This window comes from Rhodococcus sp. 06-1460-1B, from assembly GCF_002258475.1.
In the GTDB taxonomy this organism is placed as follows: Bacteria; Actinomycetota; Actinomycetes; order Mycobacteriales; family Mycobacteriaceae; genus Rhodococcoides; species Rhodococcoides fascians.
Window position 1 is genome coordinate 115,344 of record NZ_NOYS01000020.1, and the last position, 41,527, is coordinate 156,870.

Annotated in this window: 41 protein-coding genes and 1 pseudogene (1 of these 42 running past the window's edge); 18 read left to right on the forward strand and 24 right to left on the reverse strand. The window is 63.4% G+C overall.

Features of this window, described 5'->3' with window-relative positions:
- Nucleotides 1-1,451, forward strand: partial view of a tripartite tricarboxylate transporter permease gene (locus tag CH268_RS11130; RefSeq protein WP_094664009.1) — the 3' portion only. 55 nt of this gene lie to the left of the window's left edge; the window shows 1,451 of its 1,506 coding nt (coding positions 56-1,506); its start codon lies beyond the left edge, outside the window; the stop codon is at nucleotides 1,449-1,451.
- A gap of 111 nt (nucleotides 1,452-1,562) precedes the next feature.
- Nucleotides 1,563-2,789: an NADP-dependent isocitrate dehydrogenase gene (locus CH268_RS11135; protein ID WP_094664011.1), complete on the forward strand. Its 1,227-nt coding sequence runs from the start codon at nucleotides 1,563-1,565 to the stop codon at nucleotides 2,787-2,789.
- A gap of 24 nt (nucleotides 2,790-2,813) precedes the next feature.
- Here CH268_RS11135 and CH268_RS11140 read toward each other — a convergent pair whose 3' ends face one another.
- The 4 genes from CH268_RS11140 to CH268_RS11155 all read right to left on the reverse strand — a co-directional run bounded on the left by CH268_RS11140 (nucleotide 2,814) and on the right by CH268_RS11155 (nucleotide 6,605).
- A complete protein-coding gene (locus CH268_RS11140; protein ID WP_094664013.1) occupies nucleotides 2,814-3,659 on the reverse strand; it encodes an acyl-ACP thioesterase domain-containing protein in 846 nt (281 codons plus the stop codon).
- A 763-nt stretch (nucleotides 3,660-4,422) separates the two neighbouring features.
- Nucleotides 4,423-4,941, reverse strand: coding sequence for an acyl-CoA thioesterase (locus CH268_RS11145; RefSeq protein ID WP_094664015.1), 519 nt, complete (start codon nucleotides 4,939-4,941; stop codon nucleotides 4,423-4,425).
- Between the two features lie 108 nt (nucleotides 4,942-5,049).
- Complete coding sequence (locus tag CH268_RS11150) at nucleotides 5,050-6,180, reverse strand: zinc-dependent alcohol dehydrogenase (protein WP_094664017.1); 1,131 nt, start codon at nucleotides 6,178-6,180, stop codon at nucleotides 5,050-5,052.
- Nucleotides 6,180-6,605, reverse strand: coding sequence for a tautomerase family protein (locus CH268_RS11155; protein ID WP_094664019.1), 426 nt, complete (start codon nucleotides 6,603-6,605; stop codon nucleotides 6,180-6,182). The genes CH268_RS11150 and CH268_RS11155 overlap by 1 nt, the downstream gene beginning before the upstream one ends.
- Nucleotides 6,606-6,719: 114 nt before the next feature.
- Between CH268_RS11155 and CH268_RS11160 the strand changes: the two genes are divergently transcribed.
- Complete coding sequence (locus CH268_RS11160) at nucleotides 6,720-7,271, forward strand: TetR/AcrR family transcriptional regulator (RefSeq protein WP_094664021.1); 552 nt, start codon at nucleotides 6,720-6,722, stop codon at nucleotides 7,269-7,271.
- 518 nt (nucleotides 7,272-7,789) lie between these two features.
- On the opposite strand, the gene CH268_RS11165 is transcribed toward CH268_RS11160, so the two are convergent.
- Nucleotides 7,790-8,152: a winged helix-turn-helix transcriptional regulator gene (locus CH268_RS11165; protein WP_094664023.1), complete on the reverse strand. Its 363-nt coding sequence runs from the start codon at nucleotides 8,150-8,152 to the stop codon at nucleotides 7,790-7,792.
- Nucleotides 8,153-8,194: 42 nt separating this feature from the next.
- Nucleotides 8,195-9,295: a saccharopine dehydrogenase family protein gene (locus CH268_RS11170; RefSeq protein ID WP_094664025.1), complete on the reverse strand. Its 1,101-nt coding sequence runs from the start codon at nucleotides 9,293-9,295 to the stop codon at nucleotides 8,195-8,197.
- Nucleotides 9,296-9,403: 108 nt separating this feature from the next.
- On the opposite strand from CH268_RS11170, the gene CH268_RS11175 reads away from it, so the two are divergent.
- Genes CH268_RS11175 through CH268_RS11185 form a run of 3 tightly spaced genes read left to right on the forward strand, consistent with a single transcriptional unit; the run spans nucleotide 9,404 to nucleotide 11,738 of the window.
- Nucleotides 9,404-10,345, forward strand: coding sequence for a CopD family protein (locus CH268_RS11175; protein ID WP_141215129.1), 942 nt, complete (start codon nucleotides 9,404-9,406; stop codon nucleotides 10,343-10,345).
- 50 nt (nucleotides 10,346-10,395) lie between these two features.
- Entirely contained in the window at nucleotides 10,396-10,869 is a 474-nt protein-coding gene (locus tag CH268_RS11180) for a hypothetical protein (protein WP_141215130.1), read from the forward strand.
- Complete coding sequence (locus CH268_RS11185) at nucleotides 10,866-11,738, forward strand: phytanoyl-CoA dioxygenase family protein (RefSeq protein WP_255182356.1); 873 nt, start codon at nucleotides 10,866-10,868, stop codon at nucleotides 11,736-11,738. The genes CH268_RS11180 and CH268_RS11185 overlap by 4 nt, the downstream gene beginning before the upstream one ends.
- Nucleotides 11,739-11,750: 12 nt before the next feature.
- Here the strand turns inward: CH268_RS11185 and CH268_RS11190 are convergent, their stop codons facing one another.
- The gene (locus CH268_RS11190; protein WP_094664031.1) at nucleotides 11,751-12,605 is read right to left on the reverse strand and encodes an aldo/keto reductase; all 855 of its coding nucleotides are present in this window, start codon (nucleotides 12,603-12,605) and stop codon (nucleotides 11,751-11,753) included.
- Nucleotides 12,602-13,306, reverse strand: a complete 705-nt coding sequence (locus CH268_RS11195; protein WP_094664087.1) for an NAD(P)-dependent oxidoreductase — start codon at nucleotides 13,304-13,306, stop codon at nucleotides 12,602-12,604. The genes CH268_RS11190 and CH268_RS11195 overlap by 4 nt, the downstream gene beginning before the upstream one ends.
- Before the next feature lie 101 nt (nucleotides 13,307-13,407).
- Here CH268_RS11195 and CH268_RS11200 point away from each other — a divergent pair, with 101 nt between their 5' ends.
- Nucleotides 13,408-14,307, forward strand: a complete 900-nt coding sequence (locus CH268_RS11200) for a helix-turn-helix domain-containing protein (protein WP_217900908.1) — start codon at nucleotides 13,408-13,410, stop codon at nucleotides 14,305-14,307.
- Nucleotides 14,308-14,749: 442 nt separating this feature from the next.
- Nucleotides 14,750-14,854: pseudogene (locus CH268_RS28545) on the forward strand (helix-turn-helix domain-containing protein); the annotation flags it as partial.
- A gap of 108 nt (nucleotides 14,855-14,962) precedes the next feature.
- Here CH268_RS28545 and CH268_RS11205 read toward each other — a convergent pair.
- Nucleotides 14,963-15,934: a 5'-nucleotidase gene (locus CH268_RS11205; protein ID WP_094664091.1), complete on the reverse strand. Its 972-nt coding sequence runs from the start codon at nucleotides 15,932-15,934 to the stop codon at nucleotides 14,963-14,965.
- Between CH268_RS11205 and CH268_RS28200 the strand changes: the two genes are divergently transcribed.
- The 4 genes from CH268_RS28200 (at nucleotide 15,933) to CH268_RS11220 (ending at nucleotide 19,043) form a co-directional block, all read left to right on the forward strand.
- Nucleotides 15,933-16,067, forward strand: coding sequence for a hypothetical protein (locus CH268_RS28200; RefSeq protein WP_255182357.1), 135 nt, complete (start codon nucleotides 15,933-15,935; stop codon nucleotides 16,065-16,067). The genes CH268_RS11205 and CH268_RS28200 overlap by 2 nt on opposite strands.
- A gap of 326 nt (nucleotides 16,068-16,393) precedes the next feature.
- Nucleotides 16,394-17,254, forward strand: coding sequence for a tRNA glutamyl-Q(34) synthetase GluQRS (gene gluQRS / locus CH268_RS11210; protein WP_094664033.1), 861 nt, complete (start codon nucleotides 16,394-16,396; stop codon nucleotides 17,252-17,254).
- Between the two features lie 105 nt (nucleotides 17,255-17,359).
- The gene (locus CH268_RS11215) at nucleotides 17,360-18,220 is read left to right on the forward strand and encodes a hypothetical protein (protein ID WP_094664035.1); all 861 of its coding nucleotides are present in this window, start codon (nucleotides 17,360-17,362) and stop codon (nucleotides 18,218-18,220) included.
- 79 nt (nucleotides 18,221-18,299) lie between these two features.
- Nucleotides 18,300-19,043, forward strand: a complete 744-nt coding sequence (locus CH268_RS11220) for a queuosine precursor transporter (protein WP_094664037.1) — start codon at nucleotides 18,300-18,302, stop codon at nucleotides 19,041-19,043.
- Here CH268_RS11220 and CH268_RS11225 read toward each other — a convergent pair.
- The 5 genes from CH268_RS11225 to CH268_RS11245 all read right to left on the reverse strand — a co-directional run bounded on the left by CH268_RS11225 (nucleotide 19,040) and on the right by CH268_RS11245 (nucleotide 24,740).
- Nucleotides 19,040-19,876 carry a PaaX family transcriptional regulator gene (locus CH268_RS11225; protein ID WP_094664039.1) on the reverse strand — a complete coding sequence of 279 codons (837 nt, stop codon included), beginning with the start codon at nucleotides 19,874-19,876 and terminating at the stop codon, nucleotides 19,040-19,042. The two genes, CH268_RS11220 and CH268_RS11225, sit on opposite strands and share 4 nt — an antisense overlap.
- Nucleotides 19,857-21,065 (reverse strand): kynureninase, encoded by a 1,209-nt coding sequence (locus tag CH268_RS11230; protein WP_094664041.1) that lies wholly within the window; start codon nucleotides 21,063-21,065, stop codon nucleotides 19,857-19,859. Before CH268_RS11230 ends, CH268_RS11225 begins: the two co-directional genes overlap by 20 nt.
- Nucleotides 21,065-21,919 (reverse strand): tryptophan 2,3-dioxygenase, encoded by an 855-nt coding sequence (locus tag CH268_RS11235; RefSeq protein ID WP_094664043.1) that lies wholly within the window; start codon nucleotides 21,917-21,919, stop codon nucleotides 21,065-21,067. Before CH268_RS11235 ends, CH268_RS11230 begins: the two co-directional genes overlap by 1 nt.
- Nucleotides 21,920-21,993: 74 nt before the next feature.
- The gene (locus tag CH268_RS11240; RefSeq protein WP_094664045.1) at nucleotides 21,994-23,301 is read right to left on the reverse strand and encodes an MFS transporter; all 1,308 of its coding nucleotides are present in this window, start codon (nucleotides 23,299-23,301) and stop codon (nucleotides 21,994-21,996) included.
- A gap of 20 nt (nucleotides 23,302-23,321) precedes the next feature.
- Complete coding sequence (locus CH268_RS11245; protein ID WP_094664047.1) at nucleotides 23,322-24,740, reverse strand: M20 family metallopeptidase; 1,419 nt, start codon at nucleotides 24,738-24,740, stop codon at nucleotides 23,322-23,324.
- A 172-nt stretch (nucleotides 24,741-24,912) separates the two neighbouring features.
- Between CH268_RS11245 and CH268_RS11250 the strand changes: the two genes are divergently transcribed.
- Nucleotides 24,913-25,812: a LysR family transcriptional regulator gene (locus CH268_RS11250; protein WP_217900909.1), complete on the forward strand. Its 900-nt coding sequence runs from the start codon at nucleotides 24,913-24,915 to the stop codon at nucleotides 25,810-25,812.
- A 63-nt stretch (nucleotides 25,813-25,875) separates the two neighbouring features.
- Here the strand turns inward: CH268_RS11250 and CH268_RS11255 are convergent, their stop codons facing one another.
- Nucleotides 25,876-26,319, reverse strand: a complete 444-nt coding sequence (locus CH268_RS11255) for a PIN domain-containing protein (protein ID WP_094664049.1) — start codon at nucleotides 26,317-26,319, stop codon at nucleotides 25,876-25,878.
- Complete coding sequence (locus CH268_RS11260) at nucleotides 26,316-27,179, reverse strand: hypothetical protein (RefSeq protein WP_094664053.1); 864 nt, start codon at nucleotides 27,177-27,179, stop codon at nucleotides 26,316-26,318. Before CH268_RS11260 ends, CH268_RS11255 begins: the two co-directional genes overlap by 4 nt.
- Nucleotides 27,180-27,353: 174 nt before the next feature.
- On the opposite strand from CH268_RS11260, the gene CH268_RS11265 reads away from it, so the two are divergent.
- Nucleotides 27,354-28,010, forward strand: coding sequence for a pyridoxamine 5'-phosphate oxidase family protein (locus tag CH268_RS11265; RefSeq protein ID WP_094664095.1), 657 nt, complete (start codon nucleotides 27,354-27,356; stop codon nucleotides 28,008-28,010).
- Here CH268_RS11265 and tgt read toward each other — a convergent pair.
- From tgt to CH268_RS11300, 7 genes are all read right to left on the reverse strand, one after another.
- The gene (gene tgt / locus CH268_RS11270; protein WP_048316904.1) at nucleotides 27,964-29,202 is read right to left on the reverse strand and encodes a tRNA guanosine(34) transglycosylase Tgt; all 1,239 of its coding nucleotides are present in this window, start codon (nucleotides 29,200-29,202) and stop codon (nucleotides 27,964-27,966) included. The genes CH268_RS11265 and tgt overlap by 47 nt on opposite strands.
- A gap of 83 nt (nucleotides 29,203-29,285) precedes the next feature.
- Entirely contained in the window at nucleotides 29,286-31,181 is a 1,896-nt protein-coding gene (locus tag CH268_RS11275; protein ID WP_032368744.1) for an ABC transporter ATP-binding protein, read from the reverse strand.
- A gap of 41 nt (nucleotides 31,182-31,222) precedes the next feature.
- On the reverse strand, nucleotides 31,223-32,956 hold the full coding sequence (locus CH268_RS11280; RefSeq protein WP_027494600.1) for an ABC transporter ATP-binding protein: 1,734 nt from the start codon (nucleotides 32,954-32,956) through the stop codon (nucleotides 31,223-31,225).
- A gap of 91 nt (nucleotides 32,957-33,047) precedes the next feature.
- Complete coding sequence (locus CH268_RS11285) at nucleotides 33,048-35,336, reverse strand: MMPL family transporter (RefSeq protein ID WP_032385945.1); 2,289 nt, start codon at nucleotides 35,334-35,336, stop codon at nucleotides 33,048-33,050.
- Between the two features lie 2 nt (nucleotides 35,337-35,338).
- Nucleotides 35,339-35,992 (reverse strand): TetR/AcrR family transcriptional regulator, encoded by a 654-nt coding sequence (locus CH268_RS11290; protein WP_176457919.1) that lies wholly within the window; start codon nucleotides 35,990-35,992, stop codon nucleotides 35,339-35,341.
- Between the two features lie 83 nt (nucleotides 35,993-36,075).
- On the reverse strand, nucleotides 36,076-36,534 hold the full coding sequence (locus CH268_RS11295) for an RrF2 family transcriptional regulator (protein ID WP_027494603.1): 459 nt from the start codon (nucleotides 36,532-36,534) through the stop codon (nucleotides 36,076-36,078).
- Nucleotides 36,535-36,563: 29 nt separating this feature from the next.
- Nucleotides 36,564-37,019 (reverse strand): GNAT family N-acetyltransferase, encoded by a 456-nt coding sequence (locus tag CH268_RS11300; RefSeq protein WP_201247423.1) that lies wholly within the window; start codon nucleotides 37,017-37,019, stop codon nucleotides 36,564-36,566.
- 71 nt (nucleotides 37,020-37,090) lie between these two features.
- Here CH268_RS11300 and CH268_RS11305 point away from each other — a divergent pair, with 71 nt between their 5' ends.
- Nucleotides 37,091-37,996 (forward strand): sterol desaturase family protein, encoded by a 906-nt coding sequence (locus CH268_RS11305; protein ID WP_032367804.1) that lies wholly within the window; start codon nucleotides 37,091-37,093, stop codon nucleotides 37,994-37,996.
- On the opposite strand, the gene CH268_RS11310 is transcribed toward CH268_RS11305, so the two are convergent.
- The gene (locus tag CH268_RS11310) at nucleotides 37,977-38,666 is read right to left on the reverse strand and encodes a YceI family protein (protein WP_032368648.1); all 690 of its coding nucleotides are present in this window, start codon (nucleotides 38,664-38,666) and stop codon (nucleotides 37,977-37,979) included. The two genes, CH268_RS11305 and CH268_RS11310, sit on opposite strands and share 20 nt — an antisense overlap.
- A gap of 120 nt (nucleotides 38,667-38,786) precedes the next feature.
- Between CH268_RS11310 and CH268_RS11315 the strand changes: the two genes are divergently transcribed.
- From CH268_RS11315 to CH268_RS11325, 3 genes are read left to right on the forward strand one after another with little or no spacing between them, the layout of a single operon-like run.
- Nucleotides 38,787-39,797, forward strand: coding sequence for a PHP domain-containing protein (locus tag CH268_RS11315; protein WP_063216188.1), 1,011 nt, complete (start codon nucleotides 38,787-38,789; stop codon nucleotides 39,795-39,797).
- Nucleotides 39,794-40,708 (forward strand): alpha/beta hydrolase family protein, encoded by a 915-nt coding sequence (locus CH268_RS11320; protein WP_027494607.1) that lies wholly within the window; start codon nucleotides 39,794-39,796, stop codon nucleotides 40,706-40,708. Before CH268_RS11315 ends, CH268_RS11320 begins: the two co-directional genes overlap by 4 nt.
- 23 nt (nucleotides 40,709-40,731) lie before the next feature.
- Nucleotides 40,732-41,187 carry a hypothetical protein gene (locus tag CH268_RS11325; RefSeq protein WP_094664059.1) on the forward strand — a complete coding sequence of 152 codons (456 nt, stop codon included), beginning with the start codon at nucleotides 40,732-40,734 and terminating at the stop codon, nucleotides 41,185-41,187.
- Nucleotides 41,188-41,527 lie beyond the last annotated feature (340 nt).

Sequence of the window (41,527 nt, forward strand, 5' to 3'; positions counted from 1 at the left end):
ACCTGCTATGGGTGTTCGTCGGAGCCTTTCTCGGCACCGCCGTCGGCGTGCTGCCCGGCCTCGGCTCGGCAATGGCGGTGGCACTGCTGCTGCCTGTGACCTTCTCCCTCGACCCGACCGGCGCGTTCATCATGTTCGCCGGCGTCTACTTCGGCGGTCTCTTCGGAGACTCGACCATGGGCATCTTGATGAACACACCCGGTGGCTCCACCGCTATCGCGACAACGTTCGAGGGACACCGGATGGCCAAGCGAGGCCGCGCACCCCAGGCGTTGGCAACCTCGGCCATCGGCGCTTTCATCGGCGGTCTCATCGCGGTGACGGTCGTGGTGTTCTTCGCCCCCAAACTCGCGGACCTAGCTATCAACTTCGGACCCGCCGAGTACTTCGCGCTGGCGATTTTCGCCTTCATGGCCGTCTCGTCCGTGGTGTCGGAATCGGTACTCAAAGGTCTCGCCGCGCTACTGTTGGGCCTGGCCTTCGCTGTGGTCGGCATCGACGGAATCTCGGGCACACAGCGATTCACCTCCGGTGTTCCCGAGCTGTTCGACGGCATCTCGATCATCGTCATCACCGTCGGCATGCTCGCCCTCGGCGAGGTGTTCTATGTCGCCTCGCGCATTCACCGCACCGTTGCCCCGAATGCCGAAATGATGACCGGGCGCCCGTTCCTGTCCCGCAGCGAGGTCAGGGAAGCGATTCCGGCATGGTTGCGCGGCACCGGTTTCGGTGTCCCGTTCGGCGTCATCCCCGTCGGCGGTGCCGAAGTGCCGACCTTCATGGCCTACAGCGCCGAACGTCGGCTGGACCGTCGCCGCGCAGATCCGCAATTCGGCAAGGGTGCCATTCGTGGTGTCGCCGCACCCGAGGCCGCCGGCAATGCGACATCCGGCACCGCCATGGGCGCGCTTCTGGCCATGGGCCTGCCGACATCGGCCACCGCCGCCATCATGCTCGCCGCCTTCCAGCAGTACGGATTGCAGCCGGGACCGTTGCTGTTCAGTCGCAATGCCGATTTGGTCTGGGCATTGCTGGCAAGTTTGTTCGTCGGACTGGTGATGCTGCTCATCCTCAACCTGCCGTTCGCACCGATCTGGGCGAAGCTCCTGCTGATCCCCAGGCCGTACCTGTACGGCGGCATCACCGTCTTCTGCGCGTTGGGTGTGTACGCCACCTCCGCCGCAGTGACAGACCTGCTATTGGTCTTCGGGATCGGCTTCGTCGGCTTTCTGATGCGCCGCTACGGTTTCCCGCTCGCACCGGTCATGATCGGCGTGGTCCTCGGACCTCTTGCCGAGACCAGCCTGCGCAACGCCATGATGTCGAGCGGCGGCGACGCATCAGTCCTCGTGGGCAGCCCCATCACCTGGACGCTCTACGGCGTTCTCGTCGTGGTACTCGTGTTCACCGCAGTGAACAAGGTGCGCAACCGCACGCGCGTCGACACCTGACACAGCGCGAGGCTCAGCTCAGTGGAGGCGGGTGGCGGGCAACAACAGCAAACGTCGTCCGGCTTCACCGCGTGCTGAAGTCGACTTCACTTCGGAGGAGGAATTGGCAACATGCCCAAGATCAAGGTCGACGGCACGGTCGTCGAACTCGATGGCGACGAGATGGCGCGCATCATCTGGAAGCAAGTCAGAGAAAAGTTGATCCTGCCCCACCTCGACGTCGATATCGACTATCACGACCTCGGAATGCGGAACCGCGACAGAACACAGGACCAGGTCACGGTCACCGCAGCCCATGCGATCCTCGAACACGGCGTCGGGGTCAAATGCGCGACGATCACCCCCGATGCAGGCCGTGTAGAAGAGTTCGGGCTGCAGAGGATGTGGCGGTCGCCGAACGGCACCATCCGTAACATCGTCGGTGGCACGATCTTTCGTGCGCCGATCATCATCTCCAACGTTCCGCGTCTCGTACCGGGGTGGACGAAGCCGATCGTCATCGGTCGCCATGCGTTCGGTGATCAGTACCGCGCGACCGACTTCACGGTCCCCGGGCCGGGCACTGTGACGATCACCTACACCCCCGACGACGGCGGGGAGCCCATTCAGCACGAGATGGTCAGGTTTCCCGAGGAAAGCCTCGGCGGAGTAGTGCAGGGACAGTACAACTTCAATCAATCGATCATCGACTTTGCTCGGGCCTCGCTCAATTATGGCTTGCAGCAGAACTATCCGGTCTATCTGTCGACGAAGAACACGATTCTCAAGGCCTACGACGGGCAATTCAAGGACACCTTCGAGCACATCTTCGAGACCGAGTTCAAAGCCGCATTCGACGCTGCCGGTTTGACCTACGAGCACCGGCTCATCGACGACATGGTGATGTCATCGCTCAAATGGGAAGGCGGATACGTCTGGGCGTGCAAGAACTACGACGGAGACGTCCAGTCGGACATGGTTGCGCAGGGCTTCGGATCGCCGGGACTGATGACATCGATTCTGCTCAGTCCCGATGGACGGATTTGCGTGACCGAAGCCGCACACGGGACGGTTCGTCGTCACTTCCGGCGTCGGCAACAAGGTGAGTCGACGTCCACCAATCCCATCGCATCGATCTACGCGTGGACTCGCGGGCTCGCGCATCGCGGAACAGTGGACAACACCCCCGAGCTCGTCCAATTCGCGCACGGCGTGGAAAAGATCGTTGTCGAGACCGTTGAGGACGGGCAGATGACCGAAGATCTGGCAGCGCTCGTCAGCAGCGACCACCGCTACCTGACGACGGAAGAATTCATCGACATCATCGGACTACGCTTACACGAGCAACGACGGGACTGAGTCGGTAGGAGCATTGCCACCGACTCAGTAATCTCGCAGGTCGTCAACGGCAGTGACTACCGCAGTGGCTGCAACGGTGTCGTCGGGGAGGAGCATCCATATCGAGAGTCGGTCGGCAATTGTCTGAGTTCTGATCACCACTGCATCGACGTCAGCCGGAACAGGTCGAACGAACTCGACCACTATTCGGTGCGGTACAGAGGTCAGATCGCTACGTGATCGAAGGACGTTCTCGATAGCCTGCCAGTACACGGTGTTGTTCATGTGGGCGAAGGGATCGATGTCGCTCGCGCGCAGAGTGAATGTGCCGTCATCGATCGATGCAGGCGGGACTGGATCGGTATTCATTGCGCGCCAACGCAGACGGTTATTGGATACCGATTCGCTCATCTGCGCCAGCGCCTCTTCGCTGATCCGCGACAACCGGCCGGACCCGTCGATCTTGATGCAGAACGACTCGGTTTCGATCAAACCTGGAGTTCTCGTCTGCGTATTGAACGGTGCTACTTCTGGAACTCCGACAAGTCGTTGGCGCATATTTACCCAGCGGCTCGAGGTCGCCGAACACCATCTCTGCACCTCGACGTCGCCCGGCCATGTCGCCGGCTCTACAACATCGATGATAGTGCGCCGTAGAATCCAGAAGGGATCCGATTCGCAGAAAGCGGATGCTTCGATCATGTCGGCCGATATGTCTTGAACGAAACGAGCGACACCGTCGAGCCGCAACCGCATGGCCGGATCGACGTCCGAGGTGCGAATGCGATAATTGGCCGCGAACACCTCGGCACCGTGGGGAATGTCGGGCAGTACGTACTCAACGGAGGGGGGATGCACGCCCGTCGGCTTCACAGCCTCGACATCGGTCATTTGTTTGGGGTCCTCTCGTTTTGGGGCTCAATTTTGACCGCAACGTTCGCGCAGTAATTCTCGAGTCGGTCGTCGAGTGCGGTACAGAGAATCGATTGGTCATGCCCGACTCGGAGATGATCGGTGAGCCATCGCATCGAATCCACGTCAGAAACAACGACCGGCGTGCGCTCCGACTAGTACCGGCGACGGCCGGCGCGAAAAGGGGCGGGTTCGAACTCAATTCGTTAGAGGGCGGCGGATGTCAGAGCCCCGCATCGACAATCGCTCTGCGCTGTCGGCTTCCCGTGCCTTCATTCAGTATAGCAGTCGTCATAACGCAACAATCACCGTCAGCGGAGATGTCGGTCTTGTGGGAGGAGGGACGCCGGCAAATGTTGCGCACTGCGTCGAGGTTTTCGCGCCAACTACACAGCTGATTGTCGACGTGCGTCGGCGCACGGGCACTGGCCACCTCGGCCTGGCCGACGGCGCAATCAGGTTTCGAGGCCAGACGCCAGCGAGACGACGAGGTTCGGCGTCGGGCGTAGCGCCGATTCCCGGCGTGGGGTCCGGCGTCGTCCCCACCTCGACCCTTCTTGCCGCTGTCGTGAAAGAGTCCGCCCATCTCACCACAGTGTGCTCTGAAAGTGCGAGCGCCTTGGGGCTCGGGCACGGGGAGCGCTGATGGATGGCCGGAGGCCGCCGCCGACTCGAGTCGGCGACCATGGCTGAGCACCCCGGACCGGTGCCTAACTGTTGGAGTTCCCGGTCGTACTTCCGACTATCCAGGTGTGGGTAAGGCGGCTGTACCTGACAAGACGGATTCGGGGACTCGTAGCTGGTCGGGAATTTCTCCGACAAGAGTCTCGAGTTCGTGACGCTGTACGGATCCGCCGGACTTCTTGAGGAAGGTGCTGCGGATCGCCGCGGTGGCGTGCACGGTGGAGCCGACGCGGAAGGTCTGCTCGAGATACACCCACCGATCGTCGAAGCCGGCGATGCGGGTGTAGACGTCGAACTTCTGTCCGAGCTTGAGGGACTTGCGGTACGTGATCGTCTGACCGGCGACAACCGGATACCACTTCTGTGCGGCAATTTTTGCCCACAGTCCGGACCGGAGCAGCAGATCCACGCGCCCGAGGTCCAGGATCGACAAGTATTTTCCGTTGTTGACGTGACCCAGTAGATCGAGGTCGGTCAGCGTGACTCGAAACGGTGTTCTCGCGGTTTCCCACACGCTCAGTTTCTGTCGCCGGTAAGCCCGCAGGCGAACGAGAAACAAACGGATGTAGAGGTTCATCGTTCACCGCCGAAAGTGTTGTAGTCCATTGGAATTGGTCGACCTTTCGTTATCCCCTGGCGTGAGCGTTCGATGGTTGCGCTGTTCGGCAGCCGTGCAGCGCCCGGGTCATCGAGCGCCGATCGGTGCTCGATGCAGGACAAGTTTGGTGGTGCGTTCGCGGTACGCCGCCGGAGCGTCGTCCCAGTCCGCAAGCATCGTGGTGACAAGCTCGGCGGGAAAGCCGGTGCGATGCACGAAGTCCAGGACGTCCGGCAGTACTGGACGCGTATGCGAGACACCGATTTTCAACGTCGCGTCGTTGGCGTACATGTGCATCAGCGGCACCTTTGTCCCCGGTTTGAGGTAGTAACCGACCGGGGTGCAGATGCCGCCCGGTTTCAGAGCGCGCATCGAGGCGTCTATACCGGCACTACTCGAGGTGCCTTCCACTGCGACATCGTACGAGCGCGGCGGAAGATCTTTGTTTCGGATCGCACCCTTCTTGATCTGATGTACCTGAGCCCCGAGTTTCTCGGCAATTTCGAGTCGCTCCTCGCGGTGGTCGACGTAGTCGACGGCCGCCGCTCCGTGGGCCACGGCCAGGCCCGCTGCGTAGAGTCCGATGCTCTGGGCGGCGCCTCCGAGAATCAGGACGGAGCCACCGGGCCGCTCCGCCAAGGACGGAACAATGCACCGCCAGGCGTCGGAGAGATTGTCGCTCGCCGATGCTACGCGCAGGGGGTCGAGCCCGTTCGGAAGTCGTACCAGCATATGGTCGGCGAACGGAATCCGGAGAAGGTCGGACACCATACCTCCCCAGTCGCCGCTTGCGGGGCCGAACCCGAAGGCGGACAACGCCCCTGCTCGAGTCGTGCTGCACTTCGCTGTGAGTCCGCGTGTGCATTCGGGGCACGATCCGCACGAGACCGCCCACGGTACGACGACGATGTCGCCCACCGACAGGCCTGTGATCCTCGAGCCGACTTCGATGACCTCGGCAATGGCCTCGTGTCCGATTGCAACAGGGCCTCGAAAAGGGACCGCCCCGCAGATGCTGGCTACCACGGGGTCGATCATGCCGGTGCGGATGCCGATCTGCATTCCGCGTGAGACGTGGCGGTGGATCGGGAGGGTATCGCCATCGCAGCGGGCGGCTACGAACGGGCGCACGAGCGCATCGTGTGCGTCGCGCAGAACCGGGTCGGCGCGTTCTCTCCACTCGAGGTGGTTTGCGCCGATGAGATTCAATTCACGCATCAGGTGCTCGCTTGCGCTGCAAGCGCTTTGAGTTCGGCGAATTGGATCACAGTACCGCCTGCACCCCACGTTCCCTCTGGTTGTTCGTGGATCAGGACCCAGACTCGCAATGAATCTGCTTCGGTCAGATCTGCGGCCGCGAGGACGTCGGCCGTGACGTTCTCGACCAACCCCTGTTTGCGACGGCTCGACAGGGCTCCCTCGGGGACGGTGACGTCGACGCGAAAACGCGGCAGATCATCTCCCAGGCTTCCGAAATCGGTGGCTGCTACTTCGTTGATGCGGCACCATGCTTGCGCTCGGAAGAAATCGGTGTCAGGGGCACCCTCCCAGCGGAGCAAGGTCGCCGGAAGTGTTTTCCGCAACTGAATCCTTGCGTTGTCGGGCAGAACTGCGGTCTGCACGGTCAACTCGATCATTGGCATGGGCGGATTCCTTCGTCGACGCGTGAGTTATAACGACTGATATAACTCACGCACTGTAAACTATGACAGGCGTTATGAACAAGAAGGAGGCGTGCGGTGACTCCCCGCGAACGAATGGTTGTCGGTGCGGCCGACATGCTGCGTCGTAGAGGGCTCAACGGAACCAGCGTTCGCGAATTGGCGAAGCACACGGGCGCACCACTGGGCTCGACGTACCACTACTTTCCGGGTGGCAAAGCGCAACTTGCAGCTGAGGCCGTCCAGTTTTCCGACGACTTGGTTACCCGTGTGCTCAACGACAAACTGCACGCCGGCCCCGTGAACGGTTTACGTGCCTTCGTCGACATGTGGCGCGAGGTGGTAGTCGACAGCAAGTTCGAGGCGGGATGCCCCGTGCTCGCGGTGGCAGTGGACGGAACGGGCGACGACGCGCCTCGACGTGCTGCGGCGGACGCCTTCGTGCATTGGACCACTTTGCTGGCCACATCGTTGCGCGATCATGGAGCTACCGACGCAGCGGCCCACCGTACCGCTATCTTGATCGTTGCTTCGGTCGAGGGAACGGTGGCGATGTGCCGCGCCCTGCGCAGCACAGCTCCTCTCGACCTCACCGCCGATGCTCTCGAACTTGCTATCCGCGCGGTAACCGCAGAGGACCCAGCGTAGCGCCGATGTGAGCCACGCAAGTAGCGAGGTGGGGGCACGTGCGACCAGAGCCGATATGCATCTCTGGCGGCTCGAACCGGTACGTGGTGCGAAGCTCAGGTTCGGGTTTGTTTGTCGGGCCAGGTCGCAGTCGGTAGCGGTGAGGGTTGTGCGGTAGTTCTGTGTCTCCGAGTACAACAGGACGCCCCCCGGAACTGTGGGGCACTCCGGGGTCGGCGTTGTATCCGGCGATCATCAGCTCGACGGGATCATTTGTCTCATAACCGGGTTGGAGTTTCGTTCGCCGGGTGCAGCGATCGCGCAGCCGCACCCATATTGCGCCTAAGGGCGTCCATTCGGCCGTAGCCGAAACTCCGATTCCCGAGACGGACTCGAAGTTCGTGAAGCCTCCCAGACAAAATCGAACCGTTGACCGCTGCTCATGAACTTCGACGACCGGAACAGGAGAATCCATGCGGCGGCCCCACGCTTGGCAGGCGCGCCATGACCGGCACAGGGGTTCGGGTCGAAGTACTTCGTCAGGTGTCCTGGCTTTGGGTGTCGAGTGTCTCGGGCAACTGGCGTGCCCACCGCTCTGCCCATGACAGCAGCGGTTGTCCCGCGTCGATGAGGGCGGCCCCGTCGACGCTCAGTTCGTATCCGTCGGATCCCCGGTCGACGAGTCCGACAGCACGTAATTCTCGTAGACGTGTGTTCAGTGTACTGGCGGACAGCTCGCCGGCTGTCGTTTGTAACGCTCGGAAGGTCGACGGCCCCGGCTGAAGGGCGACGAGGACGGACAATGCTCCGCGGCGGCCGAGCAGGTCGAGCGCAGCCATGATCGGCCGACCTGACGTCGAGCCGCGGACCGGCCTACCAGGCCTCGGGACGTCCTTCGTCATAGCACTCGACTCTAGAGCAGTCGCCACACGGCGAATCACCGGTCAAGGCACCTCGACGACGTCTCCCCGCAGCAGGAGGATGCCGGGGACGGTGTCGATGAAGTTCACCCCGAAAGCACCGGACGGCGTCAGAGCCCCGACGACCGGCGCTTCCGTCAGCGCGACCATGGCCTGCACCATCGATTTCGCGGTGAAGACGTACGTGTTGTCCACCTCGATCGACCGCTCCACACTCCTGCCGGCGGCATCGGTCAGCCGTACCCACCCGGCGCTGCGTGAACGTACCCGAGCGGATTCGGACGGCCCCGGAACTCGGGAGAGGAGTTTCTCCATGACAGCAGCGACTCCCCGGGTAGTGAGCAGTCGTCGCAGCGGGCGGTCAAAGCGGCGCAACATGGTTGCGCCGGGCAGGGCGGTGAAGGTGGTGACGTTCGGCAGGTCGGCTGTACGTGCGGCCGACGCAAGATCACCGAGTGGCGTGGTACCAACCGTGGCTCGCTTCGCTCGCGGAAGGTCGACGGTCAGCACCCGGTGGCTGTGTGCAGTGGGCACGAACCGCCCGGATTCGCGAATCTTGTTGCCGGACGCCATTCCCAGAAGCGCAGTGGTCAGAGTTCCTCGGCTGAATCCACCACGGCTGATCACGGCGATATCTGCGGAGATCGCGTCGGGGAGCGCCGCTTTCGCCACGGCGACCAGGTGATCGGTCGGAACGACGTCGAACCCCACGCCGGGAACGAGGGCGACGCCGGCCGCACGTGCGTCGGCATCGCGAGCATAGACGGCCTCGAACACGTCGGCCTCGCCCGTCAGGTCGAGGTAGTGCGTTCTGGTGCGCAGGCAGGCGTCGACCATCGGTGCCGACGTTCGCTCGTACGGGCCGGCGCAGTGCGCCACGATGTCGACATCTGCCAGCGCACTGTCGAGTGCGGCCGAATCCTCGAGCGACACGACGCGAGACGGTACTCCGAGGGCGTGCGCCGCGGCATCGGTCCGCTCCTGATCGCGGCCGGCCACGACTATCTTCAGGCCCCGCGACACCGCTTCCCGACCCACGAGAGTTCCTGTGTAACCGTAAATTCCGTAGATGAGTACCCGTGCGCGGGTGTCGCCGCGCCCGGAGAGGTTCGTGGTCTCGTTCATGGGACGCAGTCAACCCCACCGACGCTTCGAAAACAAGAGCGCGGTCCTGTTCTCGATCAGAAGGCAGCCGCTCTTGAAACAAGAGCGTTGCTGTTCTACGATCCGGCCGTGCAGCACCCTCGGGCCACGGCAGGCGATCCGCCACCCATCACAGCACGCCGCGTCGCCCTCCCGGCCGCGGCGTCCACTGCTGCGAGCGCGGCCCTGATCGCAGGCGCGCTGACCGCCCAGTCGGCGAATGTTGCCCTCCGGACGGCCGACGCGGTGGCCGTCGTAGCGGGCTCCCTCTGCATCGGTGTGGCCATACTGATCCCCTGGCTGAGCGAACGTGACCGAGCGCGTGCATGGACGGCAACGGTCACCTGGGCGATGCTGTGGGTAGTGAGCGCAATGATCGGATTCGTCGCCACCGCAGGCGAATTGGTCGGTAAGTCTCCGGCACGAGTGAGCGCCGCCGACTACGGCGCACTGCTGCACGGCACGTTCCTCGGTCAGTGGGGCGTCGTGGGCGTCGTCTGCCCAATCGTGTTGTCCGTCATTGCCGTCGACAGTGCGCGCGGCGGCGCAGGGTGGCATGGGAGCGTTGTCGGGGCCATCGCAGCCCTCGGGCTGGTCTCTGGCCCCGTCACGGGCCACCTGTCCCTGACCGGCGCCGGGTGGGTCGTCATCTCGGTGCACGTGATCGCCGCCGCCCTGTGGTTCGGGCCATTGCTCGCGGCCGCCGTACTCGTCCGCGACTCGGACACCTGGACGCGGATACTCCCGCGATACTCGCGACTGGCGTTCTGGTGCCTCGTTGCAGTGGCCATGAGCGGTCTCGGAGCGACCATCGTGCGCTGGGCCACTTCCGACGCGTCGACGTCGTACTACGCCCTGGTCGTGGTCAAGATGGCGCTGCTGGTGACGCTGGGATTGGGAGGCCGACGATTGCGGCGAGTGTGGGTGCGACGCGATTGCCCGGCCGCGGTCTCCACGAGACGTGCTGTCACCGAAACACTGGGGATGGCCGCGGCCGTGGGCGTGGCCGCCGCACTGGCCATCACACCGTGACACACCACAGCGCTCTTGTTTGCAGAGCAATTCGTGCTTAGAGTCGCGTCATGACTCGACGACCGCCTCCACAGAGCGTGACCGTGCTTGCCGCCCTGATCGCCTTCAACGTCGTCTCCACGACGATCCACTACACCCACAATTTCGTGATGGCAGACGACTACCCGCCGGTCATCTTCTTCCCGAACTCGCTCGCGTACCAGATCGGCATCGTCATCTTCTACCCGCTGCTCACCGGACTCGGAATCTGGGGCTTCACGCGTTATCGGGCCGGCCGGATGCGCCACGTGGCAACAGCATTGATCGCCTACGCGATGCTGGGTTTCACCAGCCCCGGGCATTTCTTCGGGGGAATCCCCGACGTGCCGGCGTTCTTCATGGCCACCATCGCCACCGATTTCGGCGGTGGACTCGCTCTCCTGGTGTTCGCGGCCCTCGTCGCGACTCGGTCCCTCACGCTCACCGATGCGGCCGTTGACGCCGGACAGCGATCTGCCGATCACGCAGCGGGAGAACGAGCGTGACGGCACGCGACGACGACGCCGCGAACTCCCAGCGGATCGTCGACGTGGACGACCTCGCCACCGATCTGGCGAGGCGGCATCGAGCAACGTCCAGTACTGGTGCCTTCATCGATCCCGATGTCGTCGACGCGGATCTGGCATCCCTCGAACGTGACGGTTTTGTCGTTCTGGAGGGCCTTCTGTCCGAGGACGAGTGCGCGGAGGTCCGCAGAGCGGTACAGCCTCTGTTGGGCGCGACCGGCCGTAACAACTTCGAAGGCGAGCGCACACGCCGCATCTACAGTGTGCTCGGTAAGACCAGGGCGTGCGACCACATCGTCGACCATCCACGCGTGTTGGCGCTGCTCGATCGTCTGCTGATGCCCAACTACTTGCTGTCCCAGCTACAGGTCATCGACATCGGCCCCGGCGAAAGTGCACAGCTGCTGCACCATGACGACGGCATGTATCCACTCCCGCGGCCGCGCCCTCCGCTCGGCGCGGCCACCGTCTGGGCTATCGATGCGTTCACCGAGAACAACGGAGCGACGGTGGTCCTGCCGGGAAGCCACCAGTGGGGGGCGGATCGTCGCCCCACCGAGAACGATGCCCGTCTCCCCGCCGTGATGTCGGCCGGGTCGTGCGTCTTCTTTCTCGGCACGCTCTGGCACGGCGGCGGGCCCAACACCTCGCCTCGGTCACGGCTCGCCGTGACGGCGCAGTACTGCGAGCCGTGGCTGAGGCCACAGGAGGCGTTCACACTGTCGACCGATTCGGCGACCGCCCGGACGGTCTCGGAGGACATCAGACGCATGCTGGGCTACAGCATCCACCCTCCCTTCCTCGGGATGGTGAACGGCATGCACCCGGCCCGGTTGCTTTCCGAGTGACTCGGCCTCTGCTCACCGCAGTTCGGCGACCTCCCGATCGGTGAGCTCGATCGAACTCGCTGCCATGTTCTCGGCAAGGTGATCGAGTGAGCCGGTGCCCGGAATCGCCAATGTCACCGGCGATGACGCCAGAAGTGCCGCGAGAGAGACCTGCGCGGCGGTCGCGCCGTGTCGTCGGGCGACCTCGGCGATGTGTTCACCGAGCGCGCTGCTCGAACCCCCGCCGAGTGGGAAGAACGGAACGAAGGCGATGTCGTGCGTCTCGCACAGCTGGAGTATCTCCGCTGCGCCCTCCGCATGGTTGTTCTGCACGGCTGCGATCGGCGAGATCTCACGCGCTTCCGACAGCTGAGCGGCGGTGACATTGCTGAGCCCGAGATGCGTGATGAGACCCTCGTCTCGCATTGCAGCGAGCGCCTCCACTCGTGCACTCACCGACTCCGCGGCGTCGGATCCCATCGGACCGCCGGCTCGCAGGTACACGAGATCGAGATGATCGAGTTGCAGCTCCTCGAGGTTTGCCTCGACCATCCTGCGCAGATCGCCCGGATCGGTCGCCATTCGGACACCGCCGCCCGGGATCCGCTCCGGCCCCACCTTCGTGGCCAGAACAAGACGCTCGGGGTAGGGATGCAGCGCCTGGCGGATCAATGTGTTCGCGCTGACCGAGCCGTCGTCGCTGACGTAGAAGGCGGCCGTGTCGATGTGATCGACCCCGAGCTCGACGGCCCGGCGCAGCACCTCTCGGCTGTTCTCCGGATCGCGCGGAGGCCCGGTGAACCCGTTGGCGGCCAGTCGCATCGCGCCGAAGCCCAACCGATGCACGAGGCGAGTACCGCCCAGAAGGAACGTGGTCGGGTCGCTCATGCTCGTGCTCCGTTCGCACTGTCGGAGGTGATACCCGCGAAGCGGCGACCGGATCGCGCGCTGATCACCGGACTACGGCCGATCCACTCGGTCGTGTGTGCCGTCTCGACCAAGAAGGCTCCGACGTCCGCGCGGGACACCTCGGGATTTCCTTTCATCGGCAACATATCGGCGGAGTCCACGGCACCCGTCGATGGTCCGTCCGTCAGGCGAGTCGGCAACACGATCGTCCAGTCCGACCCGCTCGCGCGGATCGTCTCGTCAGCTATCGCTTTGTCGCGGTAAATGTCTCGGAGAAGGGTGCGATAGATTGCTTTCTGAACGGCGCTGGCGGAGCTGTAGCTGTCCCCCACTCCGAACGACGAGAGCCATACGATGCGCCGAACTTCCGCGTCGTGAGCTGCCTGCACCAGCGCGGCGGACGCCCGGCTGAACAGCTGATGTGAACGCACCGCCGTGATCGAATTGCCTGCGCCGAGCGCGGAGACGACCACGTCATGGCCCGGAAGTGCAGCCGTCAGATCGGCCGACGAGGTCGCGTTGCCGATGTGCAGCGCAACGCCCCGCTCGAAATGGGGGACGGTCGAGGCGTTTCGGACGAATGCGGTCACGGACGCACCGGATCGCAGAGCGGCGTCGACCACCTGTCGGCCGGTCAGACCTGCGGCACCGAGTACGAGGATGTTTTTCGTTGTGGACATGTCTCCACTGTGAAGCGCGCCGCACAACCGCACCAGGGACCGCTCGACGGTAGGACCAGCAGTACCAGCCACGACGGTCCCGTTACGCGCACAATGACGAGATGACCGAAGGCAACGAAACGCTGGGGACGATGATCAAGCTCTGGCGTGACCGACTCACACCTGCGGCCGTCGGCTTGCCAAGCGGTCGGAGTCGACGCACGACGGGGTTGCGACGAGAAGAATTGGCAGACCTCACGGGTATTTCGATGGACTACGTGGTGCGTCTCGAACAGGGCCGAGCCGTCGCACCGTCACTGCAGGTGCTCGCCGCGCTCGCTCGCGCGCTGCATCTCACGGCCACCGAACGCGACCATCTCTATCGTCTCGCCGGTCAGATCGCGCCGACTGACACGGCCGTGTCCGACCACATTCCCCCAGGAGTGCAACGGGTGATCACACGCCTCGGAGACACGCCCGCCGCCGTCTTCGCCGCCGATTGGCGCATGATCCAGTGGAACCGTGCGTGGGCAGCGCTGTTCGGCGATCCGTCCGTCGTCGACCGAGTGGAAAGAAACTTCGCCCTCGAAACGTTTGCGTCGACATCCTCGGGGCGACGCCATCTCACTCAGTGGCCGGTCACCTCCCCCGAGGGCGCACCGACCATCGATGCCGCCGTGGTGTCCGATCTCCGCCGCGCCACCGGTATGTTCCCGCACGACCCGCGTCTGATCGAACTGGTGCGTCGACTACGAGCCGGGAGCTCCGAATTCGACGCGCTATGGGCCCGCGGCACGGTCGGTTCTCACCGCGAGGCACGCAAGATCGTGCACCATCCCGCGGTCGGACCGGTGGAAGTGGACTGCGACATTCTGTCGGACGGAGACGGGGAGCTCAAGATTGTCATCATGACCGCCGTACCGGACAGCGTGGCAGAACTCTCGCTGCGCCTCGCGCTGGTATCCGGGACCGGGCATTCGGCCGAGCATCTCATGGACGATGCGCATTCCCGCAACCGCTGAGACGTCCGCCTCGAACTCGTCCCAGCACGTGCGCTCGGCTTCAGAATCGACAAGATCACTGTGCTGCAAGGACCGGCTGAACTCGCGCAATGAGCTTCCTGCGCGATCTCCACCGCAATCGGAACTCGGCCCGAGAGGGTGAATTCGTCACGTCGACGCAGCGTCGCGGCCGCGGTCCGAACGCGGTAGATGTCTGCGGTGACCTCGATGTTGACATAGTCACAGGCAGCACACCCGTGAAGTCCGTTCGCAAAGTCTTCGGAAAGGACAAGGGGCAGCACGCCGACGCCGATCAGGTTGGTCTGATGGATGCGCTAACAGTTACCGCACCGTCAAGATAGCTTGACGAGTTGCTGAAATGAACGTGGATACCGACCTTGCGCGAAGATTGGGTGTGTCGTGTGAGGATAGGAGCCGATTCCCTGCGGTTCGATTGCCAGACATTGGGCCGACGGTGCGCCAGGTTCCCTGGGCCCGCCACAATGCCGGACACACTCGCTCATTCAATCAGCAGGTCGCTTGGCTGGCCACACCCTCATCGACGTCAGTCCGAGCCGCCACCGTCTGTCACCCAATCCAACTCGCATCTGTGACACCAACAGCTTCGATAAGGCCGGAGTTCACATTCGTCGCTGTCGACGCTATGAACCCTGACTCATGTCGGATTTGCCTGATCCCCGGCGGCTTCAACCGTTGACGACATCCGGTTGAGTTCGCCAAACGGGATGTGCACCGAAGGCGCATATTTCGACGTCCGATCCAGGTGGATTTTCTGATCGTCGAAGAAGATGTGTGGTTTGAGGACCTCCATGATGAGACCCTTCTCGATTCCGCCCAAGAAAAATGCGTCGTCGACAGTGACTTCCCATTTTTTTAAACTTCGTATGACGCGCTCGTGGGCGGGCGCGTTCCTGGCAGTCACGAGTGAGACAAAGAGCCGCTTTCCGTAGCTAGTGTCTTCGGCCGACCTCGCTTGTTCAGCACGCTGAATCCGAGACAGCGCACGCAAGAACGGCAGAAGGAGACCCTCGGGCAGTACCTCATCGACGTGATCGGACTCGTTTGCGTGAAATGCGGCCAGATCCTGCGTCTGGAACACCTGCTCGGCACTGTCATCGGTGAGCACTCCGTCGAAGTCGAACGCGATTCGCAGGTCGTCGTCGTCCTCATCCTCGGCTATGGAGTCGAGCACGAGGCCCGCAGGGAATGCCGCGTCGACCGCCGCCCTCACCGCGACTTCATCCGCAGACAAATAGAGTGAGATGTTTAGTGCGGGTATGAATTCGTACGGTGAGCGTCCGGCTCTAAATATCGCTCGTGTGATGCCGAGTTTGTGGTGCGCCACCGACTTCATGACCCGGAGACCAGTGTCCGGGTCATTACGCGACATGATCACCACTTCGACCAGCGGGTCAGTCGCGCTCGGCGACAGGTTGTTTAAGCCCAATAGACGTCGCACAAACGGGAAAGCCACTCCAGGGGTTAATGGCTCGTTCAGGTGGTCTTCCTGGTACTGGCGGTACTCACTCTCTCCTTGTTCCTTGAACACGGCGTCCTTGGAAGCCAAGTCGAAGAGCGCACTAGACGCGACCCCTATCACCAGACGGTTCGAGAGGTCATATGCCATGGAAGCAAGCATGGCACTGTTCGTCGTACTTTCGACGACCCACGCCGAGGAGAAGCTGTCGGCTCAGTTTTTGGGGCGGATCAAGGTAATTCTCGGCGGACTACGTCGCCGGCGAGGTGATCAGGAACGCTAAGCGACCTGCGGGTCGGTTCACGTAACGCTGACGTGCGGTTACAGAGGCGTATTTGTCATGCGGGTACCTGTACGGAGCGAAATGAGGAAATCAGGCGGCCATAGGTCGCACCCATAGCTGGTGTAGCTTCCCCGATGTGACGGAGGGAGCCGAAAGTATCGACGCACGCAGGTCACCGACACGTCTGCAGAGTAAAACTGTGCTGAGCTGGCTTTTCTCCTAAAACGGCGCGGAAAATGCAATTTACAACGCCTACATCTGTTCGGTCGTGGGCGAGCTAAGATCACAGCTTCTGTGTCCGACAACCAGAAAACTAGGATCTCCCCATGCCCGCCGGCCGCTTCGCTCCCAGTCCTTCGGGCGACTTGCATCTCGGGAATCTAAGAACCGCACTACTAGCCTGGCTCTTCGCCCGCTCCACTGAACGGCGCTTCGTGATGCGCGTGGAAGACCTCGATCGCGTCAAGGTCGGCTCGGAACAACGCCAACTCGACGACCTCGCCGCCATCGGCATCGACTGGGACGGGCCCATCATGCGGCAATCCGAGCGTCGGGAAATTTACGACGCCACGATTCGCACGCTCACCGCCGCCGGGCTGACGTACGAATGCTTCTGCACGCGTCGGGAAATCCTGCAAGCCGCGTCGGCTCCGCACGCACCAGACGGCGCATACCCGGGGACCTGCAGAAATCTGACCGCTGACGAGAAAGCAGCCAGAGACCGACCACCTGCCATCCGATTACGTTCGCAGGTAACCGAATTCACCGTCGTCGATCAGCTGCACGGGCTCTTCCGAGGCCAGGTGGACGACTTCGTCCTGCGTCGATCCGACGGCGTCCCCGCCTATAACCTGGCGGTCGTCGTCGACGATGGCGCGCAAGGCGTCGACCAGATCGTGCGCGGCGACGACCTCCTCACCTCCGCGCCGCGGCAGGGCTACCTGGCTCAGCTCCTGGGAATGACCCCCGCGACGTACGTCCACGTGCCCCTCGCTCTGAACGTCGAGGGCAAGCGCCTTGCCAAGCGCGACGGTGCCGTCACGTTGCGCGAACGGCCCGATGCGTGGGCGCTCATCACCGGCTCCCTCGGCATGCCGGACGTGAAGAACGCCGAGGAACTGCTCGAGCGGTGGAAGCCGAGGCTGGTGCCGCGCGAACCGTGGGTGTTCGACCCCGCGAATCTCTGATCTACGAACCGATCGAGATCACGTTGCAATGCGACAGAACCCGACTCGAGGACGAATCGGACGTACAGTGACCGCGACAAACTTATCCCGAGGGAGAAGGACACCATGACCTCAGGCGGCTACGACCCCGACAAGGATCCACAGAACCCCGGTGGTTATCCCCCGCCGCAGGGCGGCGGCTACCCACCACCCGGCAACTACCCACCACCCGCGCAGGGCAACTACCCGCCGCCCGGGAACTACCCGCCTCCTCCCGGCGACTATCCCCAGCAAGGTGGCTACCCGCCACCAGGTGGCTACCCACCTCCCCCGCAGGGCAACTACCCGCCTCCTCCGCCGTTCGGTAACTCGCCGATGGCGACGCAGCTGTCCGTGGGAACGGCCATCGGCTACGGCTTCGAGAAGTTCAAGCAGAACGCACTCGTCTGGGTCGGCATCGTCCTGATCGCCGCGGTCATCCAGGTCGTACTGAACTACGTGTTGAGCTCCAACAACATCGTCTTCAGCTTGATCTTCAGCGTCATCATCGGTGTCGTCTCACTCCTTATCCAGGCGGCACTAGTTCGCGGCGCTCTGCATGAGGTGGACGGGGTCAAGCCCGCGTTCGGGTCCTTCTTCCAATTTGGCAATGTTGCCGCCGTCATCATCGCCGGCATCCTCGTCGGCATTGCAACCAGCATCGGCTTCGTCCTGCTGATCATCCCCGGCATCGTCATCACGTTCTTCACGTGGTGGACCTTCCAGTTCGTCATCGACCGCGGCGACGAGCCGATTCCCGCCATCAAGGCCAGCGCGCAGGCAATCGCGTCGAACGGCGGGACCCTCTTCGTCCTCGCGCTCGCCCTGGTCGGCATCAATATCGTCGGCGGCCTCCTCCTCGGCATCGGCCTGCTGGCGAGCATTCCGATCACGATCATCGCCGGTACCTACGCCTACCGCGTCACGGTGCGTGGCAACGTCGCCTGACCTGTAATCCGCCTCGATGGGCGCGAATCCCCCACCCTGGGATTCGCGCCCATCGTCGTCTCGGTGCTTGGATTGTCAGGTGACTACAACCCAACACACCGCCCCTGACGGCGGCGCCGAGTCTGGGCAGGCCACGTTCGCTCACATCAGCCGGGGCTACTACCCCACCATCGTCGCGTTGTTCGTCGCGACGCTGCTGATCTCGAATGTGGCCGCCAGCAAAGGTGTCGCCTTCTTCGCCTCGTCCGACGTCATGCTCGGGCCGTTCCAAATCCTGCCGATCAATACCGACGGCGCATTCTTTCTGTTCCCCCTCGCCTACATCCTCGGCGACGTGCTCAGCGAGGTCTACGGCTTCAAAGCCGCGCGCCGCGCGATATACCTCGGCTTCGGATCGCTGCTGCTCACCTCGGTGTGCTTCTGGATCGCCATCGAACTTCCCGCCGCCCCGTTCTACGAGAACCAAGAGGCACTCGAAACCGTCGTCGGCGTCGTCCCCCGACTGGTTCTCGCCGGCCTCGCCGGCTTTGCCGTCGGGCAGCTGCTCAACTCCTACGTCTTGGTCAAGATCAAGGAACGCACCAAGGAAAAGCACCTGTGGGCGCGCCTGATCGGCTCGACCGTCGTCGGCGAATTCTTCGACACCCTGATCTTCTGCTCCATCGCCGCCGGCGTCATCGGCATCAGCACCTGGACCGACTTCATCAACTACGTCATCGTCGGATTCCTGTGGAAGACACTCGTTGAGGTCCTCGTCCTGCCCATCACTTACCGCGTCATCTCGTACATCAAGAAGCGCGAGCCGTCGTACCAGGATCGCTAGAACGCGACCCATTCCATACTCAGATCGAAGTAGCGCTCCCGGGCCGTCTCGAACGTGGCGACGGCCCGGGTGCCCAGCCAGTCCTCCGGTGTCATACACGGCGGAAGACCCGGGTCGACGTAGGGAATGACGCGCCATTCGTCGAGCAAAGGCACGAATGTGACAAACGCATCGCGCGGGTTCCGCGCCGGCGACCCGCCGTCGAAAGCGTCGAGAAATACCCGATGCCGATCAGCGATGCCGGCCAGATCCCACCACTGCTCGGCACTTTCGCGCAGCGTGCCGGGAGGCGCGACCTCGGACGCGACGAACGTCGTGACGTACTGCGACAACTCCAACGCGTCGACGATGGCAGCGGCCTCAGCCGCGAGATATTCGGGCGCGATCCACAATCCTGGTGAGACGGTCCCACAACCTATCGACGTGAGCCGACGCCTCAGCTGGTGCCGAGCCGCGCGTTGCGTCTCGGGAATGGTGAACGAGATCAACCGGAATGGATCGCCGTCGGCCATCCGCCGGAAGCCGAAGATCCGGTCGTCTCCCCGAGCGAACATGGCGTCGGCCTGCTCGGTGATCCGATAGCCGCTGCGGCCCTCACGGTTAGCGGATTCGACGACGCCCTTCTTCTTCAATCTCGTCACCGCAATGCGCGTGCTTTCCGGTGGCACTCCCAGCGCGTCCATCCAGACGACGAAATCGGCGATGGCAAACCACCCGCCGAGAGGCCGAACGTAGGCTCCGAGCACCGTGCGCACCAATGACGTCGCACTACCCGGACGAGACTCGAAGTCGTCGAGGATGGCCCCGGCGATGCTAGGCGCGGAGTTCGTCACGAATCGCCACGATACCCAGGTACACCTCGCGGTACGAGGTGCTCAGCGGGCTCAACCCCAGCCGAATACCCTGTGGTGCGCGGTAATCCGGGATGACACCCTGCTCCCACAGCCGAGCAGTGATGGCCTTGAATTCCGGATGGTCGATGGTGACGTGACCGCCCCGTCGATTCGAGTCCTCGGGTGAGGCGATCTCCACCCCGAGCGGTACCAGCATCTCGCGGACGAGTTCGAGGGCGTATTCGGTGAGCGCAACGGACTTCGCACGGATCGCGTCCATGCCCACCTCGGCGATCATCTCGATGGTGTCCTGCATCGCGATCATCCCGAACACCGACGGCGTGCCACTGATGACGCGTCGAATACCCTGTGCCGGAACGTAACCCTGCGCCATCTCGAACGGATCGGCCCGGCCCATCCAGCCCCAGATCGGCTGGACGAAATTCTCGAGAAGATCGCTGCGCACATACGCGAAGGCCGGTGATCCCGGACCTCCGTTGAGGTACTTGTAGGTGCATCCGACGGCCAGATCCACTCCCCACGAATCGAATTCGAGCGGCACCGAACCGACGGAATGGCACACGTCCAACAGCATCAGTGCGCCGGCTTCGTGCGTGGTACGCGTCGCCTCGGCCACGTCGACGAGGAAGCCGGAACGGTAGGCGACGTGGGTGATCACCACCAGTGCGGTGTTCTCCCCCACCACCTCAACGAGTTGTTCCGGTTCGATGCCTCCGCGGCGGTCCGTCTCGATCCATCGCAGAGTCATATTCATCTCGGCCGCAATACCTTCGAGCAGGTATCGGTCGGTCGGGAAGTTGTCACGGTCGATGACGATCTCGGTGCGGCCGGGCCGCATGGCGATCGCCGCCCGTGCCAGCTTGTACAGCAGTACCGTCGTCGAATCGCCGATGGTGGTTTGGCCGGGCGCTGCCCCGAGGGTGGCGTCGGCCAGAGCGTCGCCGATGGTGACGGGGAGGTCGAACCACTGCTCGTCCCAGCCGCGGATGAGGCGTCCGCCCCAGGCCTGCGTCATGAAGGTGTTGATCCGTTCGACGCTGGCTTTGGTGGGCCGGCCCAGCGAGTTGCCGTCGAGATATGCGGTGATCGACGGGTCGTCACTACCGAGGAACTTGTCGCGATAGCTCCGGAGGGGATCATTGTCGTCGAGTTCGACTGCGCGTTCCATCATCGACCGATCTCCGTTCTCACAGCGAGCAATTCGGGGAAGAACGTGAGTTCGAGCGCTTTCTGCAAGAACCCGACGCCGCTCGACCCTCCCGTCCCGCTCTTCATTCCGATGGTGCGCAGCACTGTGCGCATGTGGCGGAATCGCCAGAGCTGAAAGTTCTCCTCCAAGTCGACGAGCTCCTCGAATGCCTCGTACACCGCCCAATGCTCGGTGTGGTTCTCGTAGACGAACTTGATCAGCGGCATCAGGTCCTCGTTGAACGTGTATGCCGTCGTGACATCGCGGTCGAGGGCCGATGCCGGGACGTCGTATCCCCGCCGTGCCAACGACCGCCAGAAGGCGTCGTACAGGCTGGGCTCGTGCAACAGGGTCGAAAGCAGCTCATGCGCAGCAGGATCGGACTCGAAGACCGTCAGCATTCCCGCATTCTTGTTGCCCAGCACGAACTCCACGGCCCGGTACTGATACGACTGGAAGCCCGAGGAGTTCCCGAGGAAGTCGCGGAACTGCGAGTACTCCGTCGGCGTCAGAGTGGCCAGTACCGACCACTGCTCGGTCAGCGTCTTCTGGATGTGCTTGACCCGGGCGACGCATTTCAGCGCTGTGCCGATGTCGTCGGCATCGAATGCGGCTCGCGCAGCGAGGGTCTCGTGCAGCACCAGCTTGAGCCACAGCTCGGTGGTCTGGTGCTGGATGATGAACAGCAGTTCGTCGTGATGCTCGGGGGTGCTCACCGGTTTCTGAGCGCTGAGCAGCGTATCGAGGTCGAGGTAGGACCCGTAGCTCATGCGGTCACTGAAATCGGTGACGACGCTCTTCTCGATCTTCCGGGTGTTCGCTTCGACGCTCATGGATCGTCCTCGAGGTGGTGGGCTGATGAGATCAGCGTATTACATCAGTGTGCCGACCGCTAGACATCTGTAAGCTATCGAATGCCGCGAATCCGTACGGCACCGATCAGCGCGCCGATGCTGACCAGGGACACCGCCAGGATGTAGTAGCCCGGGGACACCGCCTGACCGGTAGCGGCCACCAGAGCGGCCGCGATGGTCGGAGTGAATCCACCGAAGATCGCCGTGGTGACGTTGTATCCGAACGACAGGCCGGTGGCCCGCGAATGGACCGGGAACGCGTCGGACATCACCGACGGCAGCGCACCGAAGTACAGCGCCTTCAGCAATCCGAGCACGGTCATGACGAGCGCGAGGGTGAGGAACGACGGCACCGCAATGAGCCACATGAAGAGCGGGACGACGCTGACGCCGATCGCGATCGCCGACGGCAACATGATCTTGATGCGTCCCACCTTGTCGGACAGCTGACCGACGAACGGTGTCACCACCGTCAGGATGACGCCGGTGATCATCAGTGCGACGAACGACAGCGAATTGTTCAGTCCCAGTTGCTTGATACCGAAGGTCGGCAGGTACTGCAGAATGAAATTCAGCGCAGTGGACACCACCAGCACACCGCCGGCAATGAGAATTCCGCCCCACTGATTCCGAAACAGATCGCGTACAGGCGATTTCGGGGTGTCCGACGCGGCGACGACGGCCGGTGATTCGTCGACGTGACGGCGGATGAACCACCCCACCGGGCCCACCATGAGCCCGAAGACGAACGGCACTCGCCAACCCCAGTCGACCATGCTGGCCTCGGACAACACCGCGGTCAATCCGGCGGCGAACGAGGCCGCCATCAGTGTGGCCAGTCCCTGGCTGGCGAACTGGAAGCTGCCGAAGAATCCGCGGCGCTTGCCGTTCTGTTCGACGAGAAAGGATGTGGCCGCGCCGAATTCACCGCCCGCAGCGAAGCCCTGAATCAGGCGCGCAACGATGATACCGATCGGAGCGAGGATGCCGATGTCGTCGTAGTTGGGCATGAAGGCGATCAACGCGGTTCCGAGCACCATCAGGCGAATGCTCATCACCAGAGCCTTCTTTCGCCCCTTCCGGTCTGCGTAGGAGCCGAGGATCAGGCCGCCGAGGGGACGAATCAGATACGAGACTCCGAAGACCGCGAACGTCTGCACCAATTGCACGCCGGGGTCGGCCGACGGAAAGAAGTTCTGCCCGATGTAGATGGCGAACAGCGCATAGATGGCGATGTCGAACCACTCGAGAGCGTTGCCGATGGTGGCGGCAGCGATGGCGCGGACCGGATTCTTGACGGACACAACGGCTTCACCCGCGCCGTCACGATCGGGAGTTCGATGAACGTGTGCAGTGGACATGTCGGATTCTCCGGTGGTGTTCAGGAGCGCGAGGCGCTGGCGGATTCGAGCGGTGCGTCATGACCACCGGCGGCAGTGCCGATGTCGTAAAACAGGCCGGCGGCCATCGCGAGACCTTCACGAGCGATGGAAGCCAGCATGTGTTCGTCGGGTGCATGTTGACGGCATCCCGGGTAGGAGTGCGGCATCCAGACCGTCGGAATTCCCAGGGTGTCGGTGAACACGTGATTGGGCAGGGACCCACCGATGTTGGGCAGCACGGTGACCGGGGACCCGACGGTGCGCTCGACCGACTGGGCGACCGTGCGAACCCAGGGGTCGTTCGGGTCCGTGCGGCTCGCAGGAAACGAGATGCCGAGTTCGACGGCGACCATCGAGTACCCGTGCGCGTCGAGGTGTCGTCGTAGCCGCGCGCCGAGATCGTCGAGGTCGGTCCCGACGACGTACCGCAGCTGCAACCGCGCTCGCGCCTGGCCGGGAATCGCATTGACCGGTTCGACGATGTTGCCGGCGTTCATAGCGATCACTTCGAGAGTGTTCCACCCGAAAACCCGCTCTGCAGGCGACAATTCGGTGGCCGACCAGCCGGAGGCGACCACCGGATCGCCCGGGGTGCGTCCGACCTCGATAGCTCTGAGCGCATCGACGACGGACTCGGGAATGCGCTCGGGCACCAAGCTGTCGAGCTGGATACGGCCGTGGCCGTCGACGAGCGTCCCGATAGCACCGGCCAGGGTGGTCGCGGGGTTGCGGAGCAGTCCACCCCAGTTGCCCGAGTGGTAGCCGCGCTCACGTAGGTCGACGACGAGGTCGAAGTCCACGCCCCCACGGGCACCGAGAAACAGTGTGGGCGTCTGGGCGTCGAGGCGTGGTCCGTCCGAGGCGATCAGCACGTCGGCAGCGAGTTCGCCTCGGTGATCCGACACGAATTGTTCGAGTCCGGGTGAGCCGATCTCTTCACCGGTCTCGAACAGCAGCGTCAGATTGAATCCCAACGATCCGCGGGCTTCGAGAACCGTCCGCAGCGCCGCGAGGTTCACCAGATGCTGACCCTTGTTGTCGGCTGTTCCGCGCCCGTAGAGCCGTCCGTCCCGCTCGACGAGAGTCCAGGGCGACAAACCGTCCGACCAGTCCTCGGCCATGCCCAGAACCACGTCGGCGTGGCCGTAACAGAGCACGGTCGGCAGTTCGGGGGCCTCGTGACGGGTGGCGATCAGGAAGGGACCACCCTCCTCGACCGGGTTGGGATAGGTCTCGACCGCACATCCGAGTGCCTCGAGCCTCGGCACGAGCAGATCCTGAAGATATGCCGACAACGCAACTCGGCCGGCCGTCGACTGACTCTCCGAGGGGACCGACACGAGCTCGGAGAGTTCACGATGGAACGCACCCGAATCGTAGAAGTCCTGGGCCTGCGCGATCACATGCTCGCGTTTCATCGAATCTCCCTCGCCGTCGGCCTGGTGTTCGCCTGACAGTAGCGAGCCGGATACCGTCTACACCATTGCCGATTGACGCTCCCTGCGTTGCCTCAGATGCAACGCTCGGACCGACAGAGGCTTGATGACAATCGCGTGTCACCGCCGTGACCGTGTTGTGAAAGAAGGGGTGATGTCGTTGCATTTGATGCCCTCAGCGCTGACGTACTTCTGCGAAGTAGCGCGAACCGGGTCCGTCACCGAGGCGGCCGCAACGCAACATCTGGCCGCGTCGGCGGTCAGCAGACAGATCGCCAAGCTCGAACGTGACATCGGAGTGCCACTCTTCGCACGACATGCCCGGGGAATGACGCTCACCGAAGCGGGCCATCGCCTCCTCGCCCACGCGCGCAGACACGAAGTGGAATCGTCGTCCCTCATCGCCGAAATACGCAGCGTCGATGCCACCGAACACGGCAGCGTCACCGTGGCCTGCACCGAAGGCTTCTCGCAGTCCGTCGTCCCGCGGGCCATGGCGTCGGTCCATCGGACTCACCCGTCGGTCACGTTCACCCTCGACGTGGTGGGGCCGGAGGAGGCCAGCCGACGGGTGGTCGATGCCCGCGCGGACGTCGCGGTCACCTTCTCGCTGGGTCGACGAACCGACGTGACGGTCGAACATTCCGTCACCGTGCCCATCTGCGCCGTCGTCGCGCTCGGTCACCCGCTCAGCGACCGAGCCAGCGTCGATCTGGCCGATATCTGCTCCTATCCCCTCGCGCTGTCGACCACCGGATCGAGTCAACGCGAATTGTTCGACGCCGGAATCCGTCTGGAGGGACTCTCACCCCACGTCGGTCTGCAATGCGAGCGGCTGGCTCCGATACTGGAGTTCGCTCGCTCGAGCGACGGCGTCGCACTCGTCAGCGACCTGGGTGGTGACCGCAAATCGGGCCTGACGTACATCCCCCTCGTGCATCCGGTTTTCGCTCAGCGCCGGGCCGAAATTCACACGATGCGCGGTAGGCCGCCGTCGGCCCGAATCGTGGCCCTGATCGACGCGTTGACCGACATTCTCGAGGCCGCGGGATAGTGGAGGATCTTGCCTTTCAGGCGGGAGGCAACGAGCAGGCAGGACTTTCGTGGGAGCCGAGCCTCATGGACTGAGAACGGACAAGTTCAGAGCCCCCGAATAGATCCCGTCGAGGCTGAGCAACGGCGCACCCTTCGATATTGCACACGCAGCAATCCAGCGATCGCCGGTGTGAACTTTGGCGTGAAGCGCGTGGCCCGTCCGCTTGCACTCAGCCGTCAGAGCTGCATACGCGTTGACGACCTCGCGGTCGATGGAGACGGTAGGGGCTGAATCGAGTTTTGCCTCGACGCCGGCGATCTTGCGTTCACCCCAGTTCGCCGACAAAGCACCAGCGAGCACCTCCGCCCGCGTCTGAAACGCGATGACGATCTGGAGCCCTGCCAGTCGCGCGCGCAGTTTATCGACAGGAAGACCACGATTCGCAGCTCTGGTCGGGTCGATGAACAAGATGCTGAACACATCGGTATCGATCAGTACGGTTCCCGAACCCGACGGAAGTGTCATAGGCCGATTGCGCCGAAGAACGCATCAGCTTCGTCGTCGCTCACGCCGTCGATTCCGCCGGGTTCCAGGCCGGCAGCACCAACGAGTATCTCTCCTAGAGATGCCGGTTCGGGCAACCCCGGAGCGATCGGATCAGGAAGTGCAACAATCGTCGCGTTCAGCAGCCTTCTTACTCGTCCATCCGCACCGGATTCCGGGGAACCGGTCACCATTACGTATCTGCCGAGCAGCGGACCGACTTCTTCATCCTCAGCCACGCCAGGAAGCGCGATTTGATTGCCGACATCGTCCTGCACCTGCAGACGATGCGTGTGGAGATTCGCGGAGTACAGGCGACCGACGAAAACAGTGGGCGCGGAGGATACTTCCGTAGGGAGTTCCCACGTGGCAGAACGCAATTCAGCGGTAGTGAACGCTTGGCGCAGTTGCCCATCGGCCTTGAACTCGACTTCTGGGGCGGCGTGTCGAAGCGCCGCAGCCAACGCGCCCGCCGCATTCGACAGGGAGTCACTCACCCAATCCGGTCGCTCATCCAAGCCGATCGACATGACCAATCTCTCGAACTTGTCGTCGAAAGCTCTCTCATCCGCCAGATCGAACTCCAATGCGGTCGAACCAGCGCCTGCTCGACGAACAAGCAGTCTTGTGCTGCCGGGAGCCAGCCCGACGACCAAATTCGCCACGCGATGAACTCGTGCGGGCGCGCGCCCCAGTCGGTCGGCATCGGTCTCGATCCGACCGATGTTCATTGCGACCGCTTTCAGACTTTGAACAAGTGCGATCAGCTGGTCGGCGTCCATCTCGCCCTCGGGTGCGTCGATGTTCTTCAAACGAAACTCGAACTGAGTGGTCGTCGTCATCACCTCCTGCCACGTAAGTCTTGTATGGACACTGGTCCATTGTGCGTGATTGCCCTACATCAGGCGTATCGGATTATTGCGGCGGCCTCTGACACGTCGATTCCCACGAGGGGCACACAGGCCGGATTGTCGTATCGTCGGTGCGTGCCGCCGAACAACCACTATCACCACTTGATGTTCGGCCCTGCCGCGATTGCGCGGCAGCAGGTCGACGGCAGTTACACCGCCTACGGCTCGCAGACCGAGCGACCCGACGACGGCCCGATGCCACTCGACGATCGCGAGAAGGCGATGATCCGAGCGCTGGATCAGTTCCAGATCGCCACTGTCGCCGAGACCGGCTGGCCCTACATTCAGTACCGCAGTGGACCGAAGGGGTTCCTGCAGGTCCTCGACGATCACACACTGGGTTTCGCCGATTTCGCCGGCAACCATCAGTACGTGACGGCAGCCAATCTGGACCATGACGACCGCGTCGCGATCTTCCTCGTGAATTACCCTCTGCGGCAACGACTCAAGCTCTACGGACGGGCACGTACGACCGAGGCCGCGGACGATCCCGAACTACTGGAGCGACTCAAGAATATCGGTGACCTGACCGTCGCCGCCACCTGCGAACGCAGCGTCGTCATCCACGTCGAGGCATTCGACTGGAACTGCACGCGCAGCATCATCCCGCGCTACGACGCGGCGTACCTCGCGGACCTGTCCGAGGTGTACCAGCGCAAAGCTGCCGAGCGGGAAACCGAACTACTGCTGCGCATTTCGGAGCTGGAAGATCAGCTCAGGCAGTCTTCGACGCATAGAACCGGCCCAGATACTCCGTCTTGAACTCGGTGAATCGCTGCTGCTCGATCGAAGCACGGATGTCGTCGACCAGCTTGACCGTGAAACGCTCGTTGTGAATCGTGCACAGCGTCGAGGCCAGCATCTCCTTGGCTTTGAACAGGTGATGGATGTAGGCCTTGGTGTAGTGCGCGCAGGTGTAGCAGTCGCAGTTCTCGTCGATCGGGGTGAAATCGCGCCGATGCTTCGCGGTGTTGATGTTGAAGCGGCCCGTGGGCACGTAGATCGCCGCATTGCGCGCCACCCGTGAGGGATTGACGCAGTCGAAGGTGTCGGCACCGTTCTCGATCGCGACGAAGAAGTCGTCCGGCTCGCTGATCCCGAGCATGTGGCGCGGCTTGTGTTCGGGCAGTTCCTCGTTCACCCACCGAGTGATGGTGCCGAGGTTCTGCTTCTCGAGTGCGCCGCCGATTCCGTAGCCGTCGAACCCACGGCCCGTGTCCCCCTTGATGGTCTCGAGGTCGTGCGCGGCCTTGCGTCGCAGGTCCTCGTATTGCGCTCCCTGCACCACTCCGAACAGCGCCTGGTACGGCTTGTCGGCACGCTCGATCGTGAGACGTTCGTGTTCGAGGACGCATCGCTTCGCCCATGCCTGGGTGCGGTCGACCGACTTCTCCTGATACCCGCGGGTATTCATCAAGGTAGTCAGCTCGTCGAACGCGAACATGATGTCGGCGCCGAGCCGATGCTGAATCTGCATCGACACCTCGGGAGTGAATCGATGCTTCGAGCCGTCGAGATGGGACTTGAATGTGACTCCGTCGTCGTCGACGTGGGCCAATCGTTCCTTGCCCTCGGCGATGACGTCGTCGGACTCCACCCGTGAGGCGTCCATCGAGATGACCTTCTTGAACCCGACACCGAGGGACATCACCTGGAAGCCGCCGCTGTCGGTGAACGTGGGCCCGTCCCAGTTCATGAATTTGCCCAACCCGCCGGCCTCGTCGACGATGTCCGAACCCGGCTGCAGGTACAGGTGATACGCGTTGGCGAGTACCGCCTGAGCGCCGAGTTCCTTCATCGCCTCCGGCAGCACTGCTTTGACGGTCGCCTTCGTCCCCACCGCAATGAACGCCGGGGTGGCGATGTCGCCGTGCGGGGTGTGGATGGTGCCGGTGCGGCCGAGCTCACCGTCGAGCCGGGTGCCGATATCGAAGCCGAAATTGGAAGAACTCACCGCGTCAGTATGCGGCTTCGCCGCAGTGGTGTGGTTATGTGCCCTGGGCGGCACTTATCCACACCACTGCGCCGGAGGCGCACTCAACTGCTGTAGAGCCGGTAATACGCGCCCTTGGCCTCGAGCAATTCCTCGTGATTGCCCTGCTCGACGATGCTGCCGTTTTCCATCACGACGATGGTGTCGGCGTCACGGATGGTCGAGAGACGATGCGCGATAACGAAACTGGTGCGGTCGTTGCGCAGCGCTGCCGTCGCCTTCTGCACCAGCAGTTCGGTGCGCGTGTCCACCGAGCTGGTGGCCTCGTCGAGGATCAGGATCAGCGGCTTGGCCAGGAAGGCACGGGCGATGGTGATGAGCTGCTTCTCACCGGCGCTGACGTTGTTGCCCTCCTCGTCGATGATCGTGTCGTATCCGTCGGGCAGCGAATGCACGAACTTGTCGACGTAGCTCACCCGAGCTGCCTCGAGGATCTCTTCCTCGCTGGCGGTCGGGTCACCGTAGGCGATGTTGTCGCGGATGGTGCCGCCGAACAACCAGGTGTCCTGCAACACCATGCCGGTTCGTGAACGCAGCTCGTCGCGCGTCATCTTGCGGGTGTCGACGCCATCGAGTGTGATTCGGCCGGAATCGATCTCGTAGAACCGCATGATCAGGTTGACCAGTGTGGTCTTGCCGGCACCGGTGGGTCCGACGATCGCCACGAGATGTCCCGGATCCGCTGTGAGCGACAGGTTCTGAATGAGCGGCTGCTCCGGCGAGTAACTGAACGAGACGTCGTCGAACACGACGCGGCCGCGGCGCTCCGTGGGGCTGGACGCAGGCACGACGTCGGGGTCTTCCTCGTCGGCATCGAGCACCTCGAAGATGCGTTCGGCGGACGCGACTCCGGACTGAATCAGGTTGATCATCGCGCCGACCTGCGACAGCGGCTGAGTGAACTGCCGCGAATACTGAATGAATGCCTGCACTTCGCCCAGGCTCAATGTTCCCGACGCCACGCGAAGGCCGCCCACAACGGCGACGACGACGTAGTTGATGTTTCCGAGGAACATGATGATCGGCATGATCAGACCGGAGATGAATTGCGCTCGGAAGCCTGCTTGGAAGAGCTTCTCGTTGCGGTCACCGAACTCGCGTTCCACCTCCGCCTGGCGACCGAACGCCTTGACGATCTCGTGGCCGGTGTAGGTCTCTTCGATCTGCGCGTTGAGCTTGCCGGTGTGCTTCCACTGCGCCACGAAGTGCGGCTGCGACCTCTTGGCGATCAGCGCGGTCACCAGGAACGAGGCCGGGATCGTCAGCAGCGCAACCAGAGCGAGCAACGGCGAGATCCAGATCATCACGCCGAGGATGCCGAGCACGGTCAGGATGCCGGTGATGAGCTGGCTCAGTGTCTGCTGCAGGCTGGTCGAGACGTTGTCGATGTCGTTGGTGACGCGGCTGAGCGTCTCGCCTCGGGCATTGTTGTCGAAGTACTGCAGCGGCAGGCGATGCACCTTGGCCTCGACGCTGCCGCGCAGCAACAGAATTCGACGCTGCAGCGCGATGTTGAGGATGTAGCCCTGAGCCCATGCCAGCAGTGCAGACACTACGTACAGTGCGAGAACCCAGAGCAACACCGTTCCGACGGCACCGAAATCGATTCCCGCACCGGGCGTCACGTCCATGCCCGAGACGAGATCGGCGACGGTGTCGTTACCGGCGGCCCGAAGGCCGTCGACCGCTTGTTCTTTCGTCTGCCCCGGTTCGAGATCTCCGCCGACGACTCCGTTGAAGATGAGGTTGGTCGCATGCCCGAGGACGGTCGGCGCAGCGACGCTGAGGACGACGCTGACAATTCCCAGCACGAGCATGAGGCTCAGCAGGAATCGTTCCGGAGCGAGCAAACCGATGACGCGTTTGAACGAGCCCTTGAAGTTCTTGGCTTTCGTGGCCGGCAGTGCCTTCGCGACGCGGCCGCCCTTCTTCTTCTCCAAAGAGGGCTTGGCTGCGGAATCCTTGGTGGTGTCGGTGTCGGTCACAGTGCACCTGCAACTTGCCGCTGCGAGTCGACGATCTCGGCGTAGGTGGGGCAGGTGGCCATCAGTTGCTCGTGGTTACCCACGCCCACCGGCTTTCCGTCGTCGAGCACGAGTATCTGGTCGGCGTCGACGATGGTCGACACCCGTTGAGCCACAACGATCATGCATGCATCTCGCGTCACCGGCCGCAGCGCCGCACGCAGTTTCGCGTCGGTGGTGAGGTCGAGAGCGGAGAAGGAATCGTCGAACAAGTAGATCTTGGGTTTGCGTACCAGCGCCCGGGCAATGGCCAGTCGTTGACGCTGCCCGCCCGACACGGTGGTGCCGCCCTGCGCGACGGCAGTCTCGAGGCCGTCGGGCATCGCGCGCACGAAGTCGGCTCCCTGGGCGATCTCGAGCGCCTCCCACAGTTCCGCGTCGGTGGCGTCGGCCTTGCCGTACCGCAGATTGCTGGCGATGGTGCCGGAGAACAGGTACGGCTTCTGCGGCACGAATCCGATCTCGGATCGCAGCAGGTCCAGATCGAGTTCGCGAATGTCGACACCGCCGACCCGCACCTGGCCGCCGGTGACGTCCATCAGCCGTGGAATCAGATTGACGAGAGTCGATTTACCCGATCCGGTGCCGCCGATGATGGCGGTGACCTTGCCTGCCTCGGCAGTCAGATTCACCCCGCACAGCACCGGGTATTCGGCTCCGGGATAGGAGAATTCGGCCCCGACGAGCTCGACCGTGCCCGGTGAGGACACGAACGTCCGGGGATTCTCGGGCAACACCACCGAGGATTCGGTGGCCAGAACCTCGCTGATGCGATCGGCGCAGACCGATGCGCGCGGCACCATCATCGCGATGAACGACGCCATCATCACCGACATCAGGATGAGCATGATGTAGCTCAGAAGCGCAGTGAGCGAACCGATCTGCATCGTGCCGTTGTCGATGGCATGACCACCGAACCAGATGACGGCGACGCTGGTGACGTTGCTGATGAGCATGACGGTCGGGAACATCAAGGCCATCAGCCGGCCGACCTTGAGTGCCGTCTCGGTCAACGAGGTGTTGGCTGCGCCGAAACGGTCGACCTCGAATTGTTCGCGAACGAACGCCCGCACGACGCGAATACCGGTGATCTGTTCGCGTAGTACGCGATTGACCGCGTCGATGCGCTTCTGCATGGAGCGGAAGGCCGGCACCATACGAACGATGATCAGGCCCATCGCGAGCGCGAGGCCGGGCACGGCGATGAGCAGGATCCACGACAGGCCGATGTCCTCGCGTAGCGACATCACGATTCCGCCGATGCACATGATGGGAGCCATCACCACGATGGTGAATCCCATGATGATCACCAACTGCACCTGCTGCACGTCGTTGGTGTTGCGGGTGATCAGTGACGGAGCACCGAATTTTCCGACCTCGCGGGCGGAGAACGTCCCGACGCGTTCGAGGATTGCTCCGCGAAGGTCGCGTCCGACACTCATGGCCGTGCGTGCACCGAGGAACACCGCTGCGGCAGAGCTGATGATCTGTACTGCCGAGATCAACAGCATGACGCCGCCGGCGGACAGGATGTAGCCGGTGTCGCCGACGGTCACACCGTTGTCGATGATGTCCGCGTTGAGGCTCGGGAGGAACAACGCGGCGAGGGTGGCGATCAGCTGCAGCAGCACCAAGCAGAGAATCGGCAGCTTGTACGGGGCGAGAAACCTACGCAGAAGGGGGATCAGCATGATGACCGAAGATTACTCGTACACATGGATAACAGTCTCTCCGTTTCGAGTATTACGAGCAATCTTCGGCCTCTCAGCTGCGACGCGAGTACTACGCGCGCTTCTCCGGGGCCGTCTTCAGCTTGGCCCCTTCGATGTCGACGTTGGGCAGGATCTTGTCCAGCCACTTCGGCAACCACCAGGCTTTGTCGCCCAGTAGCGCCATCACCGACGGAATCAGCACCATACGGACGACGAACGCGTCGAAGAAGACGGCGGCGGCCAATGCGAAGCCGATGGACTTGATGAACGAGTCCGGCTCGGCGATGAACGCGGCGAACACCGAGATCATGATGACCGCTGCCGAGGTGACCACGCGTGCGCCGTACTTGAAGCCGTTGACGACGGCGTCCTTGGCGGCCGCGCCGTGCACGAACTCCTCACGCATGCGCGAGACGAGGAACACCTGGTAGTCCATCGCGAGGCCGAACACCACACCGATGAGGAAGATCGGCATGAAGCTGACGATCGGCTGCGGGTTGGAAATGATGCCGAGCCCGCCCTCTTGGAAGATGAACACCGTCGCACCGAAGGTGGCGAGCACGCTGAGCAGGAACCCGACCGTTGCCGTCAGCGGCACCAGAATCGAGCGGAACACCAGCATCAGCAGCACGAACGCCAGTCCGACGACCACGGCCAGGTACGGAATCAGCGCGCTCTGCAGCCGCTCCGAGATGTCGATCCCGATCGCGGTTTCGCCCGTCACTCCGTAGGAGACGCCCGAGCTTTCCTGCAATCCGCTCTCGGCATCGCGCAGGTTGGTCACGAGCGCCTTCGTCTGGTCACTGTTGGGTGTGCTCGACGGGGTGACGAGTATCTGCGCGGTGTCACCCGCCGGGTTGACGGCGACGATCTGTGCGTTCGTGACGTCCGATTGCGCGGTGATCGTCTCGATGACCTTGCCGAAGGACGCGGTGCGGTCGGCCTCGGCGACGTCGGACGCGTCGGCGATGACGAGCAGCGGTCCGTTACGTCCCGGCCCGAATGCCTCTTCGGTGATGTCGTAGGCCTGACGGGCAGGCGTGGACGGGTCCGAGGTGGCGATCGACGGGAGAGCCAGCGACAGCCCGGTGGTCGGGCCCGCGATGACGCCGAGCAGCACGATGCCTCCGACGAGGCCGAGGATCGGCTTCTTGACCAGGAACCGTGCCCACCGAAGACCGTTGGTGGGGGTTGCGTTCGGGTCCTCCGGGTCGGTGGTGTTGACGAACTTGAGCTTGCCCGCGAAGGCCTTGCCCTTGTAGACGCCCAGCATGGCGGGCAGGAACGTCAGGGCGATGAGTACCGCGACGAACACTGCGAAGCCTGCTGCCAGACCCATCTGCGACAGGAACGGGATGCCGACGACGCGCAGGGCGACGAGGGCGATGAGCACGGTCGCGCCGGCGAACACGACGGCCGATCCGGCGGTACCGACCGCTCGACCGACTGCTTCTTCGCGGTTGTCGGTGAGCGTGAGCTCGTGCCGGTACCGCGCGAGGATGAAGAGCGAGTAGTCGATCGCGACGGCAAGACCGATCATGATCGCGAGAATCGGCGTGAACGAGGACAGGCTCGCGAACCCGGAGGCCGTGGTGATGGCCAGACTCGAAATTCCGATGCCCACGATCGCGGTGATCAGCGGCAGGCTGGCAGCTGCGGCCGAGCCGAACATGATGAGAAGCACGATGGCGGCGACGGCAAGACCGACGATCTCCGAACTTCCACCGGGCGACGGGTTCTCCTGGGCGACGGTGCCACCGAGGATGACGGTCAGTCCTGCGTCACGCGCGGGTTGCGCCGCGGCATCGAGATCGCTGCGAATCGCGTCGGTGACGTCGGCCAGCTCGACGTTGATCGGAACCGTGACGGTGCCGACGTTGCCGTTGGGGCTCAACGGCGACGTGGCTGCCGCGTCGGCTGCCACCTTGTCGGCCGGCGTGCCGGCCTCGGCGGCGGCGTCGGTGTACTGCTGCACGATGGCCTTGTTCGCCTCGACCGGATCAGCAAGCGGCGGAGCGCCTTCCGCTGGCTTGGCCGCATCGACCTTCTCGATCTCGGCGATCGTGGCGTCGATGGCCGAGGTGTACTGCGGGGTATCGAGCGACTGACCGTCGGGTGCCTGGAACACGTACTCGGCGTTGACGGCCTGAAGGGGATCCTCGGCTCCGCCGAATCGTTCCTTCTGCAGATCCAATGCAGCCTGAGCAGGCGTTCCGGGGATGCTGAACGAGTTGACGGTAGGCGCGGACAGCGTGGCTGCGCCCACTCCGGCAAGGATCAGAATGACGAGCCAGAGGCCGAGGACGACCCCCTTGCGGCGGTAGGCGAATCTGCCGATTCGGTACAGATAGGTGGCCACTGTCAGGCTCCTCGGTTGTTATCGGATACGTGCTGGCGAGATTCAGGCTCGGGGATTCCGGCGCGGAGTTGTTGGAATGCGTTCTCCACGAGTGCTTTCGGAGTGTTCTCTCCGCCGGGGTCGTTGATCCACAGGTTCAGTGCGGCGGTCACGGCACCGCCGACTGCCATTTGCAGCAGGTTGGGGTAGAGGTCGGAATCGATATCGGTTCCGGTGCGTTCGGCGATTGCCTCGCCGAGTTTGCGGGTGAGCGAGTGGTGCATTTCGAGCTTGCGTGCCATCAGCGCCGGGTTGGCCTCGATGAGTCGTGCTGCGGCGAATGTGTCGTCGAGGTCGCGGCCGGGGTCGGCGACGAGGTTGACGGCGATGTGCTGCAACGAATCCCAGATGGGCTCGGCCTCGGGTCTGGCGCGAAGCAGCTCGAACCATTCCAGAGCCGAGGCCTCGATGTTGTGGAGTACCGCTTCTTCCTTGTTGGAGAAGTAGTTGTGGAATGTTCGGGTCGACACTCCGGCTTCGTGTGCGATGGCGTCGGCCGTCACGGCATCGAGTCCGTGCTCTTTTCCCAGACGGACTGCGGCAATGCCGAGGGCGTCGCGGGTGGCTGCCTTCTTCTGATCGCGAAGGCCGGTCGGGGTGGTCACCCTGTCCAACATACGGAAGTTGCACAGCTCGGCAAGTTTGCAGAGCTGTGCAATATTGACGACCGCGCCACATCTGCGGCCGACTGTGACTCAGGTCATCGACGGGACCATGCGGTCGGCTCGCTGATCAGCTCTCCGACGAAATCCGGGAGGTCGTCGTCGACGATGTCCGCCAGCGATACGGATTCGAGAACCGCACGCAGATTGACCCGGACGGCCAGCCACACCCGCGTCAACGGCTCGGCGGGACCGGCGTACTGCGCATCCTCGGGCCGTTGCCCGCGCACCGATGCGAGCGGCCCCTCGACGGCACGCATCACGTCCGCGACGGAAATGTTCGACGCCTCCCGCGCGAGCCAGTATCCGCCGTCGGGTCCCCTTCTACTTCGCACCAACTCGGCGCGACGCAGGTCGGAGAGCACCGACTCGAGAAATTTGTGCGGTATCCCTTGAGCGGCGGCAAGCGCCTCGGCCTTGGCGGGTGCTCGGCCGCCGACCGCGGCGAGCTCGACGAGAGTCCGCACCGCGTAGTCCGCTTTCGCCGTGATGTGCACGATTCAATTCCTATCATTTCGATAGGAAATTAGCGACCGGGTACGTACCGATGTTCGACGGCTCTGCGCCCGTCGGGCAACACCCAGTCCGCGGGCGCGGTACCGGTCCTGATCCAACCTGACTTCTCGTAGAACGCAATCGCCGCAGCCGAGCCCTGCTCCACGTGCAGTTCGATAGCAACGGACCGTTCTGCCGCATACGCCACTGCGGCGTCCAACAAGGCCGCGGCTGCGCCCGTGCCCCGGCACTCGGGACGAACGAACAATCGCGAGACCATCAGCCCGTCGTCGACCAGGTCGAGTGCCAGGTGGCCGACGATCCGGTCATTCGACTCCGCTACCCATGCGGCGACCTGCGTTGCCGAGTGCAACCAGGCGGCCGGATCCTCGGGCCACAGTGCGGGATACCCGTCTGCCTCGTGCACCGTCGCCAGCGCGGTCACACAGAACGCCATATCCCCGGAACGGCGGCTACGAATTTTCACGCGTCGAGACTACGATCACCATACTGTCGTTACACTTCGAACAGCAGTGTCACGCACGGAAGGCCGTACACATGAGGGACCAACTCGCATCGGCGTGGAACTCGCTACCCGAACCGCTGCGGGATCCGGTTGCCCTGGCCGTCCCCGCGTTCGCTCTGCTGCTGGCGATCGAGTGGATCGCGGCGAAGAAACTCGAAGACGGAACCCCCGGCGCGTATTCGGCCCGGGACGCACGGGCGAGCCTGAGCATGGGCTTGGTCTCGATCGCAACCACCACGGCATGGAAAGCGTTGGCCCTGATCGGCTACACGGCCATCTACGTCTACATCGCGCCGTGGCATCTACCCGCCGATGCCTGGTACACGTGGGTCATCCTGATCCTGGGCGTCGATCTGCTGTTCTACGGCTACCACCGCATCGCGCACCGAACCCGACTGATCTGGGCCACCCATCAGGCTCACCACTCGAGCGAGTACTTCAACTTCGCCGCGGCGCTGCGGCAGAAGTGGAACAACAGCGGCGAGATCATCATGTGGCTGCCCTTGCCGCTGCTGGGGATGCCGCCGTGGATGGTGTTCGTGGGCTTCTCGATCAATCTCGTCTACCAGTTCTGGGTACACACCGAACGGATCGACAAGTTGCCGCGGCCGTTCGAGTTCGTCTTCAACACGCCTTCTCACCACCGCGTCCATCACGGTCGCGATCCGCAGTACCTCGACAAGAACTACGGCGGCATCCTCATCGTCTGGGACCGGCTGTTCGGCAGCTACGCAGACGAAGTGCAGCGGCCGAACTACGGGCTGACCAAGCCCGTCGACACGTTCAACATCTGGACGCTCCAAACACACGAATACCGCAACATCGCACGGGATGTCGCGGCATCGAGGTCGTGGAAGGAACGCGTCGGATACGTCGTCGGACCGCCGGGATGGACACCGGCGGCCCCACGAGAACGGGCTACTGCCGACTCAGATTGATCAGGAAGTCGACGGTTCCCGAACCCTCGACGGTCACGAAACCGAGCGACGGCGGCTCGATGCCGTAGTCCGACCACGTCGTCGGAATTGCACCCGATGCGATCAGCGTGTCACCGGACTGCAGCACCTCCATCTCGACCGACACCGGACGCGTCTGATCCTTGAGCGTCAATGTGCCTTCCGCCGTGACGGTTTGGGTGGTGCCGTCCTTGGGCAACGACGAGAGGTCGACGGGCTGGTCGATGGTGAACGTCGCCGTCGGATATGTCGCGGTGTCGAAGATGTTGCCGCGGAACTGACCGTCTCGACGGTCACTGTCGGTGGTGATCGAATTGGTCTGCACCACAACCTCACCGGCGGTCAACGAATTATCCGCCACGGTCACCGAGCCGCTGACCTCGGGCGTCGACCCGACGACGGTCACATCCGATCCGTTGAGCACCTCGTCGACGGTGTAGCCGGCCGCGGTCTTGTTCGACGCATCGCCTGCCGTCACCGTCCAGGTGCCGTTCAGATCGTCGGTGGTGGCGGCCTGCGCACCGGAGGTGTCGACGGTCGCTGCCGGAGCGTCGTCCTCCTGGAAGGACGCGTAGATCTTGGGGCCGAAATACAGCCCGAGGGCCACGAGCACTACGACAACGACGCCAACTGTCCACCATTTCTTGGTCATGACCGACGATGATAGTTGCAGCTTCAAGCCCATGGGGAGCGAGCGACCTGGCAACTCCCTGAGAATTTTGTCCGATTACCCCGTGCGCAGGTGTCGGTGGTGCCAGGCACAATGGAACCCATGGATCCGGTGGAGGCACTTCGTGAGATCGGCTTCTGGCTCGAGCGTTCGCGCTCGGACACCCATCGCGTCAAGGCCTACCGCCGAGCCGCGGATGTCGTCGAATCACTCTCTCCTGCACAGCGATCCGAGCACGAGAAGGCGGACAGCTGGTCGTCGTTGGCCGGAATCGGTGCCAAGACCTCGCTGATCATCCGGCAGGCGCTGACCCAGGACGTTCCTGACTACCTGGCCGAGCAACGCGACGCCGCAGAACCCATCGGCAACAACGCACTACGGGCCGCACTCAAAGGCGACCTGCACACCCATTCCAATTGGTCCGACGGCGGCAGCCCCATCGACGAGATGATGCGCACCGCCAAGAACCTCGGGCACGAGTACTGCGCGCTGACCGATCATTCACCGCGGCTCAAGGTCGCCAACGGACTCAGTGCGGAGCGTCTGCGAAAACAACTCGACATCATCGCCGAGCTCAACGAGCAACTCGCGCCGTTCCGTATCCTCACCGGAATCGAAGTGGACATCCTCGACGACGGTTCGCTGGATCAGGACGAGGGATTGCTCGCCGAGCTGGACGTGGTGGTGGCCAGCGTGCACTCGAACCTGCGTGCCGATTCTGTGGCGATGACGAAACGCATGGTCACCGCTATCGCTAATCCGCACGTCGACGTTCTCGGTCATTGCACCGGCCGACTGGTCGAGGGCGGCCGGGGAAAGCGGCCCGAGTCGACGTTCGACGCCCCGGTGGTGTTCGAGGGATGCCGACAGTTCGGCACCGCAGTGGAGATCAACGCCAGGCCCGAACGCCAGGACCCGCCCGAGCGCCTGATCGACATCGCCCTCGAACGCGACTGCCTCTTCTCCATCGATACCGACGCACACGCACCGGGCCAGCTCGACTGGCAGGGCTACGGCTGTGTCCGCGCCGAAGCCCAAGGCGTTCCCGCCGATCGCGTCATCAACACCTGGTCGCTGCCCGAGCTGCTCGATTGGACGGCTCAGGGCACGTGAATCGTCGCCACTTCCTGTCCGGCCTGCTCGCGGTCACGCTGGTCGGCTGCAATTCCACGGACACCGAATCCTCACCGAGCACAGCAGAGACGTATTCGGCTGCACTGCAACCCGTTTCGGGACCGACCGGAGATCCCATCCGGTTGAAGTACGGGTACCAACCCGACAACATCGGAGACCTGTATCTGCCTGCCAACACTGCGACGTCACTGCCGGTGGTGGTGATGATCCACGGCGGTGGATGGCAGGAGAACCTCGATCTGTCGTACTTCCAGCAGATGTCCAAGGCCATCGCAGACCAGGGCATCGCCGTGTGGAACGTCGAGTATCGGCGCGGACCGAACAATTGGGCCAACACCCTGACCGACGTCGACGACGCCACCGAGGCACTGGCAACCGTCGTCCAGAACGCCGCCGACGGTCGACTCGACCTCGATCGAGTGCATGTCGCCGGACATTCGGCCGGAGGACAGCTGGCCGCGTGGGTCGCTGCGCGTCATCTGATGCCGATCGACGCACCGGGTGCGGACCCCAGAATCCGGCCGCGCAGTGCCACCATCATGGCCGGGGTGTTCGACATGAAACGGGCGGCGAACATCGGCAACGACAAGTTCGTGCCCGCATTCCTCGGCGGCATGCCCAACGACGTTCCCGGTCGGTACAAGATCGCCTCCCCTATCGAATACCTCCCGCTCGACGTCCCGTTGACCGCGCTGCACGGTGATGCGGACCAGACCGTGTCGGTGAACCAGAGCCGCGTGTACGTCGACGCCGCGACCCGCGCAGGTAGCACGGACCCCGAGCTGGTCGTACTGCCCGGAGCCGGACACGGAGCGTTTTTGGACCCCAAGCACATCGCCTGGTCCACCGCACTGAGCACCATCACCGGGCGCGCGCAGACACTGCTCTGAGCCGCAGGTGGTACACAGTGGCGATGAAACGAAAGATCGCGACCGGGTTGCTCGGGCTGATCGTGGCCACCTCTGTAGCCGGATGCGGCGACGACGCGTCGACCGAGAACGCGTCGACCACTTCCTCCGCTGCCAGCACGACGACATCTGCCGCGGCTTCCACAACAGTCCCCGCCAGCACCACACTCGACGCACCGGCACCCGCTCCTGCCGACACTCCGATCCCCGAGGCTCCGCCTGCCGCTGAACCCGATGCCCCAACCTCGGGCGTCACCGGCGAAGCGCTGTACCAGCAGACCTGCACCCAGTTTCTGCCGTCCATCGATGCACTCGAACAAACCGGGATCTCCGATCGCGCGAAGTCGGTCGAGGGTCTGCGCACCGAAATGACCACCGCGCCGAGTTGGTCCACGGTGCCCGAGGCCGATCAAGGCGAAATTCTGCGGGGACTCGACGCCGCGGGCGCGGGGCAATGCTGAGCGTTTGAGTCGGTCGCCGCCCCTCTACCGCCGCAAACGCGCGCGCGTTTGCTAGGTGCGCGCGAAGTAGACCCCGAATCGGTGGCGAATGTGAACGCATCTGACGAATGCGCGCGCGTTTGCCGCGTAACACCCGCCCGGTGATCCCGCCCGGGCCCTGGGGGGTTCGATGCCCGGGCCCTGGTGATCCCGCAAACGCGCGCGCGTTTGCCAGGTGCGCGCGAAGTAGACCCCGAATCGGTGGCAAATTCGCTCGCGTCTGACAAATGCGCGCGCGTTTGCCGCGTAACACCCGCCCGGTGATCCCGCCCGGGCCCTGGGCGTTCGATGCCCCGGCCCT

Coding starts and splice junctions, on each gene's coding strand:
- CH268_RS11135 (WP_094664011.1), top strand. CDS start 1,563: ATGCCCAAGATCAAGGTCGACGGCACGGTCGTCGAACTCGATGGCGAC.
- CH268_RS11140 (WP_094664013.1), bottom strand. CDS start 3,659: ATGACCGATGTCGAGGCTGTGAAGCCGACGGGCGTGCATCCCCCCTCC.
- CH268_RS11145 (WP_094664015.1), bottom strand. CDS start 4,941: ATGAACCTCTACATCCGTTTGTTTCTCGTTCGCCTGCGGGCTTACCGG.
- CH268_RS11150 (WP_094664017.1), bottom strand. CDS start 6,180: ATGCGTGAATTGAATCTCATCGGCGCAAACCACCTCGAGTGGAGAGAA.
- CH268_RS11155 (WP_094664019.1), bottom strand. CDS start 6,605: ATGCCAATGATCGAGTTGACCGTGCAGACCGCAGTTCTGCCCGACAAC.
- CH268_RS11160 (WP_094664021.1), top strand. CDS start 6,720: ATGGTTGTCGGTGCGGCCGACATGCTGCGTCGTAGAGGGCTCAACGGA.
- CH268_RS11165 (WP_094664023.1), bottom strand. CDS start 8,152: ATGACGAAGGACGTCCCGAGGCCTGGTAGGCCGGTCCGCGGCTCGACG.
- CH268_RS11170 (WP_094664025.1), bottom strand. CDS start 9,295: ATGAACGAGACCACGAACCTCTCCGGGCGCGGCGACACCCGCGCACGG.
- CH268_RS11180 (WP_141215130.1), top strand. CDS start 10,396: ATGACTCGACGACCGCCTCCACAGAGCGTGACCGTGCTTGCCGCCCTG.
- CH268_RS11190 (WP_094664031.1), bottom strand. CDS start 12,605: ATGAGCGACCCGACCACGTTCCTTCTGGGCGGTACTCGCCTCGTGCAT.
- CH268_RS11195 (WP_094664087.1), bottom strand. CDS start 13,306: ATGTCCACAACGAAAAACATCCTCGTACTCGGTGCCGCAGGTCTGACC.
- CH268_RS11200 (WP_217900908.1), top strand. CDS start 13,408: ATGACCGAAGGCAACGAAACGCTGGGGACGATGATCAAGCTCTGGCGT.
- CH268_RS28200 (WP_255182357.1), top strand. CDS start 15,933: ATGGAAGCAAGCATGGCACTGTTCGTCGTACTTTCGACGACCCACGCC.
- CH268_RS11205 (WP_094664091.1), bottom strand. CDS start 15,934: ATGGCATATGACCTCTCGAACCGTCTGGTGATAGGGGTCGCGTCTAGT.
- gluQRS (WP_094664033.1), top strand. CDS start 16,394: ATGCCCGCCGGCCGCTTCGCTCCCAGTCCTTCGGGCGACTTGCATCTC.
- CH268_RS11215 (WP_094664035.1), top strand. CDS start 17,360: ATGACCTCAGGCGGCTACGACCCCGACAAGGATCCACAGAACCCCGGT.
- CH268_RS11230 (WP_094664041.1), bottom strand. CDS start 21,065: ATGGAACGCGCAGTCGAACTCGACGACAATGATCCCCTCCGGAGCTAT.
- CH268_RS11235 (WP_094664043.1), bottom strand. CDS start 21,919: ATGAGCGTCGAAGCGAACACCCGGAAGATCGAGAAGAGCGTCGTCACC.
- CH268_RS11240 (WP_094664045.1), bottom strand. CDS start 23,301: ATGTCCACTGCACACGTTCATCGAACTCCCGATCGTGACGGCGCGGGT.
- CH268_RS11245 (WP_094664047.1), bottom strand. CDS start 24,740: ATGAAACGCGAGCATGTGATCGCGCAGGCCCAGGACTTCTACGATTCG.
- CH268_RS11250 (WP_217900909.1), top strand. CDS start 24,913: ATGTCGTTGCATTTGATGCCCTCAGCGCTGACGTACTTCTGCGAAGTA.
- CH268_RS11255 (WP_094664049.1), bottom strand. CDS start 26,319: ATGACACTTCCGTCGGGTTCGGGAACCGTACTGATCGATACCGATGTG.
- CH268_RS11260 (WP_094664053.1), bottom strand. CDS start 27,179: ATGACGACGACCACTCAGTTCGAGTTTCGTTTGAAGAACATCGACGCA.
- CH268_RS11265 (WP_094664095.1), top strand. CDS start 27,354: ATGTTCGGCCCTGCCGCGATTGCGCGGCAGCAGGTCGACGGCAGTTAC.
- CH268_RS11280 (WP_027494600.1), bottom strand. CDS start 32,956: ATGCTGATCCCCCTTCTGCGTAGGTTTCTCGCCCCGTACAAGCTGCCG.
- CH268_RS11290 (WP_176457919.1), bottom strand. CDS start 35,992: ATGTTGGACAGGGTGACCACCCCGACCGGCCTTCGCGATCAGAAGAAG.
- CH268_RS11305 (WP_032367804.1), top strand. CDS start 37,091: ATGAGGGACCAACTCGCATCGGCGTGGAACTCGCTACCCGAACCGCTG.
- CH268_RS11310 (WP_032368648.1), bottom strand. CDS start 38,666: ATGACCAAGAAATGGTGGACAGTTGGCGTCGTTGTCGTAGTGCTCGTG.
- CH268_RS11315 (WP_063216188.1), top strand. CDS start 38,787: ATGGATCCGGTGGAGGCACTTCGTGAGATCGGCTTCTGGCTCGAGCGT.
- CH268_RS11325 (WP_094664059.1), top strand. CDS start 40,732: ATGAAACGAAAGATCGCGACCGGGTTGCTCGGGCTGATCGTGGCCACC.